Here is a 57125-nt window from a genome sequence, read left to right on the forward strand (position 1 = left end):
ACGAACTCGCTGACCGCTTCGTTGCCTTCCTGCGCCTGGCAGAACTTGTGCACGATCTTGGTGAAGCCCTTGAGCGCTTCGCCTTGAGTCATCAGCACTTTACGGCCCAGCAGATCCAGCGCCTGAACGCCGGTGGTGCCTTCGTACAGCATCGAAATACGGCTGTCGCGAACGTTCTGCTCCATGCCCCACTCGGCGATGAAGCCGTGGCCGCCGTAGATCTGCACGCCGTGGTTGGCGGACTCGAAGCCGACTTCAGTCATGAAAGCCTTGGCGATCGGGGTCATGAACGCCAGCAGGCCATCGGCTTGCTTCTTGGCTTCGGCGTCTTCGCTGTACTTGACGATATCGACCTGCTTGGCGGTGAAGTACACCATCGCACGAGTACCCTCGGCGAAGGCCTTCATGGTCAGCAGCATGCGACGCACATCAGGGTGAACGATGATTGGGTCAGCGGCTTTGTCCGGCGCTTTCGGGCCAGTCAGAGAGCGCATCTGCAGACGCTCGCGAGCGTATTTCAGACCACCCTGGAAGCCGATCTCGGCGTGAGCCAGGCCTTGCAGCGCGGTGCCCAGGCGTGCGGTGTTCATGAAGGTGAACATGCAGTTCAGGCCCTTGTTCGGCGGGCCGATCAGGAAGCCAGTGGCGCTGTCGAAGTTCATCACGCAAGTGGCGTTGCCGTGGATGCCCATCTTGTGTTCCAGCGAACCGCAGCTCACTGCGTTGCGCTCGCCCGCGCTGCCATCGGCTGCCGGCAGGAATTTCGGAACGATGAACAGCGAGATGCCTTTGGTGCCCGCAGGTGCATCGGGCAGGCGGGCCAGCACGATGTGGACGATGTTATCGGCCATGTCGTGTTCGCCAGCGGAAATGAAGATCTTGGTGCCGGAAACCTTGTACGAGCCATCAGCCTGAGGCTCGGCCTTGGTGCGCAGCATGCCCAGGTCAGTACCGCAGTGAGGTTCGGTCAGGCACATGGTGCCGGTCCATTCACCCGAGACCAGTTTGGTCAGGTAGGCCTCTTGCTGCTCAGGGGTGCCGTGCTCGGAGATGGTGTTCATCGCGCCATGGGACAGGCCCGGGTACATGCCCCACGACCAGTTGGCTTCGCCGACCATTTCGCTGACCGCCAGACCCAGCGACTCAGGCAGGCCCTGACCGCCATGGGCGACGTCATGGGCCAGGCTTGGCCAGCCGCCTTCGACGAACTGCTTGTAGGCTTCCTTGAAACCGGTCGGGGTTTTGACGCCGGACTCGCTCCAGGTGCAGCCTTCGGTGTCACCGACGCGGTTCAGCGGGGCCAGCACCTGCTCACAGAACTTGGCGCCTTCCTCGAGAATGGCGTCGACCATGTCAGGCGTGGCGTCCTGGCAAGCTGGCAGACTCTGATAGTGCGCTTCGTAGCCGAGCAGTTCGTCACGAACGAAGCGAATATCACGCAAGGGGGCCTTGTAGTCCGGCATAGCGATAAACCTCTGCTGATGAATCCTGGAATTGGATGACCGTCCGGTCACTGTGGGGGGCTCGCCCCGGCCCTCGAGATTTGGATTTTGTTCGAGGGTCAAACAGGTGTTTGAAACATACGTTTACGCCCAAACCTTGTCAAGGGTGCGTCGTGAACCTTTCATCCGGGGCGCACAAAACGTCATCCAGCTGCATGCCCGCCAGCTCGAAAAAAAGCATCGGGCAGCCAGGTTGAGTCTAGTTGAGTGAGGCGTCTGGAACGGGCGCGTGAAGGCCGCGATTCGGGCGCGTGATAGGGCGTTATTCAGGAAGGGTGTTGCAGGATATGACGTGCGCCGCAGCGCACGTGCAACAGAGGTGTCGCGAGGGAAATCGGGTGATCAGGCGTAGGTATCGATCAGGGTGCCGAGCATTTCGTCGCTGGCCTTCTCGACCTTGACGCCCGCCTGGACCTGAATCTTGCCTTGGGTCAGTTCCACGACGTTGGTCGCCATGTCCGAACGCTGCGGGCGATCCACCGAGCGCAGGCGCTCAAGCTGGAAATCCGAAGACTGGCTGCGACCTGACACTTCCGTGGCCGGGCTGGCCAACTGGGTGGCGGCCTGATCGACACGGTTCTGCCCGACCTGAATTGCACTCAGGCCCGGATACAGCGTGTTGTTCAGTGAAATCTGCATGTCCAAATCCTCTGTTCATAAAGCGAACAGCCAGCATTGAAACAGACGAGGCTTGAAAACGCCCGTCAAAAACAATAATGGCATCGGGCCTGCTAATAGAGCCGGCCCTGAATCGGCCGTGAAACGTTACTGCGTGGCGACCGGTGACATCTTGTGCCTGAAAACGGTGCAGCCCGACACAGTCCGAAACCTCACCTTAACCGGTCAGGCCCCGCTCTGCCTCACTGCAAGCCCCGAACTGTGCAGTGGCGCACATCCTGCATCCTGTGTTGAAGTGCTCATCCATGGATCTGTCGTCGAACGCCCCATGCGCCCAAAGGAACTGAAACACTGGACCAGCGGCATCGCTCATCTTCTCGACCTGTCGGGAGGCGCTGCGCGTCTGGGCGGCTTGAGCCACTGGCTGAAACAGATCGCTCCGGTCGATCACTTCGTGTTGTTCATCTACGAGGGCAACCATCGCCCCCTGGCGCTGTTCGACACGTTTGCGCCGGACAAGCGCAAGATCTACGTCGACGATTACCAGTGTGGCCCTTACCTGCTTGACCCCTTCTACCTCGCCTGCACCCGCAGGCAGCCACCGGGGCTGTGGCGTTTGCGCCAGTTCGCGCCGGACCATTTCTACCTCAGCGAGTATTACCTGGCGTATTACCAGCAGACCGGGCTGGCCGAGGAAGTGGCGTTTTTCGTCGATCTGGGCGGTGACGCCATGGCGGTGTTGTCGCTGATGCGCGCCACGGCCAGCTCGGCGTTCAGCCGGGACGAACTGCAATTGATGGAATGCGCGCAGCCGATTGTCGAGCAAGTCATCACCGAGGCCTGGGGGCAGCATCGGGCGCGCCAGCCTCGCTCGCCACAGGATCTGGACTACAAGGTTCACGCGGCTTTCGATCACTTTGGCGATCACATTCTTACCGGGCGGGAGCAGGAGATCGTGCGTTTGCTGTTGCGCGGCCACTCCAGTGCGTCGGTGGCCGAGCAACTGGTGATCAGTCCTGGCACGGTGAAGATCCATCGCAAGAACATCTACGCCAAGCTTGGCATTGGCAGCCAGGCGGAGCTGTTGGGGTTGTTCATTCGCGAACTGACCGGGCCGGATATCGCCGCCACTGCCTGAACCGATCCCGTAGGAGCGCGCTCGCCGGCGATTGCGGTGTGTCAGGCACCGTGGGTACGTCTGACGCTACGCCGTCGCGGGCAAGCGCGCTCCTACAGGTGAGTGGTACGCCGCCTCTATCCCCCAAGGGATATATACAGCCCGAAACCGCGATTGTTAGTTTGGCCTCCATCGCAGCGAACCCTGCACTGGAATGCGAGAGCCTCTGATGAACGACAGTCGCCATGAAAACGATATCGAGTTCTGCAACGTCGAGAAGCACTACGGCAATCTGAAGGCCGTGAACAACCTGAGTTTTCAGGTCAAGCGCGGCACCTTTCACTCTTTTCTCGGCGGCTCGGGCTGCGGCAAGACCACCACCCTGCGCATGATTGCAGGCTTCGATCAGCCGACCCTTGGCGAAGTGCGGCTGGCGGGCAAAAACGTGGCGGGTGTGCCGGCCTATCAGCGTCCGGTGAACATGGTGTTCCAGCACTACGCGCTGTTCCCGCACATGACCGTCTCGCAGAACATCGCCTACGGCCTGCGCTACCTCACCCCGCGCCCGGACAAGAAAGAACAGCAACGCCGCGCCGACGAAGCGCTGGAAATGGTGCGCCTGTCGGGCCTGGGCCATCGCAAGCCGAGCGAGCTGTCGGGCGGCCAGCAGCAACGTGTGGCATTGGCCCGCGCGCTGGTGAACAAGCCCACCGTGCTGCTGCTCGACGAACCTCTGGCAGCGCTGGATCGCAAGCTGCGCAAGGAGATGCAGTCCGAGCTGCTGCGCCTGCAACGGGAGGTCGGCATCACTTTCGTGCTGGTCACCCACGATCAGGAAGAAGCCCTGTCGATGAGCGACAGCATCAGCGTGATGCACAGCGGCTCGATCATCCAGACCGCCTCCCCCGAACAACTCTATGAAGCCCCCGCCACCCGCTACGTGGCCGACTTCATCGGCGAATCCAACCTGTTCAACGGCACGGTGCGCCAGGTGCAGGGCAATTCGGCCTTGCTGCGCACCGAACAGGGCATCGAATTGAGCAGCCCGCTGACGCCAAACGGCGCGGCCTTGAGCGCCAACACCGAAGGCTGCATCGCGGTGCGCCCGGAGCTGATCGACATCGCCGCCCGCGGCAGCCTGCAAGGTCGCGACGTGACGCTGGAAGGTTGCGTCGAGGACCGCATTTACCTGGGCAACATCACCGAATACCGGGTCCGCACCCAGCCGTTCGGCATCGTCTGCGTGCGAGTGCCGCGCCAGCACGGTTCAGGCGCACAAGGCGGTTTCGACACAACAGGTTTCGAGCACGGCGCGGCAGTCCAGGTGGGCTGGAACAACGCCAGCGGCCTGGCGATGGCCTTGTAACGGACAACGCGCTTCACACCATTTAACAAACGGGGAGAATGCCATGGACCAGAAAACCTTTATCAAGACGATGCGCAGCTGGCAGAACGGCTCGATCACCCGCCGCGACTTCCTCGGCCGCACCGGCCTTGGCATCGCGGCAGCAGTGGTCGCCACTAACATGCCGGGCCTTCTGGCCGGCAGCTCCAGCGCCAGCGCGTTCGGCGCCGAACAGAACATCGGCGACCGCCTGGGCCTGGCTACCTGGCCGAACTATCACAGCCAGGACAACCTCGATAACTTCGCCAAGACCACCGGCGCGCGGGTGTCCATGAGCGTGTTCGGCTCCAACGAGGAGATGCTCGCCAAGCTGCAGGCAGGTGGCAGCGGCTGGGACGTGCTGGTGCCGACCAACTACACCATCAGCACCTACGTGAAACTGGGCCTGATCGAACCGCTGGACCTGTCGCGCATTCCCAACTTCGACGCCGCAGCCTTCCAGGAAAAATTCATGGCCCAGGGCACGGTCGATGGCAAGGTCTACGCCGTGCCGAAAAACTGGGGCACCACCGGCATGGCCTATGACAGCGCCAAGCTCAAGGCCAAACCGGCGTCGTGGAAAGAGTTCTGGGCAGTCGCCAAGGACCAGGCCGATGGCCGCGCCATGGTTCACGACTACCAACTGACCGCCATCGGCAACGCGCTGAAATCCTTCGGCTACAGCTTCAACTCGCTAGACCCGAAAGAGCTGGCCGACGCCGAAAAGCTGCTGATCGAGGTCAAGCCGCACCTGTTCGCCATCAACTCCGACATCCAGCCGTCGATGCGCAGCGGCGACGCGATTCTGGCGATGTCCTGGACCGGCGATGCCTCGCAACTGCATCGCGACATTCCGTCGATGGTCTACGCGCTGGGCAGCGAAGGTGGCGAGCTGTGGAGCGACTTCTTCGCGATCCCGAAAAGCGCCGAGCACAAGGATGCGTCCTACGCCTTCATCAACTACCTGCTCGACCCGCAGCACAACAAGCTGGAAGTCCTGAGCCACGGCTACCCGAGCGGCGACAAGCGCGTCGACGCCCTGCTGCCCAAGGAGATGCTCAACGACCCGATCATGTACCCGGCCGCCGAGCACCTGAGCCCGCTGGAGTTCGGCGCGGCGGCAACGCTGACCAGCCCGGCCCGCGCCGAACTGATGGCGCGCTTCAAGTCCGCCTGATTGAACGCCACGACACACCGACATGAGCCATAAGGAACCGCACATGGATGCCGTCATCACCCCCGATGCACGCCGCGCCGCAGCCGGCGCGAGCGATGCGGACAGCGAGCGCGCGCAGACCCGGCGACGCAGCCTGGGCCGACGCATCACGCTGCTGATGTTGTTGCCGTCCACCCTGTGGTTCCTGCTGCTTCTGGTGATGCCGCTGGTGATCATCCTGGTCTTCAGCTTTGGTGAGCGCAGTGCCGTCGGCGGCTACGCCGGTGGCCTGACGCTGGCCAACTACCTGAACCTTGGCTCCCGCGCCGCAGCGTTTGGCAACACACTGGTGCTGGCGCCGCTGGGCACGCTGGTGTGCTTGGTGGCGGCCTATCCGCTGGCGTACTTTCTGGCGGTCAAGGCGGGCAAGAATCGTTCGTTGCTGCTGACGCTGGTGATCGTGCCGTTCTGGACCAGCTTCCTGATTCGCACCTACGCCTGGATTTTCATCCTCAGCGGCAAGGGCATTCCTGCATTGCTGGCCAGTGTCGGACTGGATGACGTGCGGCTGATCAACACCCCGTATGCGGTACTGATCGGCATCGTCTACGGCTACCTCCCGCTGATGGTATTTCCCATTTACGTAAGCCTGGAAAAGCTCGACAAACGCCTGCTGGAAGCCTCGGCGGACCTGGGCGCCAGTGCCTTCGAGAGCTTCCGGCGGATCACCCTGCCGCTCTCGGCGCCGGGCATCATTACCGGGGTGATGCTGGTGTTCATCCTGTTGATGGGCGAGTTCCTGATTCCCGCCGTGCTCGGCGGCGGCAAGGTGTTCTTCGTCGGCAACGCGCTAGTGGACCTGTTCCTGCAATCGCGCAACTGGCCGTTCGGCAGTGCCCTTGCAATGACGCTGGTGGCGATGATGCTGGTCATCATCGGCGTCTATCTCAAACTGGTGGCCCGCTACGGCGGCAAGCCTGGCGAAGGAGCGCTCTGACATGTGGCTGCGCACCTACTCGACGTCGCTGTACCTGTTTCTTTACCTGCCCATCGCGCTGATCATGCTGTTCAGTTTCAACGCCGGGCGCAGCGGGCTGGCCTTCGAATGCTGCTCGGTGCAGTGGTTCGGCCGGGCATTCAGCAACCCTTTCATCATGGAAGCCTTGGGCAACAGCGCGCTGATCGCCACCTGTTCGGCGGTGCTGGCAACCCTGTTCGGCACCCTGGCGGTATTCGGCCTGCAACGCGCGGGCAAGAAGGTTCGGCTGATGTTCGATGCCCTGACCTACTGCGCAATCATCATTCCCGGCATCGTCATCGGCATCTCGACGCTGATCGCCTTCATCAGCCTGTTCGACATCCTCAACCCGCTGCTGGCACAACTGGCGCCGAGCCTGCCGAAGCTGAACATGGGCTTTTTCACCGTGGTCGCCGCGCATTCGCTGTTCACCATGGCGCTGGTCATGGTGATCGTGCGCAGCCGCGTCGACTCCCTCGACAAGGCCTTGCAGGAAGCCTCCGCCGACCTCTACGCACCGCCGCTGGAAACCTTCTGGCGCGTGACGCTGCCGCAGATAACGCCCGCAATCATGGCCGGGTTCCTGCTGGCTTTCACCTTCAGCTTCGACGATTTCATCATCGCCTTCTTCGTGGCAGGCCCCGAGACGACGCTTCCGATCTACATCTTCTCGTCGATCCGCCGCGGCGTGACACCGGAAATCAATGCCGTTTCGACCGTGATCATCTGCGCTTCGCTGGCGCTGCTGTTCACCTCCCGTTACCTGCAGAATCGCCGCACAGGAGCCTCACATGCGTGATCAGTTGTACATCAACGGCGAGTGGGTCAGCCCCGACCTGGGCGGCTACCTGGACGTGATCGACCCGGCGACCGAGCAGCCGCTGCAACGGGTGGCGGCCGGCACCGAGGAGGACATCGACCATGCCGTGCGCGCGGCGCGCCGGGCCTTCGACAATGACTGGGGGCAGACCACCGGCGCCGAACGGGCGGTATGGCTGGAAGCGCTGGCCGATGAGTTGCAAGGCGCGCAGGACGACATCGCCACCCTGGAAGTGCGCGACAACGGCAAGCCGCTGCCCGAGGCGCAATGGGACATCGGCGACGCAATTGCCTGCTTTCGCTACTATGCAGGCCTTGCCCGGGAGCTGGATGGTCGTCAGGACAAGCCGCTGGCGTTGCCCGACGAGCGCTTTCGCTGCCGTATCCGCCTGGAGCCGATTGGCGTCGCAGGACAGATCATCCCCTGGAACTACCCGCTGCTGATGGCCGCCTGGAAGGTCGCCCCCGCGCTGGCGGCCGGTGCCAGCGTGGTGCTCAAGCCATCGGAGCTGACCCCCCTCACGGCCCTGGAACTGGCCGGCGCCGCAGACCGTATCGGCCTGCCCGCAGGCGTGCTCAATGTCGTTACCGGGCTCGGGGCAGATGCTGGCAGCCCACTGACACTGCACCCCGGCGTCGACAAGCTGGCCTTTACCGGCAGCGTGCCCACTGGCGCGAAAATCATGTCGGCGGCGGCCAGCGACATCAAGAACATCAGCCTGGAGTTGGGCGGTAAATCGGCCTTCATCGTGTTCGACGACGCCGACGTCGAGGCGGCGGTGGAGTGGATTCTGTTCGGGATTTTCTGGAATCAGGGCCAGGTGTGCAGCGCTACCTCGCGGCTGTTGGTGCAGGAGAGCATCGCGCCCCGGCTGATCGAACGGCTGGTCGAGGAGACGCGCAAGATCACCATTGGCCAGGGGCTGGAGCCTGGCGTGCTGCTCGGCCCGCTGGTCAGTCGCGGGCAATACGAAAAGGTCCTGGGTTTCATCGATCAGGGCAAGGCCAGCGGCGCGAAACTGCTGACCGGGGGCAAGCGGCCCGCGCACCTTGAGCGCGGGTATTTCATGGAGCCTGCGATTTTCGACGAACCTGGGCACAACAGCATCATCTGGCGCGAGGAGATCTTCGGCCCGGTGCTGTGCATCAAGCGTTTCAAGGACGAAGAACAGGCTGTGCAGATGGCCAACGCCAGCCGTTTCGGCCTGGCCGCCGCCGTAATGAGCGCCGACCCGCAACGGGCGACACGGGTGGCCAATCGGCTGAGGGCGGGTATCGTCTGGGTCAACTGCTCACAGCCGACCTTCGTCGAAGCGCCCTGGGGCGGCATGAAACACAGCGGGATCGGCCGGGAGCTGGGGCAGTGGGGACTGGATAACTATCTGGAGGTCAAGCAGGTGACGGAGTACGTCGGTGAGCAGCCTTGGGGGTGGTATATCAAGTAAATGCCGCACCACATCCCGTAGCAGCACGGCTTGCCGGCGGGAGCGGTGTGTCAGTCAACTCATGTGTGACAGACAAACCGCTCCCGCCGGCAAGCCGTGCTGCTACGGTCGGTATCAACGATCATCACGGTCGGCGTGATGTGCTTTTAGTCCAGCAACTCCAGATGCAAATGCTCGGCGATCATTTCCGGCGTGGCTTTCTTCATGTGCGGCACCCGGCCCAGGCAAGGCGCGGGCAAGCGCTCGGCAAGGGTGGCGAGGTTTTCTTCCAGACGCGAAGTCTTCGGGTCGATGATGTTGGCCACCCAGCCCGCCAGTTGCAGCCCGTCGTTGGCGATGGCTTCGGCCGACAGCAGCGCATGGCTGATGCAACCCAGGCGCACGCCCACCACCAGAATCACCGGCAAGCCCAGGGCAATCGCCAGGTCCGACAGGTTGGCCTGATCCGCCAGAGGCACGCGCCAGCCGCCCGCACCTTCAATCAGGGTGAAGTCGGCCTGCTTGTCGAGGATGTGGCGCATCGGCCCGAGCAGCGACTGCACCGTCAGCGCAACGCCCGCCTCTCGCGCCGCCAGGTGCGGGGCAATGGGCGGCTCGAAGGCCACCGGGTTGACCTCGTTGTAGGTCAATTCAATCGAACTCTCAGCGCGCAACGCCACCGCATCGGGGTTGCGCAGGCCCTTGGGCTTGACGTCACAGCCCGACGCCACGGGTTTTCCCGCCGCCGTGCTCAGCCCCGCCGAGCGCGCCGCGTACAACAGCCCCGTGGCAATGGTGGTCTTGCCCACATCGGTATCGGTTCCCGCGATGAAATACGCAGCACTCATCTTGGCGACCATCCATTCAGATATTTCAAAGCTGTTGCCTACTCACTATAGCGCCCACACGAACAGCGCTCGCAAAACGGGTCATTTTTTAAACAGCGGCCGGTTTTTCCAGCACGGCGTAAACCACTTGATAGGTCGCAGGCAGGCCTTTCTCCTGCCGAAACGCCTCATAAGCTTCAATCAACGCCTGAATCCGCGCCCGACCAGTCAAACCGCCTGGTCGCCCGGGATTGATATTGTGCGCACCCAGTGCCTTGAGTTCATGGGTCAGGCTGCGCACATCCGGGTAATACAAAACGTGGGGCAGCACTTGCAGGCTACGCACCTGCAGCCCGCTGTCGGCACAGAGGCGCTGGTAGTCGTCGAACTCGCGGAAACGGTTGACGTGAACCAGACCATCCACCGCCTGCCAGCTGTCGCGCAGCTCGTACAAGGTGCCGACGCACAGGCTCGCGAAACCGAATACGCCACCAGGTTTGAGGACGCGCCGGGCCTCGCTCAGTACGGCGGCTAAGTCCGAGCACCACTGCACCGCAAGGCTTGAGAACATCAGTTCCACGCTGCCATCGGCCAATGGCAGATGCTCCGCGTCACCGGCCACGTAATGCTGCGCGCCTCCCAGCGGGCGAGCGTGGTTGAGCATGCCTTCGGCGATGTCCAGCGCGATGCCTTGGCTGCTCGGGAAATTCTGCGCCAGCACCCGGCTGAAATACCCGGTGCCGCTGCCCAGATCGAGCCAGCGTTCAGGCACGACATCAGCCGGCAGGCGCGACATCAACTCGCTGCCCACCGCTCGCTGCAATTCAGCGACGCTGTCGTAACTGGCCGCTGCCTTGGAAAAGGACGCCGCCACCTGACGCTTGTCTGGCAGATGGCTCTGGGTTGTCGCCTGTTGCTGTTTCACAGCTTTGAGCACCGCACAGTGGGAAAGATCAGTCATCACCGGACTCATGTAGAAACGCCTGGACCGCCGCAGCCACGCCGTGAGGGTTTTCCAGGATGAAGGCGTGGCTGGCCTGCTCGATCACGCCGACTTCGACATCAGGCAGCAGATTGAGCAGATCGGCACTCGCTTCTGCCGGAACCAGTGCATCGAGACCGCCGAACAGGTGCAGTTGCGGGCCGCGATAGGCCTGCAGCGCGGCACGGGTGTCCAGTTGCTCCAGCAGTTTGAGGCCCTCGATCAGGCCCTGGCTCGTGCCATGGGGCGCACCGGCCTTGAGTTGGCGCGACAGTGCGCGCGGTTCTTCGGCGCCCTGAACGCACAGCAGGCTGAAGCGCTTGAGGGTGGCGTCGGGGTCGGATTTGCACCCGGCAATGAACGCGTCGAAATCGGTCTGGGGCATCGCGCTTAGCCAGTCTCCTCGTGCGACGAAGCACAGGTTACTGGCAAAGGTCACCAGCCCGCAGCTGCGCTCGCCGCGCCTTGCAGCCAGTTCGGCGGCCAGCATGCCACCCAGGGACCAGCCGCCCAGCCAGACGTTGTCCGGCAGGGTGGCATCCAGCTCGTCGAGCCAGTCGTCGAGATTGTCGGTGTCCATGTCCGGCAGCGGCTCGATCTCGACCCGCAGATGCTCGTCCAGCCCACGCAGCGCCGCCGCCAGCGGCTCAAGGGGCGATACGCCCAGGCCCCAGCCCGGCAGCAGGATCAATTGGTCACGCATGGTGTGCCTCCACCGATTCACTTTCCCCCAGCAGCGGATAGCACTGCTCCAGTGTTTGCAACAATAGCCGCACCTGGGCTTCGCTGTGGGCCGCGGACAAGGTCACGCGCAAACGCGCACTGCCTGCAGGCACGGTGGGCGGGCGGATCGCGGTGACCATCAAGCCGCGCTCGCGCAGCATCTGCGACAGGCGCAGGGCACGGTCGCTGCTGCCGATGAGGATCGGCTGGATCGGCGTGAAGCTGTCCATCAACTCGAGGCCAATCGCTTGTGCGCCCTCGCGGAATTGCTTGATCAGCGCCTGCAAATGCTCGCGCCGCCAGTGTTCGGTGCGCAGCAGTTCGAGGCTTTTCAACGTCGCGCAGGCCAAGGCTGGGGGCTGGCTGGTGGTGTAGATATAGGGACGGGCGAACTGAATCAGCGTCTCGATCAACTCCTCGCTGCCCGCCACGAATGCGCCTGCGGTACCGAAGGATTTGCCAAGCGTGCCGATCAGCACCGGCACCTCTTCCATGCTCAAACCGAAGTGCTCGACGATCCCTGCGCCGTTCGCGCCCAAAGGGCCGAAGCCATGGGCGTCGTCGACCATCAGCCAGGCGTTTTTCGCCTTGGCGACCTTGGCCAGCGCAGGCAGGTCAGCGATGTCGCCGTCCATGCTGAACACACCGTCGGTCACCACCAGCGTATCGCCCACGGCCTTTTCCAGCCGGGTGTTCAGGCTGTCGGGATCGTTGTGCAGATAACGGGAAAAACGCGCGCCGCTGAGCAGGCCCGCATCCAGCAGCGAGGCGTGGTTGAGGCGATCTTCCAGCACGGTATCGCCCTGCCCCACCAATGCCGTGACCGCGCCGAGGTTGGCCATGTAGCCATTGGAAAACAGCAAGGCGCGGGGGCGACCGGTGAAATCGGCCAGGGCTTCTTCGAGTGCGTGGTGCGGGGTGCTGTGGCCGATCACCAGATGCGAAGCCCCGCCACCCACGCCCCAGCGTTCGGCGCCGGCCTGCCAGGCCTTGATCACGTCGGGATGGTTGGCCAGGCCCATGTAGTCGTTGTTGCAGAAAGCCAGCAACCGCTTGCCATCGACCACCACTTCAGGGCCCTGCGGGCTCTCGAGCAGCGGGCGTTGACGGTAGAGATGTTCGGCACGACGGGCAGCGAGACGTGCGCTCAGATCGAATGACATGCAGGCCTCGGGAAATTCCAATGTACGTTGTAGGAGCGCGCTTGCCCGCGACCGCGATGTGTCTGTGACGGATGTGCGACTGACACGCCGCCGTCGCGGGCAAGCGCGCTCCTACAAGGGGGCTGTGTGATTTCAGACAGCCGCGTCGTAAAACATCTCGCTGCTCTGCTGTTCGATCAGCGCCTGCTCGATGGCCGCCTGGTGCACTTCATCGGAATGCTCTTCGCGCGCTTCGGGCTGGATGCCCAGACGCGAGAACAACAGCATGTCCTTGTCGGCCTGCGGGTTGGCGGTGGTCAGCAGCTTGTCGCCGTAGAAAATCGAGTTGGCACCGGCGAAGAACGCCAGGGCCTGCATCTGGTCATTCATGGCCTCGCGACCTGCCGACAGACGCACGTGGGACTGCGGCATCAGGATGCGCGCCACCGCCAGCATGCGAATGAAATCGAACGGATCGACGTCTTCGGCATTGGCCAGCGGAGTACCGGCAACCTTGACCAGCATGTTGATCGGCACCGACTCAGGGTGCTCAGGCAGGTTGGCCAACTGGATCAGCAGGTTGGCACGGTCGTCCAGCGACTCGCCCATGCCCAGGATGCCGCCGGAGCAGATCTTCATGCCCGCATCGCGCACGTAGGCCAGGGTCTGCAGACGCTCGCTGTAGGTGCGGGTGGTGATGATGCTGGTGTAGAAATCCGGCGAGGTGTCGAGGTTGTGGTTGTAGTAGTCCAGGCCGGCATCAGCCAGGGCCTTGGTCTGATCAAGGTCGAGCTTGCCCAGGGTCATGCAGGTTTCCAGGCCCATGGCCTTCACGCCCTTGACCATCTCCAGCACGTACGGCATGTCTTTGGCCGACGGATGCTTCCAGGCGGCGCCCATGCAGAAACGGGTCGAACCGATGGCCTTGGCCCGTGCGGCTTCTTCCAGCACCTGCTGGACCTGCATCAGTTTTTCTTTCTCAAGGCCGGTGTTGTAGTGACCGGACTGAGGGCAGTACTTGCAGTCTTCGGGGCAGGCGCCGGTCTTGATCGACAGCAGGGTCGAGACCTGAACGCGGTTGGCGTCGAAGTGAGCGCGATGCACGGTTTGCGCCTGAAACAGCAGGTCATTGAAGGGCTGTGTAAACAGCGCCCTGACTTCGGCTAAGGTCCAGTCGTGACGCAAAGTGGCATTGATGCTGGCGCTCATGGGCGGCTCCTTGATGTATTTGGCGACTACCCGGGCGGTTTGGCTCACTCGGCAAAACCATAAAGTCCACAGGCGCAACACGGATGTTCGGCATATTTAAGGAAGCGGCATGCGCTGTCAACCTCGCAACGGGCATCAGGTTTACATCTGGTTAAAAAACGTACAGATGTGTCTGCTGTGCGACGAACAGACCGATTCCATCAGCCCGATCTGCACCCCATGCGAGAGCGAGCTTCCCTGGCTCATCGACCCTTGCGAGTGCTGCGCACTGCCCATGCCGATGTCAGGGCTGACCTGCGCGCAATGCACCCGCCAGCCGCCGGCCTTCAATGAAGTCATCGTGCCGTGGCAGTACGACTTCCCCATCGACGCGCTGGTCACACGCTTCAAGCACCAGGGCAAGTGGCCGCTGGGGCGATTGCTCACCGAGTTGCTCGCGCAAAACCTGCTGCACCGCTTTGAAGAAGGCCTGCAACCGCCGGACGTGCTGATCCCGGTGCCGCTTTCCAGCAAGAGAATGCGCGAGCGCGGTTACAACCAGGCGGCAATGATTGCTCACTGGCTAGGCCAGGCGCTGAAACTTCCAGTGAATGAAAGGCTGATAAAACGCGTCAAGGAAACCCCGGCCCAGCAAGGCCTGGACGCCAAGGCCCGCAAGCGCAACCTGCAGGGCGCGTTCGCCTTGACCGGGCCCTCGACCGTGACAGACCTGCACATCGCCCTGATCGACGACGTTCTCACCACCGGCTCTACCGCCGATGCATTGGCCAGGTTGTTGATTCAGGCGGGTGCAAGGCGAGTAGACGTGTACTGCCTGGCGCGTACGCCCAAGCCTGGTGACTGAGGGCCCTGTAGGAGCGCGCTTGCCCGCGATTGCGCCACTTCAGCCGGCCTATCTGTGGCAGGCGGACTGCGGTCGCGGGCAAGCGCGCTCCTACAATACCTGCGGACCGTAGATTCATTTTTGCCTTAAACTCCTACGCCACCCCTTCCAGAAAAATCTGCCCGACATGTCCCTACCCCCTTCCCTCACCCAACACATGGTCCGCCGGCCGCATCGCATTGCGCTGTTGCAGCACATCGCCGAGCAGGGTTCGATCACCCGGGCGGCGAAGAGCGCGGGGTTGAGTTACAAGGCGGCGTGGGATGCCATCGATGAGCTGAACAACCTGGCGCAGAAGCCGTTGGTCGAGCGCAGTGTGGGCGGCCGTGGCGGCGGCGGTGCGAAGCTTTCCCAGGAAGGCGAGCGGGTGTTGCAGCTTTATCAGCGTCTACAGGCGCTTCAGGCCCAGTTGCTGGAAAGCCCTGAGGAATCCGGCGATCTGGCGCTGCTCAGTCGCTTGATGTTGCGCACCAGCGCGCGCAATCAGTTGCATGGCCAGGTGGTGGATATCACAGCCTTCGGGCGCAATGACATGATCGGTATGCAACTGTCCGGCGGGCTTGAGATTCAGGCGCAGATCACCCATGACAGCACACTGCGCCTCGGGCTTGAAGCAGGCACCGACGTGTTCGCGCTGATCAAGGCTGGCTGGCTGGAATTGCTCGCTCCGGGTCAGCCCGCAACAACTGGACACAATTGTCTGGACGGCAAAATCGATGAAATTCTCGATGCGGACGATGGCCCGAGCGAGGTCAGAATCGTCCTGCCCAGTGGCCAGAAGCTCTGTGCGCTGGCCGAGGCCGATCACCTCGGGGCCTTGAAACTCAAGGTGGGCGGCGATGTTCAGGTGCAGTTCGCGCCGTCCAACGTGCTCATTGGCACGCCGCTTTAGCATCTGCAAACGGCCAGAAAGCAGGCCAATGGCCGTCATGAGGCAGACACAATAACGTCATCCGGGCTGAATAAGGTTTGCGGCAAAAACCGCAGGAAGCCCGTGATGAAACTACTCGAAGAAAACCAGTCGACCGACCTCGAAACACTGGTGCAACAGAACAGCGTGGGCATGACCCGCCGAGGCTTCATCAGCGCGGGGGCCCTGTGCGGTGCCGCGATGTTCATGGGCGGCAACCTGCTCAGCCGCAGCGTAATGGCTGCCAGTGTGAGCGCCGGCAACAGCGCCTTGCTGGGTTTCGACAGCATTCCTGCCGCCACCGCCGACAGCATCAGCCTGCCACCGGGCTACAAGTCTTCTGTTCTGATCAGTTGGGGCCAGCCGCTGCACGCGGGCGGTCCGGCGTTCGACCCGAGCGGCATGGGCACGGCCAAGGCCCAGGAGCTGCAGTTCGGCGACAACAACGACGGCATGAGCCTGTTCACCTTCCCTGGCGATAACGCCAACACCGCCACCCGCGCGCTGATAGCGATCAACAACGAATACACCAACTACCGCTACCTGTTCGACCACGGCAAGGATCCGCAATCCGCCGACGACGTGCACAAGGCCTTGGCCAGCGAAGGCGTTTCGGTGATCGAAGTGAAGCGCGAAGGGGACCAGTGGAAGTTCGTGCAAGGCTCCAAATACAACCGCCGCATTCACGGCAACTCGCCGATTCACCTGAGCGGCCCCGCAGCTGGTCATGAGTGGCTCAAGACCGCTGCCGACAAAACCGGCAAGACCGTTCTCGGCACCTTCCAGAACTGCGCCAACGGCAAGACGCCCTGGGGCACTTATCTGACGTGCGAAGAGAACTTCACCGACTGCTTCGGCAGCAGCGATCCTGCACAGAAGTTCGACGCAGCCGCCAAGCGCTACGGAGTGGTCGCCACCAGCAAGGAAGTGAACTGGCACCCGCACAACGAACGCTTTGACGTGGCGAAGAACCCCAACGAGTTCAACCGCCACGGTTGGGTGGTGGAAATCGACCCGTTCGACCCCAAATCCACGCCGGTCAAGCGCACGGCACTGGGCCGCTTCAAACACGAGAACGCCGCGCTGACTGAAACCAAGGATGGCCGCGTCGTGGTTTACATGGGCGACGACGAACGTGGCGAGTTCATCTACAAGTTCATCAGCCGCGACAAGGTCAACCACAAGAACCCCAAGGCCAACCGCGACATCCTCGACCACGGCACCCTTTATGTGGCGCAGTTCGATAACGGCGACAGCAACCCCGATCACCCCAAGGGGCAAGGGAAGTGGATCGAGCTGACACACGGCAAGAACGGCATCGATGCCTCGAGCGGCTTTGCCAACCAGGCTGAAGTGCTGATTCATGCGCGCCTGGCCGCCAGCGTGGTCAAGGCCACACGCATGGATCGCCCGGAGTGGATCGTGGTCAGCCCCAAGGATGGCCAGGTCTACTGCACGCTGACCAACAACGCCAAGCGCGGTGAGGACGGTCAGCCGGTGGGCGGCCCCAACCCACGTGAAAAGAACCAGTACGGGCAGATTCTGCGCTGGCAGGAAAAGGGCTCGGATGCGGCGTCCATGGACTTCGCCTGGGATCTGTTCGTCGTGGCCGGCAACCCCACGGCGCACGCCGGAAAACCCCAGGCAGGTTCCAGCAATATCACGCCACAGAACATGTTTAACAGCCCGGACGGCCTGGGTTTCGACAAGGCCGGGCGGTTGTGGATTCTCACCGATGGCGATTACTCCAACGCCGGCGACTTCGCGGGCATGGGCAACAACCAGATGCTCTGCGCGGACCCGGCCAGCGGTGAGATCCGCCGTTTCATGGTGGGCCCTGTGGGTTGTGAGGTGACCGGCATCAGCTTCGCGCCGGATCAGAAGGCACTGTTCGTCGGCATCCAGCACCCCGGCGAGAAAGGCGGCTCGACCTTCCCCGAGCATCTGCCTGACGGCAAGCCGAGGTCTTCGGTGATGGTGATTACCCGGGAGGATGGCGGGATCATCGGCGCTTGACGTAAGCCGCCCCTGTAGGAGCGCGCTTGCCCGCGACAGCTATCAGCCTGTGCCGCATGGGTTGGCTGACACGACGCATTCGCGGGCAAGCGCGCTCCTACAACTGCAAGGCTGACCATCAGATGTGTGTCAGCCATTCCCCGCCTGAGTTACCATGACTGGCCCGACGCGGCAGCCTGCTGCGCGCAGGAGTAAGCATGGCCCACCCGTTTGCAACACTCACCCCTGACCTGGTGCTGGACGCTGTCGAAAGCATCGGTTTCATCAGCGACGCGCGCATTCTGGCGCTCAACAGCTACGAGAACCGCGTCTATCAGGTCGGCATCGACGACGGCCAGCCGCTGATCGCCAAGTTCTACCGCCCCGAGCGCTGGACCAACGAAGCCATCCTTGAAGAACACAGCTTCACCGCCGAGCTTGCCGAGGTGGAAATCCCTGTCGTCGCGCCCCTCGAACACAACGGCCAGACCCTCTTCGAGCACCAGGGCTTTCGCTTCACCCTGTTCCCCCGGCGCGGCGGGCGAGCGCCAGAGCCGGGCAATCTCGACCAGTTGTATCGCCTGGGCCAGTTGCTCGGCCGCATGCACGCCGTGGGCGCCACCCGCCCGTTCGAGCACCGCGAAGCGCTGGGCGTGCAGAACTTTGGGCACAATTCGCTCAACTATTTGCTGGAAAACGACGTCATTCCCCGCAGCCTGCTCCCGGCCTACGAATCGGTAGCCAAGGATCTGCTCAAACGTGTGGAAGATGCCTACGCCAACACCCCGCATCAGAACATCCGCATGCACGGCGACTGCCATCCCGGCAACATGATGACCCGCGACGAGATCTTTCATATCGTCGACCTGGACGACTGCCGCATGGGCCCGGCGGTGCAGGACATCTGGATGATGCTCGCTGGCGATCGTCAGGATTGCCTGAGTCAGTTGTCGGAATTGATGGATGGCTATAACGAATTCCACGATTTCAATCCGCGCGAGCTGGCGTTGATCGAGCCACTGCGGGCGCTGCGCCTGATGCATTACAGCGCCTGGCTGGCGCGCCGCTGGGACGACCCGGCGTTCCCGCACAGTTTTTCCTGGTTCGGCACCGAACGGTATTGGGGCGACCAGGTACTGGCGCTGCGCGAGCAACTGGCAGCGCTGAACGAGGAGCCCTTGAAGCTGTTTTGACCCCGCATTGATGCGGTCCGTAGCAGCACGGCTTGCCGAAGGACCACCCATGCAAGCTGCCAACCCGCGTCGCGGGTACATTCTGGGCCTGACTGCCTACATCATCTGGGGATTGTTCCCGATCTACTTCAAGCTGCTTTCTTCCGTACCGGCGCTGGAAATCATCGTCAACCGGGCCATCTGGTCGGCGATTTCCGGCTCGCTTCTGCTGCTGGTGTGGAAACACCCCGGCTGGTGGCGCGAGCTGCGGGACAACCCGCAACGGCTGGCGATCCTGGCCGGCAGCGGTTCATTGATCGCCGCCAACTGGCTGATCTATGTCTGGGCGGTGAACAATAATCACATGGTCGAGGCCAGCCTGGGTTACTTCATCAACCCGCTGATCAACGTGATGCTGGGTATGGTCCTGCTGCGCGAACGACTGCGGCCGCTGCAATGGGCGGCGGTGATACTGGCGTTGGTGGGCGTGGCGCAACAGGTCTGGCAGGTCGGCAGCCTGCCTTGGATTTCGCTGGCACTGGCCTTCAGCTTCGGCTTCTACGGACTGATCCGCAAAAAGGCGCCGGTGGCGGCGTTGCCGGGGCTGGTGGTGGAAACCTGGATTCTGGTGCCACTGGCCATTGGCTGGTTGCTGTTCAATCCCATGGCCCACAGCGCGCAGCCCGAGTTCTGGAGCACCACCGAAGCACTGTGGCTGGCGGCTGCCGGCCCGGTCACCCTGGTGCCACTGGTGTGTTTCAACGCGGCTGCACGGCACCTGCCTTATGCGACGCTGGGTTTCTTGCAGTACATCGCGCCGACGCTTGTGCTGTCACTGGCGGTGCTGATGTTCGGCGAACACATGCCGGCCGCAACCAAGGTGACTTTCGGTTTCATCTGGGCGGGCCTGATCATCTACAGCGTCGATGCCTGGCTGACCACCCGCCGCCGTGCATGAAACCCCGGGCCGGCGATCACTCGTCGGCCCGCAACTTCAACTCCACCATCAAGTCATCGGCCAGGGTTTCCAGGCGCTTCTGCAACACATCCAGCGATAACGTCAGCGGTAGTCCCAGCGTGGCATTGGCCCGGAACAGCGGCTCGCTGCTCATCGGCGCAGGCTCGACGTTGGTCACCAACTGCTCGACGTTCACCCCCTGCTCGGTCAACAGGCGCGTGACATCCCGCACGATCCCTGGCCGGTCATTGCCCACCAGTTCCATGCTGATCGGCTTCCAGCTGCACGACGTCTCGATGCCGATTTCCGCGAATTGCACGCGAATGCCGTGCTTCGACAACCCCTCCAGCGCATCACGCAGTTGTTCATGGGCCTCGGCGGGTACGCCCACGCGCAGAATCCCGGCGAACTGCCCGGCCATGTGAGTCATGCGGCTTTCCAGCCAATTGCCACCGTGATTTGCAATGGTTGCCGCGATCTGTTCGACCTGCCCCGGTTTGTCAGGGGCAAATACAGTGACGATGAGATGGTCCACGGTCGAATCCTCTTCTTGTGCATGTCCGCAGGCTGCAAGGCGTGCCTGCGCGGCTGTCGGGCAAGTATAGGCAAGCTCCCCGACGTCGCCTGACTGCTTCCTGCGGAAACATTTTGTGTACCATTTTCAGAATTCTCTGGAACAATTCATGAACTTTTTGAGAACATCCGTAACCGTGGTGTGACCATTTGTGAAAATCCAGTCGATTGGTGACATATTTAGTCTGATTCTCACACCGCAACTCATCATGTAGTATTCCGCCGCGTTCACTACATAAACGTTGTAACGATGCCTGACCCAGCATCGCCATTCATTGAAACCTGCTGTGCACGTCGCTTCGTGTTCAGGGATTGCAGCCCCGGCCCAGCCGCCAGCGATGGCATGTTCTGGCAAGGGCGAGTGGCGATGTCGATGGCTTTAACAAGATTGTGCCCGTGATCGAGGCGCAGATAGCTGAGCAGAGTGAGGCAAGCAATGACTGAACACGTTCAAGTCGGTGGCCTTAAGGTCGCCAAAGTCCTGCTGGATTTCGTGAACAACGAAGCCATTCCCGGAACCGGCATTCAAGCCGAGGCCTTCTGGGCCGGTGCCGACAAGCTCATCCACGAGCTGGCACCGAAGAACAAAGCCCTGCTCGCCAAACGTGATGACTTGCAGGCGCGTATCGACGCCTGGCACCAGTCCAATGCCGGCAAGGCCCACGACGCCTCGGCATACAAGGCTTTCCTGCAGGAAATCGGTTATCTGCTGCCAGAAGCAGCGGACTTCCACGTGACGACGCAAAACGTCGATGAAGAAATCGCCACCATGGCCGGCCCGCAACTGGTCGTGCCGGTGATGAACGCCCGTTTCGCCCTCAACGCGTCTAACGCCCGCTGGGGTTCGCTGTACGACGCGCTGTACGGCACCGATGCCATCAGCGAAGAAGGCGGCGCCGAAAAAGACAAAGGCTACAACAAGGTTCGCGGTGACAAGGTCATCGCCTTCGCCCGCGCCTTCCTCGACGACGCCGCGCCACTGGCTGCTGGCTCCCACGTCGATTCCACCAGCTACAAGATCGTCGATGGCGTGCTGATCGTCGGCTTGAAAGGCGGCAGCAACACCGGCCTGCGTGACGACGCACAGCTGATCGGTTTTCAGGGCGACGCTTCGGCGCCGACTGCCATCCTGCTCAAGCACAACGGCCTGCACTTCGAGATTCAGATCGACGCCACAAGCCCCGTCGGCCAGACCGACGCCGCGGGTGTGAAAGACGTGCTGATGGAAGCTGCGCTGACCACCATCATGGACTGCGAAGACTCCATCGCCGCCGTAGACGCCGACGACAAGGTGGTGGTCTACCGCAACTGGCTGGGCCTGATGAAGGGCGACCTGTCCGAGGAAGTCTCCAAGGGCGGCGCGAGCTTCACCCGCACCATGAACCCGGACCGCGTATACACCTCGCCAAAAGGCGAAGCGGTGACGCTGCACGGCCGTTCGCTGCTGTTCGTGCGCAACGTCGGTCACCTGATGACCATCGACGCGATCCTCGACAATCAGGGCAATGAAGTGCCGGAAGGCATTCTCGACGGCCTGCTGACCAGCCTGGCGGCGATCCACAACCTCAAGGGCAATACCTCGCGCGCCAACAGCCGCAAGGCTTCGCTGTACATCGTCAAGCCGAAGATGCACGGCCCGGAAGAAGCGGCGTTCACCAACGAGCTGTTCGGTCGCATCGAAGACGTGCTGAGCCTGCCGCGCAACACGCTGAAAGTCGGGATCATGGACGAGGAACGCCGCACCACGGTCAACCTCAAGGCCTGTATCAAGGCGGCCAGCGAGCGCGTGGTGTTCATCAACACCGGTTTCCTGGACCGCACCGGCGATGAAATCCACACCTCCATGGAAGCCGGTCCCGTGGTACGCAAGGCGCAGATGAAAGCCGAGAAGTGGATCGGCGCCTACGAAAACTCCAACGTCGATATCGGTCTCAAGTGCGGCCTGCAAGGTCGTGCGCAGATCGGCAAAGGCATGTGGGCCATGCCGGACCTGATGGCCGCGATGCTGGAACAGAAGATCGCCCACCCGCTGGCCGGGGCCAACACCGCCTGGGTGCCGTCGCCGACCGCAGCCGCACTGCACGCCCTGCATTACCACAAGGTCGACGTGTTTGCCCGCCAGGCCGAATTGGCCCAGCGTGCGCCGGCTTCGGTCGATGACATCCTGACCATCCCGCTGGCGCCGAACACCAACTGGACGCCTGAAGAGATCCAGAACGAACTGGACAACAATTCCCAGGGCATCCTCGGTTACGTGGTGCGCTGGATCGACCAGGGCGTGGGTTGCTCGAAAGTGCCGGACATCAACGATGTCGGCCTGATGGAAGACCGCGCCACGCTGCGTATTTCCAGCCAGCACATCGCCAACTGGCTGCGTCACGGCGTGGTCAACGAGCAGCAAGTGATGGAAAGCCTCAAGCGCATGGCGCCGGTGGTGGACCGCCAGAACGCCAGCGACTCGCTGTATCGCCCGCTGGCGCCGGACTTCGACAGCAACATCGCCTTCCAGGCGGCGGTCGAACTGGTGATCGAAGGCACCAAACAGCCAAACGGCTACACGGAGCCGGTGCTGCACCGCCGCCGTCGTGAGTTCAAGGCGAAGAACGGCCTGTAAATCGGCCGGGAAAACAAAAAAATGGCGGTGTGTCCCGGGACACACCGCCTTTTTTTGCATCCACCGTTTCTGTGGATTTGCACGTTCCCGTAGCAGCACGGCTTGCCGGCGGGAGCGGTGTGTCAGGAAACTCATCATCGGCTGACACACCGCCCCCGCCGGCAAGCCGTGCTGCTACGGGAGAAGAACAAGCCTATTCAACTCATCCCCAGTTCCCGCTTCACCAGGCACACCAACTGCTTGGTATTGATCGGCTTGAGCAGGAAATCCAGCACGCTCAGGTGCATCGCATCGATGGCATCGCGCACATGGGCGTCGCCTGAGACGATGATGATCGGCAGCGCTGCGCGATCGGAGTCGCGCACCCGGCGAATCAGGTCCAGCCCGTCGCACGGCGCCATGCGCAGATCGGTGATCAGCAAGGCAATTGACGGTCGGGTTTCCAGCAGATGCATCGCGCTGGTGCCGCCGGCTGCGGTGATGCAGCTGATGTCGTTGAGACTGAGGATTTCGGCCAGTATTTCCCGCGCATCCTTGTCATCGTCGACGATCAGCACCCGTTGTGGTGATTGCGACTGCGGCGCCAGCATGACCTCATTGAGGGCATCGCGCTCTTCATCACTCAAAATGTCGTGATCGAACATACCCGTCTCATCTTCCTGTCGACTCTCATTCCGACAGCGCAAACACAATGCGTGCGCTGCACACTACGTCGGCGTCATGCCAGGCCAGGACGGCCTTCGTCGAGGTTAAGCGAAGCACTCCAACGACTTTCCATCACCTAAGACTTACGTCCAATGGGCACTGCCCGATAAGCGGTCGACCATGGCGCTATAAAAACAAGTGGTACCGGTCATGAGCAAAGCCGACGCTTTTACCCAGGCAGGCAAGACAGCCGTGTTGCAGAACATTCACGGCACGATGCAATTTCTGCAAAAATTCCCGCCATTCAATCAGATGGAGAACGCCCATCTGGCCTATCTGGTTGAACAGTGCCAGCTACGTTTCTACGCTACGCATGAGAGCATCATCAGGCCTGGCGATGGGCCAGTAGAGCACTTTTATATCGTCAAACAGGGCCGCGTCGTGGGCGAACGCCCGCATACGGCCAAGGGCGGCACCGAAACCACCTTTGAAATCACCACCGGCGAGTGTTTCCCCCTTGCCGCACTGCTGGGCGAACGCGCCACCCGCACCGAGCATCTGGCGGCCGAAGACACCTTTTGCCTGCAACTGAACAAGCAGGCGTTCATCAAGCTGTTCGCCCTCTCCAGCACCTTTCGCGATTTCGCCCTGCGCGGCGTCAGCAGCCTGCTGGAACAGGTGAACCAACAGGTCAAGCAGAAGGCTGCGCTGACACTCGGCACGCAATATTCGTTGAATACGCGACTGGGCGAACTGGCCATGCGTCACCCCGTGACCTGCTCGCCCCAGACCCCGCTGCGCGAGGCCGTGCGGCAGATGGACGAGCAACAGGTCGGCAGCATCGTGATCGTCGATGAGGCGAAGGCGCCGCTGGGCATCTTCACCCTGCGCGACCTGCGCCAGGTGGTGGCGGACGTCAACGCCGACTTCGGCCAGCCCATCGAACGCAGCATGATCCAGGCGCCGTTTTACCTGAGCCCCGACGCCAGCGCGTTCGATGCAGCGATCGCCATGACTGAGCGGCACATCGCCCACGTCTGCCTGGTCGAGGATCAGCGCCTGTGCGGCGTGGTGTCCGAGCGCGACCTGTTTTCCCTGCAACGGGTGGATCTGGTGCACCTGGCCCGGACCATCCGCAACGCGCCGCGCATCGAATCCCTGAGCAACCTGCGCGGCGACATCGTGCAACTGGTGGACCGCATGCTTGCCCACGGCGCCTCATCGACGCAGATCACCCACATCATCACCCTGCTCAACGACCACATGGTTTGCCGGGTGATCGAGCTGACGCTGCAAGAGAAAGGCGACCCCGGCATCCCGTTCAGCTGGCTGTGCTTCGGCAGCGAAGGCCGCCGCGAACAGACGCTGCACACCGATCAGGACAACGGCATCCTGTTCGAAGCCAAGGATGCTGCCGAAGCCGCCGAGATTCGCGGCAAGCTGCTGCCCATCGCCGAGCGCATCAACCAGAGCCTGGCCCAATGCGGCTTTACCCTGTGCAAGGGCGGGATCATGGCCAGCAATCCTGAGCTGTGCCTGTCGCGCCTGGAGTGGGCGCGGCGCTTCAGCGCGTTCATTCGTGAGGCGACGCCGGAGAACCTGCTGTCGTCGAGCATCTATTTCGACCTGCGAGTGGTCTGGGGCGACGAGAGCGGTGGCGAACAATTGCGCCATAGCATTCTGGCGCAGGTCGCCGACAACCGGCTTTTCCAGCGCATGATGGCCGACAACGCCTTGCGCCAGCGTCCGCCGGTAGGGCGCTTCAAGGATTTCGTGGTGGCACGCAAGGGCAGCGAGAAAGACACCCTGGACCTCAAGACCCAGGGCCTGACGCCCTTTGTCGATGGCGCCCGCCTGCTGGCGCTGGCCAACGGCGTGACCGCCAACAACACCCTTGAACGGTTGCGCCAACTGGTGGCCAAAGAAGTCATCGACCGGCAGGACGGCGCAGCCTATGAGGAGGCCTATCACTTCATTCAGCAGACGCGCATGCAGCAGCACCAGCAGCAGAGCCGTCAGAACCTGCCCTATTCCAACCGCATCGACCCGGACGTGCTCAACCACCTGGACCGCCGGATCCTGCGTGAATCGTTCCGCCAGGCACAGCGTCTGCAAACCAGCCTGACCCTGCGTTATCAACTTTATGCGACCCGATCATGAACCTGTTTCAATGGCTCAAGCCCAACCGACCCGCCAAGGGCGCGGACCTCACCGCCGAGCAACTGCTGCGCCTGAGCCAGTTGCCACGCGCGAGCGCCTTGGGCGGGCATCCGTTGCGCCAGCAACGCTGGGTGATGCTGGACCTTGAAACAAGTGGCCTGAACATGAACCGCGACCAGGTGCTGTCCATCGGCGCCGTGGTCATCGAGGACGGCGCCATCGATCTGGGGCAGCAGTTCGAACGCACCCTCTCACGGCCCGACCACAAACTCGGCCCCAGCGTGCTGATCCACGGCCTGGGCCCCAGCGCGATTGCCGCAGGCAGCGAGCCGGTGGAGGCCTTGCTGGATTTCATGGAGTTCGTCGGGGACAGCCCGCTGCTGGCGTTTCATGCGCCGTTCGATCAGCACATGCTGGGGCGTGCCTTGAAGGAAAGCCTGGGTTATCGCCTGCAACACCCGTTTCTCGACGTGGCCGAGATCGCCCCGCTGCTCTGCCCGCAAGCCTGCCTGCGGCAGGCGGGGCTGGATGACTGGACCGCATTCTTCGGCCTGCACGCCGGCGAGCGCCACAACGCCAGCGCCGATGCCTTGGTGACCGCAGAACTGGCGCTGATCCTGTTCAGCCATGCCAGGCGCCAGGACATGGACAGCCCGCTGCAACTGGAGCAAGCCTTGGGCAAATGGCGCCGCCGGCAGCAGTCGCATTCGTTCTGAGCCACATCGATTAATCCGCTGTTCGTAGCAGCACGGCTTGCCGGCGGGGGCGGTGTGTCAGCCAATGATGGGTTGACTGACACACCGCCCCGCCGGCAAGCCGTGCTGCTACGGGGCCAATATTTCCTTGAGTAACCGTTCAGCTACTTCCTGTAACGACCAATTGCCAGCATTTGAACGCTCTGACACAATCGCGAATAATTCTCGTTAGTTACTTTGTTCTCTTCGGTGCGTACGTGTCGTCCATTCAAAGTCATCAGCAACAGCTTGTCGGAACGCTCTATCGCGACCATCGCAGCTGGTTGCTCGCATGGCTACGCCGCAACGTCGCCTGTCCTCATCGCGCCGAGGACTTGAGCCAGGACACCTTCGTACGCCTGCTGGGGCGGGATCAACTGGCCGAGCCGCGCGAACCCCGGGCGTTTCTGGTTCAGGTGGCCAAGGGTCTGTTGTTCGACTATTTCCGCCGCGCCGCACTGGAACAGGCCTACCTCAACGAATTGATGCTGATCCCGGAGGCGGAACAACCTTCGCTCGAAGAACAGCAACTCATTACCGAAGACCTGAAGGCCATCGACCGGATGCTCGGCAAACTGTCGAGCAAGGCACGGGCAGCCTTCCTTTATAACCGTCTCGACGGCCTGAGCCACGGCGAAATCGCCGAGAAGATCGGCGTGTCCGTGCCCCGCGTGCGCCAGTACCTGGCCCAGGGCATGCGCCAGTGCTACATCGCGCTGTACGGCGAGCCGACATGAGCATCAGCACGCGCCCGGTTTCATCGCAGGTACTGGATGCCGCCATCGCCTGGCAGTTGTGCCTGGATTGCGGCCAGGGCAGCGACACTGACCGCGAAGAGTTTGCCAAATGGTACGCCGCCAGCGAAGAGCACGCACGCGCCTGGTTGCAGTTGGGCATGGTCGACCAGCGTTTCGTGGGCACCACCGGCCCCGCCCGTTCGGCGTTGCTGCGTTCGCGCGATGGCGTGGGCCGGCAGATGCGCAAGCTCGGGCGCGGCGTCGCCGGTTTCGCCGTGGCTCTAGGCCTGACGCTGCTCGCGGGGGAACGCTACCTGCCCGTCAGCTACTGGCTGGCGGACCAACGCACCGCCACTGGCGAGCAACGCACCATTCGCCTGTCGGACAACACCCTGGTCCGCCTTAATACCCACAGCGCGCTGGATGTGCGATTCGATGACAAACAACGTCGGATCATCCTTCAGGAAGGCGAAATCTTCGTCGAAACCGGCAGCCACGACGACCCGCGCCCTTTCATCGTTGAAACCGATGAAGGACAGATGCGCGCATTGGGTACGAAATTTCTGGTCAAGAGAAGGGACGACGGGACGCTGTTGAGCGTGTTGCAATCGGCGGTGGCGGCCCACCCGCAGGCGGCCGGCAACGAAATGATCCTGCATGAAGGCCAGCAGATGCTGATCCAGCGTCACAGCCTGGGGCCGATGCTGGCTCTCGATCCCGGCGCCGACGCCTGGACCCGCGGGATGCTGGTGGTCGACAACGCGGCGCTCAAGGATGTGATCGCGGAGCTTGGCCGTTATCGCTCCGGCTATCTTGGGGTCGCTTCGGACGTTGCCGACTTGCGCATCACCGGCAGTTTCCCGCTCAACGATACTGACCTCGCCCTCAAGGCTTTGATGCCGACGCTGCCTGTAGCCATCGAGCAGCGCACCCACTGGTGGGTCACGGTGATTGCCAGCGACGTGAAGCAAACCCACAAGCTTTAAGCCCCCCCTGTAGCAGCACGGCTTGCCGGCGGGGGCGGTGTATCAGCCACACATGTTTTGCCTGACACACCGCCCCCGCCGGCAAGCCGTGCTGCTACGGGATGGTGGGTAGATTCTTAAATTGTAAATCTAAATTATTTTCGATTAGACCCTATCACTTTTCAAATCTCGTCCGGCACATAGGCATTGAGAACACTATCCACTCAGGAGCCCGCCCATGTCCCGCACGCTTCAAACCCTTCTGCGACCGAGCCTGCTGGCCGTCGCCGTCGCACTCGCCGCACCGCTGGCCAGCTCGCAGGTCCTGGCGGCCTCCCAGGCTTCCAGCGTTCGCGCCTACAACCTGCCGGCGGCGCCGCTGTCCACCACCCTGACCCAGATCGCAAGCCAGGCTGGCATCGCGCTGTCGCTGGACCCGGCACTGGCCGCTGGCCGTACGTCGGCGCCGGTTCAGGGGCAGTTCGACGCACCGGGGGCAATGGCCCAGGCACTGCGCGGCACAGGGCTGCAACTGAGCCAGACCACAGCAGGCACATACGGCCTGGTTCCGGCGCCCGAAGGTGTGATGGCACTGCCGGAGACCAGCATTCAGGGGCGCCAGGACAACATTGAAAGTGCGTGGGGGCCGGCCGAGGGTTATGCCGCAGGTCGTACCGCAGCGGGCACCAAGACCGACACCGCGCTGGCCGAAGCACCGCGCTCGATTTCCGTGGCCACCCGCGAGCAAATGCAGGATCGCGCAGTACAGAACCTGGACGACGCCGTTCGTTACATGCCCGGGGTCGTCGCCAGCAGCTACGGCAGCGACAGCCGCGCCGAATGGCTGAAGATCCGCGGCTTCGAGCCAACGCAATTCCTCGACGGCCTGCCGCTGCCCAAAGGCGCCTACGTGATGCCGAAGATGGAAACCTGGGACCTGGAGCGCGTCGCCGTACTGCGCGGCCCTGCTTCCTCGGTTTACGGCCAGACGCCACCGGGCGGCTTGGTGGACATGGTCAGCCGACGTCCGCAGGCTGAAGCCAGCCACGAAGTGCAGGTCCAGGTGGGCAGCTACAACCGCAAGCAGATCAGCTTCGACAGCACCGGCAAGATCGATGACGCCGACAATTTCGAATACCGCGTCAGTGGCGTGGTCCGTGACAGCGGCACCACTGTCGATCACATCGACGACAAGCGCTACAACATCGCTCCCAGCCTGACCTGGAACATCGATCCGGACACCAAGCTGACGTTCCTCAGCATGTTCACCCGTGACGATACGGGCGCAACGAGCCAGTTCCTGCCGTTGCAGGGCACTCGCCTGTCCACGCCGGCGGGCAAGGTCGGTGCTCACGAGAACCTGGGCGATCCGGACTGGGAATTCTACGACAGGACCTATTACTCGCTGGGCTACGCCTTCGAGCATCGAATCAACGATGTCTGGCAGTTCCGCCAGAACCTGCGTTACACCAAGAGCGACCTGTCGTTCCAGACCATTACTTCGGGCGGCAGTGCCTTCGCCGTTGCTGACGACGGGACCCTTTCCCGTGGCGCCAACGTGGTCAACGAGGACATCAGCCAGTTCGCGTTCGACAACAACTTCGAAGCCAACTTCGACACCGGCGTGATCAAGCACAAACTGTTGCTGGGTGCTGACTATCAGCGCGTCAACCACAACTACAAATGGCTGTTCGGCTCGGCGCCCGACGGCAACATCATCACCCACCCGTACGGTCTGGACTTCAGCAACGTCAACTATTTCGCGTTCCAGAACTACAACCAGAAGACCGACAACTTCGGTGCCTACATCCAGGACCAGATGGAGCTGGATCAATGGCGCCTGACACTGGGCGGCCGCCAGGACCTGCTCAAGACCAAGACGCGCTTCTACAACCTGGCCGACGACCGCGACGAGCGAACCGACAGCGCCTTCACCGGCAACGCCGCGCTGAGCTATGTGTTCGATTCCGGCTTCACGCCGTACATTTCCTATGCCGAGTCGTTCCAGGCCGAGCAAGGCGGCGCTGCAGACGTTCAGAGCGGCCAGAGCAACGCGTTCAAGCCCGGTACCGGCAAGCAGTATGAAGCAGGCATCAAATACCAGCCGCCAGGCACCAATCTGCTGTTCTCCGCTGCCGCATACGAGCTGACCCGCCGCGACATCGTGCTCAGTGACACCTTCGGCACTTCACGCCCGTTGGGCGAAGCCAAGGTTCGCGGCTTTGAGCTGGAAGCGGTGGGCAACGTCACCGAAGAGCTGAAAGTCACCGCGTCGTACACCTACGCCAACAGCAAGATGACCAAGGTCACCGACCCGCTGGACAAAAACCGTCCGCTGCCGCTGACGCCGGAAAACGCAGCCTCGGTCTGGGCTGACTACACCTTCCACACCGGCCTGCTCGATGGCTTCGGCCTGGGCTTCGGCGCGCGTTACATCGGCGAGACCGACAACGTCGCGATTGGCAGCCTGGGTTTCGTGCGTGACAAGGACGATGGACACAGCCCCGCCTACACCGTCTATGACGCAGCAGTTCATTACGACTTGGGCCGCATGAACAGCTCGCTCAAGGGCGTCACCGTTGCGGTCAACGCCAACAACGTGTTCGACAAGGAATACCTGTCCACCTGCGACGGCTTCTATTGCTACTTCGGGGATCGCCGCAACGTGCTCGCCAGCGTGAACTACAAATGGTAATCGTTTAAACTCCCAGTGCTGAAAACAAGGGCCGCTCGCAACAGCGGCCCTTTTTGCTTTCGCTCACCGGTACCTCGCACCATGAAAAGCCAAACCATTCGCCGCTGGTCGTTCATCCACACCTGGAGCAGCCTGATCTGCACGGTGTTCCTGTTGATTCTGTGCATCACCGGCTTGCCGCTGGTGTTCCATCACGAAATCGAGCACATGCTCGGGGACGCCCCGGAACTCAAGGAAATGCCCGCAAACACGCCGCGCATGGACCTTCAACAGCTGGTCAAGGCCGCCGAAGCCCATCGCCCTGGCGAGGTGGTGCAATACTTTGGCTGGGATGAAGACGAAGCCAACGGCGTCTACGCGTTCATGGGCAAGACCGCCGGCGGTGACCCCAACGACACCCACACCTTCATGCTTGACCAGCGCACCGGAGAGGCGGTTGAAACGCCCTCGGCCAACGGCGGCTTCATGATGGTCATGCTGCGTCTGCACGTGGACATGTACGCAGGCCTGCCCGGAAAGCTGCTTCTGGCCTTCATGGGGCTGCTTTTTGTATTAGCGATTGTTTCCGGTGTGGTGCTGTATTCGCCCTTCATGCGCCGGCTGGATTTCGCCACCGTGCGGCCGAACAAATCGAACCGCGTGCGCTGGCTCGACCTGCACAACCTGATCGGCGTCGTCACGCTGACCTGGGCCTTCGTGGTCGGCCTTACCGGCGTGCTCAACGCCTGCGCGGACCTGGTGATCGCCCAATGGCGCAATGACTCGCTGGCGGCGGTGGTCGCCACCTACAAGGACGCGCCGCCGCTGACCGAACGCGCACCCGCATCGCGCCTGCTGGACATCGCCCAAGCCACGGTGCCGGGCGCCGAGCCCTCGTTCATTGCCTTCCCCGGTTCGCGCTTTTCCAGCGAACACCATTACGCCGTGTTCATGAAAGGCGATACCCACCTGACATCCCATCTGCTGACACCGGTGCTGATCGACGCCACCGACCTGAAAGTCACCGCCATCGTCAGCAGCCCGTGGTACATGGATGCGCTGCTGCTCTCGCAACCCCTGCACTTCGGTGATTACGGCGGCATGCCGATGAAGATCCTGTGGGGCGTGCTGGATGTGCTGACCATTATCGTATTGGGCAGTGGCGTCTACCTGTGGGTGGTGCGGCGCAAGGCGGCCGCCACCGTGAAGATTGCACAGACGGCGGAGGCGGCATGACCCGACACAAGAAGCACTCCGGGTTCTGGAAAACCTTCGCCAAGCCGACCTGGATTGCGCTGTTGATGGCCGTGGGTCTGTTCGCCGCGTTGCTGGGCGATGACGGCTGGGACGTGCTGTCGTGGATCGGCATGGGCATCCCGGCGTGGCTGAGCATCAAGGGGTTGATGGTTCGGCGTCAGGCTTGAGGCAAGCGGCAGTGCAGATTGCATCGAGCGATGTTGCAGGGCATTGCGCCGCTGACTAGTCTAGGGGCCAGTCCGTCCAGAGGAATGTCCATGTCTGCCCCTAGCATGACGCTGTATTACAACACCGCTTCGCCATTCGCGCGCAAGGTGCTGGTTCTGCTACACGAAACAGGACAGACCGCACGGGTCGAACTCAAGCCGGTCACCGTCACCCCGGTTGCCCCCGACGCGGCGGTGTGCCACGAAAACCCCTGCGGCAAGATTCCGGCACTGTGCCTGGCCGACAACAACGTGATCCACGACAGCCGGGTCATTCTCGACTATCTGGACCACCAGCACGTTGGCAACCCGCTGATTCCCCATGACGGCTCCGCCCGCTGGAGACGCCTGACCCTGGCATCGCTGGCCGACGCGGTGCTCGATGCGGCCCTGCTGATGCGTTATGAGACCTTCCTGCGCCCGGAAGAAAAGCGCTGGGGCGAGTGGATGGACAGCCAGGGCGAGAAGATTGCCCGCTCCCTGGCCTATTTCGAAGCCGAAGCGGTGACCGAATTGAGCTCCAATTTCGACATCGCCTCGATCAGCGTCGCCTGCGCCCTGGGCTACCTGGACTTCCGCCAACCCAACCTGGGCTGGCGCAGCAGCTATCCACGGCTGGCGAGCTGGTATCGCGAAGTCAGCGAACGTCCGTCGATGCTGGAAACGCAACCGCCGGCCTGAACACCGAATCTTCGGCACACCCGGAACCCGTAGCAGCACGGCTTGCCGGCGGGGGCGGTGTGTCAGTCACAGATGAGTTGCCTGATACACCGCTCCCGCCGGCAAGCCGTGCTGCTACGGGACGCGGTAGGCCCAATCCTTTAACAGTCGGGCTTGTCGGCGGTGTAGCGGCGCGCAGGGTTAACCGCCGCGCCGAACTCGCGCAGGGCCTTGGCGCCAATCAGCAGCGGATAGTTGAAGTGGCTGCGGTCCACCAGGTTGACCTCGACGGTGCGCTTCTCGTTGCCCAGGCACAGTTCCAGATCCACCACTGGACGCTTGGTCGGGTCTACCGGCTCGTCCTCGTCTTCCCCATCGGCGCGCCCCTTGATCCGGCTGATGCGCGACACCTTGTGCTCGTAGACCTTGCTGTCGGCATCCTTGGTCGCCAGACGGAAGCGGACCCAGTCATCGCCATCACGCTTGAACAGCTCGATATCCTTGGCCGACAAGGACGCGGTGAGTGCGCCAGTGTCCATCTTGGCCTTGAAGGTTTCGCCAAACTCGGAAACCTGAATGTATTCGTAGCGGCCATACAGCGTCGGTTCGGCGGCCATCACAGGCAACGCCAGCAGAGACAGAAGCGCCAGAAGGGATTTCACGTGACAGGTTCCTCGTTATGGATGGACGTTGCACAGGCCCGATTTTAGACCGCAACTTTGCGCATCGTTCGGTCACTAATACAGATCATCAGGCTACATGTAACCGGGTGAAACATTTGTCAGCGACAGTCGGATTTGGTTGTAACGAAAGACCTGCTTATCATTGCCCGCCCTCCTCATGACCACGAGTGATATATGCGTCACCTGCTCACCGGAATTGCCGTCACGCTACTGTTGCTGCTCAACACCCTGGTGCTGTTCGGCCCGCTGATGGTCTTCGCGCTGCTCAAGCTGGTGTTCCAGAGCGAATTGCGTGACCGCTGCTCCCACGCGGTGATGTGGATCGCCGAGACCTGGAGCGAGATCAACAAGCTGATCTTCAAGCTGTGCCTGCCCACCCGCTGGGAAATCCGCGGCGCGGATGGCCTGCGTGGCGACACGTCTTATCTGGTAGTGAGCAATCATCAATCCTGGGTGGACATCCCGGCGCTGGTACAGACGCTCAACCGCCGCACGCCGTTCTTCAAGTTTTTCCTCAAGAAGGAACTGATCTGGGTGCCGTTTCTGGGGCTGGCCTGGTGGGCGCTGGATTACCCGTTCATGAAGCGCTACACCAAGGCGTTCCTGGCCAAGAACCCGGAACTCAAGGGCAAGGATCTGGAAATCACCAAAGAGGCCTGCGAGCTGTTCAAGCGCCAGCCGGTGACCGTGGTGAATTATCTGGAAGGCACCCGGTTCACCGAGGCCAAGAAAGTCGAGCAGGATTCGCCCTACAGCCACCTGCTGCGGCCCAAGGCCGGCGGCGTGGCCTTTGTACTGGCGGCGATGGGCGAACAACTCGATGCCGTGCTCGACGTCACCGTGGTGTATCCGCAGCAGAGAATTCCAGGATTCTGGGACCTGATTTCAGGCCAGGTGCCGCGCGTCATCATTGACATCAAGACCCGCGAACTCGACCCCGCGCTGTGGCAGGGCGATTACGAGAATGACCCGGTGTTTCGCGAGTATGTACAGGACTGGGTCAACCGGCTGTGGGCCGAAAAGAACGCCCGCATCCAGACCCTGCGCGCAGAGCCCTGACACCGCCCCTGTAGGAGCGCGCTTGCCCGCGACAGCGTCATGCAAGCCCATGATGAGTCGCCTGACACACCGCCGTCGCGGGCAAGCGCGCTCCTACAAGATCATTTCGCGCCCCACACTCCGCTCAGCGCCTGCAACGCCGAACCACTGGCGCCCTGCTGCCCCAGGTACTGCAGGATCACCGGCACAAACTGCCCGACCATGCCACTGTCCATGCCCAGTGCGCTGAACGCCTTGTTCACGTCACCCATGCTCTGCACGTTGCCCAGCGCGCTGTTGATCGCCGAGTTGCTGCCACCGGAACCGCCCAGCATGCCGCCCAGACCACCCAGGCTGCCCAGCGCCGAGGTGCCTGACAACTGATCCAGCCCCGGCACCGCCTGGCTCAACTGCGAATAGTCATTGCCGGCCAGCTTGTTTTTCGCCAACCCCAGCAACGCGCCCGTACCGCCGACTGCCTGTTGCGGCGTGACATTCAATTGCGTACCCAGCGTGTTGAGCAAGCCAGCAGCCTCAGGCGCCGCAGTAGCCTTCTGCTGCCCGCCCGTGGCGCCGGAAACAGCGTTCGCCGCATCGTTCAGGTTGAACGCGAAGACCGGCGTCGCCGCCAGCGCCATCAACGTCGCCAGCACAGCACCGCGCGTGTTTTTCATCGAGACAGTCATCACAATCACCTTGTATGTGCACAAACCGGCAGGGCCGGGTCAACGCCTGTTTGACCGTGCCTTGAAGATTAGTTCCTGTGGTGTTTCCCGGATAACGCCCATAAAAAACCGGGGCACTCAGGCCCCGGTTTCTTTGACACTGTGTTGATTTATGCCGCGCTGAAGGTCTTGTGCGGGTCGATCACGAATTTCTTCGGTACGCCTGCGTCGAACTCGCCGTAACCGCGTGGCGCGTCGTCGAGGCTGATGACTTCCACGCCCACGACGTCGGCAATGTTGATGCGGTCCCACATGATGGCTTGCATCAGTTGGCGGTTGTACTTCATCACAGGCGTTTGGCCGGTGTGGAAGCTGTGGGATTTCGCCCAGCCCAGGCCGAAACGAATGCTCAGGCTGCCCATTTTCGCGGCAGCGTCTACAGCGCCCGGATCTTCGGTGACGTACAGGCCAGGGATACCGATCTTGCCCGCCACGCGAACCACGCCCATCAACGAGTTGAGCACGGTAGCCGGTGCTTCGGCCTTCACGCCTGCATGGCCATGACCACGGGCTTCGAAGCCCACGGCGTCGACGGCGCAGTCCACTTCAGGCTCGCCCAGGAGCGCGGCGATCTGCTCGTGCAGCGGGGTGTCCTTGGACAGGTCGGCGATTTCGAAGCCCTGAGCCTTGGCGTGGGCCAGGCGCACAGGGTTGACGTCACCCACAATCACCACGGCCGCGCCCAGCAGGCGAGCGGAAGCAGCGGCCGCCAGGCCGACAGGACCGGCGCCGGCGACGTACACCGAGCTACCCGGGCCAACGCCCGCGGTCACGGCACCGTGGTAACCGGTGGGCAGGATGTCGGAGAGGCAGGTCAGGTCGCGGATCTTTTCCATCGCGCGGTCGCGATCCGGCAGCTTGAGCAGGTTGAAGTCAGCGTAAGGGACCAGCACGTATTCGGCCTGGCCACCGACCCAGTCACCCATGTCCACGTAGCCGTAGGCACCACCGGCACGAGCCGGGTTGACGGTCAGGCAGACGCCTGTGTGTTGCTCTTTGCACGAACGGCACAGGCCGCACGCGACGTTGAAGGGAACGGAAACCAGGTCACCGATTTTCAGGTTTTCGACGCCGGAACCCATTTCGATCACTTCACCGGTGATCTCGTGACCCAGCACCAGGCCGACCTGGGCAGTGGTGCGGCCGCGCACCATGTGTTGGTCCGAGCCGCAGATGTTGGTGGAGACCACGCGCAGGATGACGCCATGCTCGATCTTGCGACCGCGTGGGTCCTGCATTTTTGGATAGTCGATCTTTTGTACTTCGACCTTGCCTGCGCCGAGATACACCACACCACGATTACCAGACATGCTTTTCACCTCGCTGAATTGTTTTTATGGATACAGCTGTGTAGCGGAGAAATGCGTTGCTTGGTGTTGCTGCAACGCATTGGTTGCTCTGGATTTCGAATACGTTCGTCGCACCCTGTAGGAGCGCGCTTGCCCGCGACAGCGGTGTGTCAGCCGGCGCGGAGTCGATGACGCACCGCCGTCGCGGGCAAGCGCGCTCCTACAGGTCAAAGGACAACAGTCCTGTTGGCGTTAAGGAACACCCGCCGTTCAATGTGATACCCCACCGCCCGCGCCAGCGTCAGGCCTTCGATGTCGCGGCCTTTGGCGATCAGGTCTTCGGGGTAGTGACTGTGGTCCACCACCTCGACGCCCTGGGCGATGATCGGGCCTTCGTCCAGATCGTTGTTGATGTAATGCGCCGTCGCACCGACCAGCTTCACGCCCTTGTTGTAGGCCTGGTGGTACGGCTTGGCACCCTTGAAGCCCGGCAGCAGCGAGTGATGAATGTTGATCGCCTTGCCATCGAGCTTGCGGCACAGCTCCGGCGACAGCACCTGCATGTAACGGGCAAGTACCACAAGCTCGGCACCGGACTCCTCGATCACGTTCCACACCTTCGCTTCCTGCGCCGGCTTGTCGTTGGGGTCGAGGGGGAAATGGTAGTAGGGAATTTCGTGCCAGCGAGCCAGCGGTTCGAGATCGGGGTGGTTGGACACCACGGCGACCACGTCCATGGCCAGTTGGTTGATGCGCTGACGGTACAGAAGGTCGTTCAGGCAGTGATCGGCCTTGGAGACCATGATGACCACTTTCGGCCGATAGTTCGGCGCTGTCAGCTCGAAGTTCATGCCAAAGCTTTCGGCACGCTCGCTCAGGCCTGCGCGGAACGAGGACTCGTCGAAGCCATCGGGCTGACGGAATTCGACACGAATGAAAAAGCGGCTGGAGAGCCGGTCATCGAACGAGTGGTGCTCGGTGACGTAGCAGCCCTGCTCGAACAGAAACCGCGTCACCGCATCCACCGTGCCCAGCACGCTGGGGCAGTCGGCGGTCAGAATCCAGGTATCGGGGGCGCGGCTCATGGGGTGTTGCTCCTGTTGTCAGACGTTTGCACAAGCATTGTAGGAGCGCGCTTGCCCGCGACAGGGTCGGTCCATTCAACATCATGGGTGAATGACACAACGCCGTCGCGGGCAAGCGCGCTCCTACAGGGTTAGGCCGCGACGCCCAGGCCGTACTCGGCGCTGGCATCCTGCAGCCACAACCACCAGTAATCGGCGAAGCTGCGGCGGATCAGCAGTTCCCAGGTTTCTTCACCGGTACGGCGGATCACCAGTTGCGATTTGGCGAAGACGGTGCCGACGGCCTTGCCCACGGGGAAGTTGCTTGGGTGTACGTCGTAGCTGGTGGATTTCATCAGCACGTCGCGCACGTTCGGCCCGGTCAGTTCCAGAATCGACTGGCCGCCGGACACGTTGACCACCTGGATGTGCAGGCCGGCCAGCGCTTCACGCAGCTTCTGCTCGACGGCGAATTCTTCGCCGGTCGGAACGATCAGCAGCCACTCGTCCGGGCCCATCCACTGGATAGAACTGTCGCCGCTGGAGACCAGCGTCAACGCGGCAGGCAGTTCCATGCCCAGCGCCTTGTGAACACCGGCAGCAAACGCCGGATCATGGGCATCGCCACGAATGGTCAGGTGGCCCAGCAGTTTTTTCTCGCGCAGCACCACACCCGGGTTGGTGCGGCCCTTGCCGACCAGGCTTTTCAGATCGGCGTGAAACAGAGGCGACTCGACTTTGGCGTCGGTCGTTGGCCGCTGTTGGTAAACGTTGGCTGTGGTCATAGAGCACCTGTTTTGAATTCTGTTGTGTTGCCGGAGCGCCTCACTGTAGGAGCGCGCTTGCCCGCGATGCGTTGAATCAGCTACATCAATGGCGATTGACACACCGCAATCGCGGGCAAGCGCGCTCCTACAGGTTAGAACCGTGGAGCGAGCTTGCTCACTATTTACTCCACGTTCTGCCGGTCACCCTTCGGATCGAAGAACACCGAGGAAACGATTTCCGCCTCGATCACGCTGCCATCCGCCTGGGGCGAGAACACACGTTCGCCCATGCGCTTGAGACCACCCTTGACCACGCCCATGGCGAACGAGTAACCCAGCGAGTTCGCCGCGTAGCTCGAGGTCACGTGACCGACCATGGTCATCGGGATCGATTGCTTCGGATCGAATACCAGTTGCGCACCTTCCGGCAGCCACTTGTTCGGATCGACCGGCTTGAGGCCGACCAGTTGCTTGCGATCCTCACGCACGCAGTCTTCACGGCTCATGCCACGCTGGCCGATCCACGAGAACGGTTTGGTGCGACCGACACACCAGCCCATGTTCAGGTCGTCCGGGGTCATCGAGCCGTCGGTATCCTGGCCGACGATGATGAAGCCCTTCTCGGCCCGCAGTACGTGCATGGTTTCGGTGCCGTACGGGGTCAGGTTGTACTTCTTGCCCGCCTCGGCGATTTTTTCCAGGACACCCATGGCGTAGTCCGCCTGGATGTTCACTTCGTAGGAAAGCTCACCGGTGAAGGAAATCCGGAACACGCGAGCCGGTACGCCACCGACCAGACCTTCTTTCCAGGTCATGAACGGGAAGGCTTCACGATCCAGGTCGATGTCGGTCACTTCGCTGAGCAGCTTGCGGCTGTTCGGGCCCGACAGGGTCAGGGTCGCGTAGTGGTCGGTCACGGAGGTGAAGTACACCTTCAGGTCCGGCCATTCGGTCTGCTGATAGATTTCCAGCCATTGCAGCACGCGTGCAGCGCCGCCAGTGGTGGTGGTCATGATGAAGTGGTTGTCGGCGACGCAGGCGGTTACACCGTCGTCGAAGACCATGCCGTCTTCTTTACACATCAGGCCGTAGCGCGCCTTGCCCACATCCAGCTTGGTCCAGGCGTTGGTGTAGATTCGGTTCAGGAACTCGCGTGCATCCGGGCCCTGGATGTCGATCTTGCCCAGGGTCGAGGCGTCCAGCAGGCCGACGCTGTCGCGCACGGCTTTGCATTCGCGGCGCACGGCTGCGTGGATGTCTTCACCGGCTTTCGGGAAGTACCAAGGACGTTTCCACTGACCGACGTCTTCGAACTCGGCGCCGTTCTTGACGTGCCAGGCGTGCAGCGCGGTGAAGCGCACAGGCTCGAAGATGTGACCGCAGTGACGACCGGCTACCGCGCCGAAGGTCACCGGCGTGTAGTTCGGGCGGAACATGGTGGTGCCCATCTCAGGGATGGTGACGTTCAGCGAGCGGGCCGCGATGGCCAGACCGTTGACGTTGCCCAGCTTGCCCTGATCAGTGCCAAAGCCCAGCGCGGTGTAGCGTTTTACGTGTTCGACCGACTCGAAGCCTTCGCGGGTCGCCAGTTCGATGGCGGCAGCGGTGACGTCGTTCTGCAGGTCGACGAATTGTTTCGGCGCGCGGGAAGTGCCCTTCTCGTGCGGCACCTGGAACATCGCCAGGGTCGCTTCTTCCACGCGGCTCAGAGCCTTTGGAATCACACCTTCCACAGGCTGGAAGCCGGCTTCGGACGCTGCACGAACACCGCCTTCGAAACCGTCGGCCAGTGCATCGCCCAGTGGGTAAACACCGTTGATGCCGCCGACACATACGCGTTTCTGAGGCGCTTCACCCGGTACGAAACCGAGGATGTCTTCACGCCAGACCGGCTTGCCGCCCAAGTGGGACGCCAGGTGAACGATCGGGCTGTAACCGCCGGAACTGGCAACCAGGTCGCAGTCCAGCCACTCGCCATTGCTGGTGACCTTGTGTGCACGCACGTCGATGGCCGCCACACGGGCACCGGTGACGCGCTTGCTGCCACGGGCTTCGATGACCGCGCTGCCGGTCAGGATGCGAATGCCTTTGGCACGCGATTCTTCAACCAGCGCACCACGTGGGTTGTGGCGTGCATCGGCCACGGCCACCACTTGCAGGCCGGCATCGAGCCAGTCCAGCGCCACGCGGTAGGCGTAGTCGTTGTTGGTGGACAGCACCAGCTTCTTGCCCGGTGCCACGCCGTAACGGCGAACGTAAGTCGAAACGGCACCGGCCAGCATGTTGCCCGGTACGTCGTTGTTGCCGTAGACCAGCGGACGCTCGTGAGTACCGGTCGCCAGTACCACGCGCTTGGCGCGGACGCGGTGCATGCGCTGACGCACCTGGCCGATCGGTGCACGGTCGCCGAGGTGATCGGTCAGACGCTCGTGGATGGTCAGGAAGTTGTGGTCGTGGTAGCCGTTCACTGTGGCGCGTGGCAGCAGCACCACGTTCTTCAAGCCTTTGAGCTCGGCAACGACGGTGGCTACCCACTCAGCGGCGGGCTTGCCGTCCAGGCTTTCGCGGGAATCGAGCAGGCTGCCGCCGAACTCTTCCTGTTCGTCCGCCACGATCACGCGGGCGCCGCTGCGCGCAGCTGCCAGTGCCGCCGCCAGACCCGCAGGACCTGCGCCGACCACCAGCACGTCGGCGTGGTGGTTCATGTTGTCGTAGGTGTCCGGATCGTTCTCGGTCGGCGAGCGACCAAGACCTGCGGCCTTGCGAATGTACTTCTCGTAGGTCATCCAGAACGATTGCGGGTACATGAAGGTTTTGTAGTAGAAGCCCGGTGGCATCAGCTTGCCGCCGACCTTGCCGAGAATCCCCATCATGTCGGTGTTCACGCTCGGCCAGCCGTTGGTGCTGGTGGCGACCAGGCCCGAGTACAGCGCTTGTTGCGTGGCGCGCACGTTCGGGATCTGGGTGGCTTCGGTCGCGCCGATCTGCAGTACCGCGTTCGGCTCTTCGGAGCCTGCCGCGAAGATGCCGCGAGGACGCGAGTATTTGAAGCTGCGGCCGATGATGTCGACGCCGTTGGCCAGCAGGGCTGCGGCCAGGGTGTCGCCTTCAAAGCCCTGGTAAGTCTGGCCGTTGAAGCTGAAGTTCAGGACCTTGCTGCGGTCGATGCGGCCGCCATTGGGCAGACGATTGGACTGGCTCATGCTTTATCTCCCTTCCCGACGGCTGGAACCGGGTTCACGAACTGCGGTTTGGTGCCAATCAGATAGGTCTCGAGAATTTCGTAAGTCACGGTGTCACGCGTGGCGTTGAAGTACTGACGGCAACCGGCAGCGTGAATCCACAGCTCGTGGTGCAGACCGCGCGGGTTGTCGCGGAAGAACATGTAGTCGCCCCACTGCTCGTCGGTGCAGGCAGCAGGGTCCAGTGGACGCGGAATGTGAGCCTGACCCGAACCGTGGAATTCCTCTTCGGAGCGCAGTTCGCCACAGTGAGGACAGAAGATGTGCAACATAGGAAATTCTCCTGTTAGTGGGCGACCGCGGCAGCGCCGTGTTCGTCGATGAGTGCGCCGTTGTGGAAACGGTCGATTGAGAAAGGTTTGGCCAGCGGATGCATTTCGCCTTTCGCCAGACTCGCCGCGAAAACGTTGCCCGAGCCCGGTGTAGCCTTGAAGCCACCGGTGCCCCAACCGCAGTTGAAGAACATGTTCGGTACTGGCGTCTTGGAGATGATCGGGCAAGCGTCCGGCGTGGTGTCGACGATGCCGCCCCACTGGCGGTTCATGCGCACGCGGGACAGCACCGGGAACATCTCGACGATGGCCTGGATGGTGTGTTCGATCACCGGGTAGGAACCGCGCTGACCATAGCCGACCCAGCCATCGATACCGGCGCCGATCACCAGGTCGCCTTTGTCGGACTGGCTGATGTAGCCGTGAACGGCGTTGGACATGATGACGCTGTCGATGATTGGCTTGATCGGCTCGGACACCAGCGCTTGCAGCGGGTGCGACTCGACCGGCAGGCGGAAGCCCGCGAGCTTGGCCATGTGGCCGGAGTTACCGGCGGTCACCACACCGACGCGCTTGGCGCCGATGAAGCCCTTGTTGGTTTCAACGCCGACGCACACGCCGTTTTCCTTGCGGAAACCCGTGACTTCGGTCTGCTGGATCAGGTCCACGCCCAGGGCGTCAGCGGCGCGGGCAAAGCCCCAGGCCACGGCGTCGTGACGGGCAACGCCACCGCGACGTTGAACGGTCGCGCCGATGATCGGGTAACGGGTGTTCTTCGAGCAGTCCAGGTACGGAATTTCTTCAGCCACCTGTTTGCCGTTGAGCAGTTCGCCATCGACGCCGTTCAGGCGGTTGGCGCTGACACGACGCTCGGAGTCACGCATGTCCTGCAGGGTGTGGCACAAGTTGTACACACCGCGCTGGGAGAACATGACGTTGTAGTTCAGGTCCTGGGACAGGCCTTCCCACAGTTTCATCGCGTGTTCGTACAGGTGGGCCGATTCGTCCCACAGGTAGTTGGAGCGCACGATGGTGGTGTTACGGGCGGTGTTGCCGCCGCCCAGCCAGCCTTTCTCGACCACGGCCACGTTGGTGATGCCGTGCTCCTTGGCCAGGTAGTAAGCAGTCGCCAGACCGTGACCGCCACCGCCAACGATGACCACGTCGTAGACCTTCTTAGGGGTCGGCGTGCGCCACATGCGCTGCCAGTTTTCATGGTGGCTGAGGGAGTGTTTGAAGAGGCCGAAGCCCGAATAGTGTTGCATGGTGCTACTCCTGACTCAGCGGTAAACCGGGAAATCGGCGCACAGGGCGGCAACCTGGCTGGCAACATTGGCCTCGACATCGGCATCGCCGAGGTTGTCGAGAATGTCGCAGATCCAGCCAGCCAGCGTCGTGCATTGAGCGACTTTGAAACCGCGGGTGGTGACGGCCGGGGTGCCGATACGCAGGCCCGAGGTCACGAATGGCGATTGTGGGTCGTTCGGTACGGCGTTCTTGTTCACGGTGATGTGCGAACGGCCCAGAGCGGCGTCGGCATCCTTACCAGTCAGGCCCTGACGGATCAGGCTGACCAGGAACAGGTGGTTGTCGGTACCGCCGGACACCACGTCGTAACCGCGATCGATGAACACCTGGGCCATGGCCTGGGCGTTGTCGATCACTTGTTGTTGATAAGCCTTGAAACCTGGCTCCATCGCTTCCTTGAAGCACACGGCCTTGCCTGCGATGACGTGCATCAGCGGACCGCCCTGAGCGCCGGGGAATACAGCGGCGTTCAGTTTCTTTTCGATTTCTTCGTTGGACTTGGCCAGGATCAGGCCACCACGTGGACCGCGCAGGGTCTTGTGGGTGGTGGTGGTGACCACGTCGGCGTACGGCAGCGGGTTCGGGTACAGGCCAGCGGCAACCAGACCGGCTACGTGGGCCATGTCGACGAACAGCAGCGCCCCGACCTTGTCAGCGATGGCGCGGAAGCGTGGGAAATCCAGAGTCTTGGAGTAAGCCGAGAAGCCGGCAACGATCATCTTAGGCTTGTGCTCTACCGCCAGGCGCTCGACTTCGTCGTAGTCGATCAGGCCGGTGGTGGTGTCGATGCCGTACTGAACAGCGTTGTAGAGCTTGCCCGAGGACGACACTTTGGCGCCGTGGGTCAGGTGGCCACCGTGGGCCAGGCTCATGCCCAGGATGGTGTCGCCGGCTTGCAGCAGGGCCAGGTAAACGGCGCTGTTGGCCGAGGAACCGGAGTGCGGCTGCACGTTGGCGTAATCGGCGCCGAACAGCTGCTTGGCGCGGTCGATGGCCAGTTGCTCGACCTTGTCGACGTGCTCGCAGCCACCGTAGTAGCGCTTGCCCGGGTAGCCTTCGGCGTATTTGTTGGTCAGGCCGCTGCCCTGCGCCTGCATGACGCGCTTGCTGGTGTAGTTTTCCGAGGCGATCAGCTCGATGTGATCTTCCTGACGTTGATCTTCGGCATTCATCGCTGCCAACAGTGCATCGTCATAACCCTGGATCTGGTCTTGCTTGCTGAACATCGCGGTTCTCCCAGCGGCGGCGCGGCGCCTGATTGTCAGTAGGACTTGTGGACTGTCCTTTGAAAGCGATGGTAGGGCCGACGCAGACAGGCTAGATGCCTACGCACGCCACGCAAAGGCGCGTTTACGACATGGTTTTGCAGGGAGGGGGGAATGCAGGGTTTGACATGACACCTGTAGGAGCGCGCTTGCCCGCGAAAACGTTGTATCAGGCGGGTTCTACGCCTCTGACACACCGCCATCGCGGGCAAGCGCGCTCCTACGCAGGGATGTGTTGAAACAAAAATCCCCGGTCAATGCCGGGGATTTTAGAGTGACGAATGTCGCAATCAGACAGATTTTCCAGGCAGCAATCCGTCGGCCCTGAACATCCCGCGAATCCCGCGCACCGCCTGACGAATGCGATCCTGGTTCTCGATCAGGGCGAAACGCACGTGATCGTCGCCGTATTCACCAAAACCGACACCCGGCGACACACACACCTTGGCCTCGGCCAGCAGCTTCTTGGCGAACTCCAGTGAGCCCAGATGCGCGTACGCCTCAGGGATCTTGGCCCAGACATACATCGAGGCTTTGGGGTTTTCGACCATCCAGCCCAGTTCATGCAGGCCTTTTACTAGCACGTTGCGACGCTGGCGGTATTGCTCGGCGATGTCGAGCACGCATTGCTGGTCGCCTTCCAGCGCGGCAATGGCGGCCACTTGCAGCGGGGTGAAGGTGCCGTAGTCGTGGTAGCTCTTGATCCGCGCCAGTGCGTTGACCAGCTCGGGATTCCCGACCATGAAGCCGATCCGCCAGCCCGCCATGTTGTAGCTCTTGGACAGGGTGAAGAACTCCACCGCGATATCCTTGGCGCCCGGCACCTGCATGATCGACGGGGCTTTCCAGCCGTCGTAGACGATGTCGGCGTAGGCCAGGTCGTGAACCACCAGCACGTCGTACTGCTTGGCCAGCGCGACGACGCGCTCGAAGAAGTCCAGTTCGACGCACTGGGCGGTCGGGTTGGACGGAAAGCCCAGGATCATCATCTTCGGCTTGGGGATCGAGCCGCGAATGGCCTTTTCCAGTTCGGCGAAGAAGTCCACGCCCGGAATCAGCGGCACCGAACGCACCTGCGCCCCGGCAATCACCGCGCCGTAGATGTGGATTGGGTAACTGGGATTGGGCACCAGCACTGTGTCGCCCTGATCGAGGGTGGCGAGCATCAGGTGCGCCAGGCCCTCTTTCGAGCCGATGGTGACGATGGCTTCGGTTTCAGGGTCGATGTCGACCTCGTAACGTTTTTTGTACCAGCTTGAGATCGCCCGACGCAGACGCGGGATGCCACGCGAAGTCGAGTAGCCGTGAGTGTCTTCACGTTGGGCGACGGTGACCAGTTTTTCGACGATGTGCGGCGGCGTTGCCCCATCGGGGTTGCCCATGCTCAGGTCGATGATGTCCTCACCACGACGACGAGCGGCCATTTTAAGCTCGGCAGTGATGTTGAACACGTAAGGGGGGAGTCGATCGATGCGCGCAAAGCGGCGCGGCGAACCTTGGTCTGCCATGGAGGCCTCTAAAAGACGTAAGCGCCCGGAACCGTCCGAGCGACGTTGGCCACTGCGGTGGCCTGGTGCGGAAGATAAAGGCGGGGACGGCGGTTTGTCTACAGCGTTTTTTTCAACACCACAGCGCCCTGTAGGAGCGCGCTTGCCCGCGACTGTGATGGATCAGAGACAACCCTGGACCTGACACACCGCAATCGTCCGGATGCGGCCCAGACCAAGCGCGCTCCTACAGGATCAGCATGCGCAGGCAATACAGGGCAAGAAAATGCAGCGGATAAATCAGGTAGGCCCATTTACGCATCGGCCATACCCCGAACCCAGGCTTGCTGCGCAGCAGCGCCAGTCCCAACCAGGGCCCGAGCAGACAAGCGACCAGCGCGCCGATTGAGATAGGGTCGCCCCAGAGCATGCCGTCGATGATCCTGGACCACTCATTACTCAACAGGCAGACGATCCCCGGCACCACCGCCAGCCACAACGAACCGCGCAACACCAACACAAAAGCGGCCGGCAACAGGACCCCGAACGCGCCGAACATCCAATGCGGCGCAAACGCGACACCCAGTCCCAGCGCGACGATGCCCATGGCTCGCACCGACCACGTACGAGCGACCGCCCCCTGCGCCACCAGCAACCCCAGCACCAGGGTCGGCAGCACGTTGAGCGTGGTCACCTCACCTGCCATGTACAGGCGATAAGGCAGTTCGGCAATCAGCGAAAACACCGCAAGCCACGCCAGATATTTCCAGCTCACACCGGCCTGAGGGGCGCGATCCATGCCGCGCCGCACGTTCACCGCGATCGCCAGGCAAAACCACGCGAACGCCAGACGCCCCGGCACGTACAGCCAATCTGCAGACCAACCGACGTAACGCAAGTGGTCCAGCACCATGCTCAGCATCGCCAGCCACTTGAGCACGTCCAGTGCCCGGTCACGCAAAGGGCGGGTACTCGCCGTGGTCTCGCTCATGTCCTCACTCATCTGATGAATTTTCTGACGCAAGAATGCATGACCAAACCATGGAATGTTCGTTACAGTCGCAGCCTTCGACTACAGGGAACCGGCCATGTCAGACCAAAGCCAGCAGTTTGCCAGCGACAACTATTCGGGAATCTGCCCGGAAGCCTGGGCGGCCATGGAACAAGCGAACCACGGCCATCAACGCGCCTATGGCGATGATCAGTGGACAGCACGCGCCGCCGATCAATTCCGTCAGCTGTTCGAAACCGATTGTGAAGTGTTCTTCGCCTTCAACGGCACGGCGGCCAACTCCCTGGCCCTGTCGTCGTTGTGCCAGAGCTACCACAGCGTCATCTGCTCCGAAACCGCCCACGTCGAGACCGACGAATGCGGCGCGCCGGAGTTCTTCTCAAACGGCTCCAAGCTGCTGACCGCACGCAGCGAGAACGGCAAGCTGACGCCCGAATCGATCCGCGAAGTGGCGCTCAAGCGTGCCGACATCCATTACCCCAAACCGCGGGTCGTGACCCTTACCCAGGCGACCGAGGTGGGCAGCGTCTACCTGCCTGAAGAACTCAAGGCCATCAGCGACACCTGCAAGGAACTGGGCCTGAACCTGCACATGGACGGCGCCCGCTTCGCCAACGCCTGTGCGTACCTGGGTTGCACACCGGCGGAGTTGACCTGGAAGGCCGGCATCGATGTGCTGTGCTTTGGTGGCACCAAGAACGGCATGGCGGTGGGTGAGGCGATCCTGTTCTTCAACCACAAGCTGGCTGAAGACTTCGACTACCGCTGCAAACAGGCAGGGCAACTGGCGTCGAAGATGCGTTTCCTGTCGGCGCCGTGGGTCGGCCTGCTGGAAAACGACGCCTGGCTCAAACATGCCCGCCACGCCAACAGCTGCGCGCAGTTGCTGGCCGAACTGGTGAAGGATATTCCGGGGGTTGAGCTGATGTTCCCGGTGCAGGCCAACGGCGTGTTCCTGCAACTGTCGGAAGCGGCGATTGCGGCACTGACCGCCAAGGGCTGGCGGTTCTACACCTTCATCGGCAGCGGCGGCGCGCGGTTCATGTGCTCCTGGGACACCGAAGAAGCCCGCGTGCGCGAGCTGGCAGCGGACATCCGCCTGGTGATGGGGGCTTGAGGACAGAAGTACACCACTGTAGGAGCGCGCTTGCCCGCGACGGCGTCGGTGAATCCAACAAATTCATCGCCTGAAACACCGCTGTCGTCCGGATGCGGCCCAGACCAAGCGCGCTCCTACATGAGCAACACCTCACCCCTGCGCAATCACCTTCTCGATCACCTCGACCGTCGCATTGACCTTTTCCTCGTAAACGCTCAGCTCTGCGGCATGCTGCTGTTTGAGTTCGATCTGCTTCGAGCACAGGTTCAGCGCCGCCAGCACCAGCAGGCGGTCGCCGATCAGGGTCGGGTAGCTGCGCTTGGTCTCGGACAATGCCGCCTTGAGCATGACCACGGCATCCATCAAGGTCTGCTCCTGACCCTCGGGTGCCTTGATCGTGTAATCGTTGCCCAGAATGGAAATGACCTTGGTGGTGTCGCGGTCGATAATCATGCGCCGACCGCGCTGACGCTGGTGGCACGGTCAACCAGCGCCTGAATGCGGGCTGCGGTAGCGCCTTGCTTTTCTTCCTGCTCCAGCAGGCTCAACTGCAGGCTGTCGTTGTCATCCCTGGCCTTTCGCAACTCGTCAGTGAGTTGCGCGTTCGAGTTCTGCAATTCCTGGTTCTGCTGCACCAGGTCTGCAACGAGCTTTTCCAACTGGCTTAGGGATGCTTCCAACATTTTGATTTCTCAGGCAAATTTCAAGGGCGCGTACGATAAAGAAAAGAGACTTCGGCTACCAGTGAAATCAGGGCATTTACGCCACAACACCGACCTTGCAAGCACTTCGTTCACTTCAACGGCACAAACGCATAACGGACCTGATTGACTGCGTTTTGGCCGTCTTGTTCCTGCTGTTCGTCAGATCGGCCCCCTGCGACACAAGCGCACAGGTATGGACCAACGGGTTCAAGTCTGGGAAGACGCGACCGATAAGTCATGCATCTCTGACCATTCTCCCCCTCGCCTCGCATGGATTGCGGCCTTTCTGGAACCGTCATGTCCCTACGTAATATGAACATCGCGCCCCGCGCATTCCTCGGTTTTTCCATCATCGGCTTGTTGATGCTGGTGCTGGGTGTCTTCGCTCTGATGCAAATGAGCAAGATCAACGACGCCACCGAAACCATGGCCACCAACAGCATGCCCAGCATCAAGTCGCTGGACAAACTGACCGAAGGCAGCATTCGCCTGCGCGTGCTGTCGTACCGCCTGATGCTCAATCGCGAGCCTGAAACCCTGGCCAAGACCGTCGAACTGCTGGCCATGCGCAACAGGCAGATCGAAGAAGCTCGCGCCATCTACGTCAAGCTGATCGCAGCGCCCGAGGAGCAGGCCGCGTACGACCAGTACGTCAGGCTGCTCAACGAGTACCGCGGGCTCGAAGACCGCATGAAGTCCCTGAGTAACGCCAACAAGCTGGACGAACTGGCAACCCTGCTCGGCGCTGACCTGCAAACCAACTCCGACCAGATGAACACCGTCCTCGGCAAGCTGGTGGAGATCAACACCCAGCAGCTCAATGACACCAACAAGATGGCGTCGGACCAGTATTCGACCGCCTTCACCATGGTCGTGACCCTGCTCATCATTGCCACTGCACTGACCCTGCTGTTCGCCTGGCTGCTGACCAACAGCATTACCCGTCCGATTGCAGCGGCACTGAACGCTGCCGAAGAAATTGCCGAAGGCGACCTGACCCGCACCATCCAGGTCGATGGCACCGACGAAGCTGGCCGACTGCTGACCGCCATGCTGAAAATGCAGTCCAAGCTGCGCGACACGCTGCAACGCATTTCCGGATCCGCCACCCAGTTGGCCTCGGCCGCAGAAGAACTGAACGCGGTGACCGACGAAAGCGCCCGGGGCCTGTCGCAGCAGAACAACGAGATCGAGCAGGCAGCGACTGCGGTCAACGAAATGACCAGCGCCGTGGAAGAAGTGGCACGCAACGCCGTGAGCACGTCCGAAGCCTCGCAGAACGCCACCACCTCGGCCAGCGATGGTCGTGACCTGGTCCAGGAAACCGTCAGCGCCATCGAGCGCATGAGCGGCGACGTGCAAAGCACCGCCACCCTGATCGGCAACCTGGCCGATGAATCCCGCGACATCGGCAAGGTGCTGGACGTGATCCGCGGCCTGGCCGACCAGACCAACCTGCTGGCCCTCAACGCTGCCATCGAAGCGGCGCGCGCGGGTGAAGCCGGCCGTGGCTTTGCCGTGGTCGCCGACGAAGTTCGCGCCCTGGCGCACCGCACCCAGCAGTCGACCAGCGAGATCGAGCGCATGATCGGCAGCATTCAGGGTGGCACCGAGCAAGCCGTGAACTCCATGCGCAGCAGCACCGAACGCGCAGAATCCACCCTGAGCATCGCCAAAGGCGCGGGCCTTGCGCTGGATACCATTAACAACGCGGTGGTGGAAATCAACGAACGCAACCTGGTCATTGCCAGCGCTGCGGAAGAACAGGCCCAAGTGGCCCGCGAAGTGGACCGCAACCTGGTCAACATCCGTGACCTGTCGACCCAGTCGGCCACCGGTGCCAACCAGACCAGCGCAGCGAGCAACGAGCTGTCGCGCCTGGCGGTGGATTTGAACGGGATGGTGGCGCGCTTCCGTTTGTGAATGGGTTCCAAATCCAGAAAGGGAATGCTGCTCATCGCGGCATTCCTGACCTCTGGAACCAAGGAAGCCACCGTTACAATTTGCTGAAACCTCAAAGTTGACCTCCTTACGGAGGCCCATATAATCCAGCGCAACACACCCGCCAAGCCTAGGTTGACCTGGTCAGCACGCTCAAATCGCGCGGGTTTTTTTTGCCTGGAGAAAATGGCATGAGGCCATTCGATAAACCCGCCCTCAGCGTAGATCAGCAACTGGAACTGCTGAAGAAGCGCGGCCTGCACATCGCGAATGAAAAAAAGGCGATGTCTTTGCTGGAGGTGGTCACGCTGTTCCGGCTCAGTCCATACATGCGTCCATTTCAGGAAACACGCCCTGACCACGCGTTCAAGCCTGGTTCAAGCTTGAAAGATATCGTGGAGGTCTATCGCTTCGACTCTTCATTACGCAGCCTCGTCATGGAGGCAATAGAAAAAGTCGAAGTGGCCGTGCGCGCAGCCATCAACAACCATTTAAGTCCCAGGCTCGGTTCAGGCTGGATAGCCGACCCGAAGTCGTTTCAGTCATCCTATGCTCATGGCGAGCTCTTGCGCCCACTGCGGCTTAAGCTCGCCGACGAGGCAAGAAAGCTGGAGCGCGAACGCGTCCGAAACCGGCGCAACGAACTCTCTGAGCAGGCGACTCAACAACACATGGAGAACCGCGCTCGCGATAACTACTTCCGCTTTTATGGCGCAACCTATAGTGCGCCGCAGCTGCCGCCTGCGTGGGCAATGCTTGAGGAAATGAGCCTTGGGACGGTCTCGACCCTTTTCAGGGCCCTCGCCAGAAGCCGCGACAAGAAAGCCATCGCATCGCGGTTCAAACTGCCTTTTGAAGTACTGCAGTCTTGGTTGCACACGCTAACGTTCATCCGCAACTGCTGCGCCCATCACTCACGCCTGTGGAACAGAGAGCTGCCCGTTCGCCCGTCACTGCCCAAAAGCTGGGCGCTATTGGCGGCTTGCCACAACCAGCCTCAGCCATCACAGCGGCTGTACGTGGTATTCACCATGCTTGCTTACCTGACGGATCTGATCAGCCCGGATACTCAGTGGAAGGCCCGAGCACTGAAGATGCTGAGAGATCAGGACGCCTCAAAACTGAGGCCGATGGGATTCCCGGTTGGTTGGTCAGCCCAGGAACAGTGGAATTAGGTCCGTGGCATGGAACAGTCCGACTTACCGGCGGCAGCGCCTTCGAAATCGCCACCGCCGGCAAGCCATGCTGCTACACGCTTATCAATACTCGATCCGCACATCCCCTTTCGGCACGCTGCAGCACGACAGGATGTAACCCTCTTCCACGTCGTCGTCGGTGATCCCGCCGTTGTGCTCCATCTCCACCTCCCCGCTCAGCTTCATCACCTTGCAGGTCCCGCAGATCCCCATGCCGCAGGCTTTCGGAATCATCAGGCCAAGCTTGGCTGCAGCGGCGTGAACGGTTTCGCCCGGCGCCACGCGGATGCTCTTGCCGGTGTCGGTGAATTCCACCTGATGCAACTCGGCAACGTCGATTTCCGGTGCGTCGGCGGCCTGCTCGGCATGCTCCACGGCGTCTGCACGAGCCTCCGGAGGCGTCGCGCCGAAAGATTCCTCGTGGTACTGCGCCATGTTGAAACCGTTGGCTTCCAGCAGGCGCTTGACCGCGTTCATGTACGGCGTCGGGCCGCAGCAGAACACCTCACGCTCCATGAAGTCCGGCGCCATAAGCTCAAGCATCTTCTGGTTCAGGTAACCGCGATAACCCGCCCACGGCTCACCCAGACCATGCTTCTCGCACACGATGTGCAGCGAGAAGTTGTTGATGCGCGACGCCATCTGCTCCAGCTCGCGGTGATAGATGATGTCCTTGGGCGAACGTGAGCTGTGGACGAACACCATGTCGACGTTGGCGTTGGTGTCGTAGTACCAGCGCGCCATGGACATCACCGGCGTGATACCGACACCGCCGCTGAGGTACAGAATCTTCGGGTTCGGGAAGTCGATGGCGTTGAACAAACCCACCGGCCCGTGCACGGCCAGCTCCTGGCCTTCGTGAAGGGTGTCGTGCAGCCAGTTGGACACCTTGCCGCCCGGCACACGCTTGATGGTGATCGAGAAGCTGTATGGCACCGATGGCGAGCTGGAAATGGTGTAGGAGCGCATGGTCGGCACGCCGTCGATTTCCAGCTCCAGGGTGACGAACTGACCCGGCTTGAAAAAGAACAGGATCGGCTGATCGGCCATGAAGCAAAAGGTGCGCACGTCCCAGGTTTCCTGGATCACTTTTACGACCCGCACAAGGTGGCGGCCATTGGCCCAAGTCTGCGTGTTGACCGGGCTGAGGAAACTCTGGGACATACTCACTCTCCACGGCCGACTGTCGGCCTCTTATGGTGGCGATTCTGCGTAACGCGAGAACGGCCTATTTACCTATCAGCGACATTCACATACTTATGGCGACCAGGCCCGGTCTATAGGGGTTGCGTAGTCGTCAACGGAATCGGCCATGTCGCCCATGGATAAGGTTCACGTCGCGCCCCACTCCACACTCGCGGCTAAATCGATACACATTTTTTACTCATAAAGCCTGAGCGACAGAAAATACCGTCGCCTCGCGTGCCAGACACACAACACAACCGTAATTGGCCACATTCGTAGATTGCTGAAAGCGCAATCTGAGGACTTGAAAGATGGACGTCACCGCAACTCTGAGCCTGGGCGATCCGCTGGAACCCGCACGCAAGGCAACCGCCGAAATGCTGCAGACTCGTGAGCGTACTTATTCGCTGCCGCAGCCTTTCTACAGCGATGAGCGGCTGTTTGAAATCGACATGCAGGAAATCTTTCAAAAGGAATGGCTGATCGCGGGCATGACCTGCGAGATTCCGGCCAAGGGCAACTTCATGACCCTGCAGATCGGCAAGAACCCGATCCTGGTCGTACGCTCGCCAGATGGCACGGTCAACGCGTTCCACAACGTCTGCCGCCATCGCGGCTCGCGTCTGTGTACCAAGGAAAAAGGCAAGGTCGCCAAACTGGTGTGCCCATACCACCAGTGGACCTACGAGCTCGACGGCCGCCTGCTGTACGCGGGTACCGAAATGGGCGCTGACTTCGACATGAAGGAATTCAGCCTCAAGCCTGTGCACTGCAAGGTGTCCGGCGGCTACATCTTCATCAGCCTGGCGACCAATCCGCCGGCCATCGACGAGTTCCTGCAGACCCTGAACCACTACATGGAACCGTACGACATGGAAAACACCAAGGTGGCGGTGCAAACCACCTTGATGGAAAAGGCCAACTGGAAGCTGGTGCTGGAAAACAACCGCGAGTGCTACCACTGCAACGGTTCTCACCCTGAACTGCTGAACACCCTGCTGGAGTGGGACGACACCAACGATCCCCGCGCCGACCAGAAATTCAAGGATCACGTCGCCGAATCGGCCGCGGCGTGGGAAGCCGAAAAGATTCCCTACCTGCACAAGAGCTTCGGCCTGCGTAACCGCATCGTGCGCATGCCACTGCTCAAAGGCACCGTGTCCATGACCATGGACGGCAAGCAAGGCAGCAAGAAGCTCATGGGCCGCATCCAGAACCCGGACCTGGGCTCGATGCGCATCCTGCACCTGCCGCACTCCTGGAACCACTGCATGGGCGACCACGTGATCGTGTTCACCGTGTGGCCGATCAGCGCCCAGGAAACCATGGTCACCACCAAGTGGCTGGTGCACAAGGACGCTGTCGAAGGCGTGGACTACGACGTCGCCCGCCTGCGCGAAGTCTGGGACGCCACCAACGACCAGGACCGTCGCCTGGCCGAAGAAAACCAGCGCGGCATCAACTCCGTCGCCTACCAGCCAGGCCCGTACTCGAAAACCTACGAGTTCGGCGTGGTCAACTTCATCGACTGGTACAGCGCCAAGCTCCTGGAGAACATGGGGGCCGAGCCTGCGCCTTATCTGAAGGGGGTGGCGGTTAACCACGAGTAAGGTCCAACTGCAGCGCTTGTTCTAACGTCATCGCGGGCAAGCGCGCTCCTACAGACATCGAACTGTAGGAGCGCGCTTGCCCGCGATGCGTTCATGAGCTGAAATCCGAATATTGGTCAGAAAACGCTCAACCCTGCTCCACACCACCCCCGCCGCCCCCGCCGCCCCTCTGCAGCATCCACAAACAACTTATCCACAGCACAACCCACAGCAATTGTGGGGAAGTCGAATTTCGCCTGTGTAAAAAGTCAGAAAAAACCGTGACTTATTTATCCTGGCGTGGGCTGGAAATGGCTGATCAATATTTGAACAAAGCTCTGTAAGCCACGATTATAGCGGGATGCAGAAGAGCGCAAACACCTTATCCACAGAACCGCCAACAGAGAATGTGCGCAACTCGTCAAGATACGCGAGCATCTGTGGAAAAGCTTATGTCGCGCCGAAATTCAGGCTCATACGATGCACATTCGTCAGAGAAACGTTGCACTGATCAAAATTTGAACAAACCTTTGAAAGCCCCGGTTTACCTTGCTCTCAGAGGAAAGCGAACATCTTATCCACATAGCCGCGCACAGAGAATGTGGGCAAAAAATCTGAGTCTGGACCAGGTACTGTGGAGAAAAAGCCTTTAGAAACCGCTAGATAGGGTGGTTGTTTTTTGATCGATCGCGTGTAAGCCACGCCATACGCGGCTCGCACCAATGGCCGAACAGTTTATCCACAGGTGGATCAACAGCGATTGTGGGTATGTGGATTGATTAAGGGCAGAAGATTCGGAAGCGTCTGACATCGCTGCAAATCCAAGGACCGTAAACTCCCGCTAGCACAACTCTCCTGACTGGAAGGATTCAATCATGAAAAACAGAGCCCACTTCTCACGAGACGTCGTCTTGAGAGCCAATGCCCAACTGATCGAGCACGGAGGCCGCCCTGCGAAGCTTCCACGAGAGCTGTTGGGTGTCGTCACCTTCCGCCCCAGAACCATCGATGAGATCAACACCGCCTTTGCCACTGCGTACGCAAGGCTGCGCGAGACTGAGTTTGCATGACCAAAGCGAACTACAACCATATCTATAACGCGTTGGTCGCGGACGATAACGACATCGTTGGCAAGCTCGCCTATTCGCAATACAAGCGTCAGAAAATCGAATACATACTGGCATTCAAGGAAAAGCACGGAGAACTCCCGAAAGACGCCGACCTTGCCGCGTTCCACGATATGAGCAACAACGTGTCAGTTCTTGAGAGCTACCGGAGCCAGGCAGCGCAGCTGGCGGTGGATTTTCTGAAAGCATCCCTCGCTGATGAAACAAGGGAGATGGAAGACATGTACGCCGCAAAAGCCAGCCACGAGATACGATCCGCGCGACCTGGCTTCTGGACTGGCGTATCACAGAGCGTCATTGGCTCGGCATGCTTCATCATGCTGCTTGGCTGCCTTGTCTTCTTCACCTGGAGCTTGAAACAAGGGCCTCGTCAGGTCATCGAGCAAGTATTCGACGTGATGATTGTCGATGCTGCCACCACTCGGTCGGCGATGGAGACAGATGACCCAAAGTCTTGAACGGGAGATACACCCAGTTCCCACATCGCCTCACGGCGTGCCGACGATAGCGATGTCGAGAACGCCCCCGCCGGCAAGCCATGCTGCTACGGGGGATGGGGGTTGTCATTGATGTGGGTACGGACGCCGATCCGTAGCAGCACGGCTTGCCGGCGGGAGCGGCGTTGAGGGCGCGGCGAGGGGTTAGCGAACCACCCCTTCCTCCACCAGGAGCTTCAAAATCGCCGCAGCGCCTTCCTGGGGGCTAACCCCTTTGAGCACTTGCCCGCCGCCGCCACTGGCCTTGGCCGTTGCAGCCTTCATCCGGTCAGCGCCGCTTTTGGCCTTGATGACCTTCAGGCGTTTTGGCCGAGGTTTGGCGGCTGTCAGTTCGGCGCCTGTGAATAACTCATCGATGGTGACTTCGATCTGTTCCACATCCAGCGTGCCGCGCTGTGCAGGGCCGTAGGCGCTCTGGCGGGGTTTGGGGGCGGCGTTGTCCACAGTGGCGAGGAAAGGCAGGCGAACCTTGAGGCGACGCCGTTGGCCGCGTGGCAGGGCCTGAAGGACCTGGGCGGATCCACCGCTGATGGATTCGACTTCAGCCATGCCCACCACCAGCGGCCAGCCG

The 57125-nt window shown here is 61.6% G+C and carries 51 protein-coding genes (2 of these 51 only partly in view); 27 read left to right on the forward strand and 24 right to left on the reverse strand.

Translation table 11 applies throughout. The features are described 5' to 3' along the window. A protein-coding gene (locus ACIPO9_RS18145; RefSeq protein WP_274131508.1) for a phenylacyl-CoA dehydrogenase crosses the window boundary here: on the reverse strand, positions 1-1463 show its 5' portion. 343 nt of this gene lie to the left of the window's left edge; 1463 of the gene's 1806 nt are visible here — the first part of the coding sequence; its start codon is at positions 1461-1463; its stop codon lies beyond the left edge, outside the window. A gap of 381 nt (positions 1464-1844) precedes the next feature. Further along, entirely contained in the window at positions 1845-2141 is a 297-nt protein-coding gene (locus tag ACIPO9_RS18150) for a pyrroloquinoline quinone biosynthesis protein PqqE (RefSeq protein WP_274131510.1), read from the reverse strand. A gap of 307 nt (positions 2142-2448) precedes the next feature. On the opposite strand from ACIPO9_RS18150, the gene ACIPO9_RS18155 reads away from it, so the two are divergent. The 6 genes from ACIPO9_RS18155 to ACIPO9_RS18180 all read left to right on the forward strand — a co-directional run bounded on the left by ACIPO9_RS18155 (position 2449) and on the right by ACIPO9_RS18180 (position 9059). Next, positions 2449-3258: a LuxR family transcriptional regulator gene (locus ACIPO9_RS18155; protein WP_274131512.1), complete on the forward strand. Its 810-nt coding sequence runs from the start codon at positions 2449-2451 to the stop codon at positions 3256-3258. A gap of 208 nt (positions 3259-3466) precedes the next feature. Next, positions 3467-4603: an ABC transporter ATP-binding protein gene (locus tag ACIPO9_RS18160; RefSeq protein WP_274131514.1), complete on the forward strand. Its 1137-nt coding sequence runs from the start codon at positions 3467-3469 to the stop codon at positions 4601-4603. A 43-nt stretch (positions 4604-4646) separates the two neighbouring features. Then, positions 4647-5798: a PotD/PotF family extracellular solute-binding protein gene (locus tag ACIPO9_RS18165; protein ID WP_274131516.1), complete on the forward strand. Its 1152-nt coding sequence runs from the start codon at positions 4647-4649 to the stop codon at positions 5796-5798. Positions 5799-5820: 22 nt separating this feature from the next. Further along, complete coding sequence (locus ACIPO9_RS18170; protein WP_400782584.1) at positions 5821-6774, forward strand: ABC transporter permease; 954 nt, start codon at positions 5821-5823, stop codon at positions 6772-6774. Position 6775: 1 nt separating this feature from the next. Next, positions 6776-7594 (forward strand): ABC transporter permease, encoded by an 819-nt coding sequence (locus ACIPO9_RS18175; RefSeq protein WP_274131520.1) that lies wholly within the window; start codon positions 6776-6778, stop codon positions 7592-7594. Beyond that, on the forward strand, positions 7587-9059 hold the full coding sequence (locus ACIPO9_RS18180) for an aldehyde dehydrogenase family protein (protein WP_400782585.1): 1473 nt from the start codon (positions 7587-7589) through the stop codon (positions 9057-9059). Before ACIPO9_RS18175 ends, ACIPO9_RS18180 begins: the two co-directional genes overlap by 8 nt. 146 nt (positions 9060-9205) lie before the next feature. Here the strand turns inward: ACIPO9_RS18180 and bioD are convergent, their stop codons facing one another. The 5 genes from bioD to bioB all read right to left on the reverse strand — a co-directional run bounded on the left by bioD (position 9206) and on the right by bioB (position 13921). Further along, positions 9206-9886, reverse strand: a complete 681-nt coding sequence (bioD, locus tag ACIPO9_RS18185) for a dethiobiotin synthase (protein WP_400782587.1) — start codon at positions 9884-9886, stop codon at positions 9206-9208. An 88-nt stretch (positions 9887-9974) separates the two neighbouring features. After that, positions 9975-10826, reverse strand: coding sequence for a malonyl-ACP O-methyltransferase BioC (gene bioC, locus ACIPO9_RS18190; protein WP_400782589.1), 852 nt, complete (start codon positions 10824-10826; stop codon positions 9975-9977). Next, positions 10819-11550 (reverse strand): alpha/beta fold hydrolase, encoded by a 732-nt coding sequence (locus ACIPO9_RS18195; RefSeq protein WP_400782591.1) that lies wholly within the window; start codon positions 11548-11550, stop codon positions 10819-10821. The genes bioC and ACIPO9_RS18195 overlap by 8 nt, the downstream gene beginning before the upstream one ends. Continuing rightward, positions 11543-12733 carry an 8-amino-7-oxononanoate synthase gene (gene bioF / locus ACIPO9_RS18200; protein ID WP_400782593.1) on the reverse strand — a complete coding sequence of 397 codons (1191 nt, stop codon included), beginning with the start codon at positions 12731-12733 and terminating at the stop codon, positions 11543-11545. Before bioF ends, ACIPO9_RS18195 begins: the two co-directional genes overlap by 8 nt. Positions 12734-12865: 132 nt before the next feature. Further along, positions 12866-13921 carry a biotin synthase BioB gene (gene bioB / locus ACIPO9_RS18205; RefSeq protein WP_400782595.1) on the reverse strand — a complete coding sequence of 352 codons (1056 nt, stop codon included), beginning with the start codon at positions 13919-13921 and terminating at the stop codon, positions 12866-12868. A gap of 109 nt (positions 13922-14030) precedes the next feature. Between bioB and ACIPO9_RS18210 the strand changes: the two genes are divergently transcribed. The 5 genes from ACIPO9_RS18210 (at position 14031) to rarD (ending at position 19839) form a co-directional block, all read left to right on the forward strand. Further along, on the forward strand, positions 14031-14765 hold the full coding sequence (locus ACIPO9_RS18210; protein ID WP_400782596.1) for a ComF family protein: 735 nt from the start codon (positions 14031-14033) through the stop codon (positions 14763-14765). 166 nt (positions 14766-14931) lie between these two features. Then, the gene (locus tag ACIPO9_RS18215; protein WP_400782598.1) at positions 14932-15696 is read left to right on the forward strand and encodes a TOBE domain-containing protein; all 765 of its coding nucleotides are present in this window, start codon (positions 14932-14934) and stop codon (positions 15694-15696) included. A gap of 105 nt (positions 15697-15801) precedes the next feature. Next, positions 15802-17730 (forward strand): PhoX family protein, encoded by a 1929-nt coding sequence (locus ACIPO9_RS18220; protein ID WP_400782600.1) that lies wholly within the window; start codon positions 15802-15804, stop codon positions 17728-17730. Between the two features lie 197 nt (positions 17731-17927). Beyond that, on the forward strand, positions 17928-18902 hold the full coding sequence (locus ACIPO9_RS18225) for a serine/threonine protein kinase (protein ID WP_274131541.1): 975 nt from the start codon (positions 17928-17930) through the stop codon (positions 18900-18902). A gap of 49 nt (positions 18903-18951) precedes the next feature. Then, complete coding sequence (rarD, locus tag ACIPO9_RS18230; RefSeq protein ID WP_274131542.1) at positions 18952-19839, forward strand: EamA family transporter RarD; 888 nt, start codon at positions 18952-18954, stop codon at positions 19837-19839. 16 nt (positions 19840-19855) lie between these two features. Here rarD and ACIPO9_RS18235 read toward each other — a convergent pair whose 3' ends face one another. After that, the gene (locus ACIPO9_RS18235) at positions 19856-20374 is read right to left on the reverse strand and encodes a glycine cleavage system protein R (protein WP_400608642.1); all 519 of its coding nucleotides are present in this window, start codon (positions 20372-20374) and stop codon (positions 19856-19858) included. A 474-nt stretch (positions 20375-20848) separates the two neighbouring features. On the opposite strand from ACIPO9_RS18235, the gene ACIPO9_RS18240 reads away from it, so the two are divergent. After that, the gene (locus ACIPO9_RS18240) at positions 20849-23026 is read left to right on the forward strand and encodes a malate synthase G (RefSeq protein ID WP_400782601.1); all 2178 of its coding nucleotides are present in this window, start codon (positions 20849-20851) and stop codon (positions 23024-23026) included. A gap of 197 nt (positions 23027-23223) precedes the next feature. Here ACIPO9_RS18240 and ACIPO9_RS18245 read toward each other — a convergent pair whose 3' ends face one another. Next, on the reverse strand, positions 23224-23670 hold the full coding sequence (locus ACIPO9_RS18245; RefSeq protein WP_400782604.1) for a response regulator: 447 nt from the start codon (positions 23668-23670) through the stop codon (positions 23224-23226). 211 nt (positions 23671-23881) lie between these two features. On the opposite strand from ACIPO9_RS18245, the gene ACIPO9_RS18250 reads away from it, so the two are divergent. The 8 genes from ACIPO9_RS18250 to ACIPO9_RS18285 all read left to right on the forward strand — a co-directional run bounded on the left by ACIPO9_RS18250 (position 23882) and on the right by ACIPO9_RS18285 (position 33085). Continuing rightward, positions 23882-25831, forward strand: coding sequence for a putative nucleotidyltransferase substrate binding domain-containing protein (locus ACIPO9_RS18250; RefSeq protein ID WP_400782605.1), 1950 nt, complete (start codon positions 23882-23884; stop codon positions 25829-25831). Then, a complete protein-coding gene (locus ACIPO9_RS18255; RefSeq protein ID WP_400782607.1) occupies positions 25828-26547 on the forward strand; it encodes a PolC-type DNA polymerase III in 720 nt (239 codons plus the stop codon). The genes ACIPO9_RS18250 and ACIPO9_RS18255 overlap by 4 nt, the downstream gene beginning before the upstream one ends. A gap of 236 nt (positions 26548-26783) precedes the next feature. After that, positions 26784-27302 carry an RNA polymerase sigma factor gene (locus ACIPO9_RS18260; RefSeq protein WP_400782609.1) on the forward strand — a complete coding sequence of 173 codons (519 nt, stop codon included), beginning with the start codon at positions 26784-26786 and terminating at the stop codon, positions 27300-27302. After that, positions 27299-28288, forward strand: a complete 990-nt coding sequence (locus ACIPO9_RS18265) for a FecR family protein (RefSeq protein WP_274131551.1) — start codon at positions 27299-27301, stop codon at positions 28286-28288. Before ACIPO9_RS18260 ends, ACIPO9_RS18265 begins: the two co-directional genes overlap by 4 nt. 217 nt (positions 28289-28505) lie before the next feature. Then, positions 28506-30962 carry a TonB-dependent siderophore receptor gene (locus ACIPO9_RS18270; protein WP_400782611.1) on the forward strand — a complete coding sequence of 819 codons (2457 nt, stop codon included), beginning with the start codon at positions 28506-28508 and terminating at the stop codon, positions 30960-30962. 81 nt (positions 30963-31043) lie between these two features. Beyond that, positions 31044-32177 carry a PepSY-associated TM helix domain-containing protein gene (locus tag ACIPO9_RS18275; RefSeq protein WP_400782613.1) on the forward strand — a complete coding sequence of 378 codons (1134 nt, stop codon included), beginning with the start codon at positions 31044-31046 and terminating at the stop codon, positions 32175-32177. Further along, complete coding sequence (locus ACIPO9_RS18280; protein WP_274131554.1) at positions 32174-32365, forward strand: hypothetical protein; 192 nt, start codon at positions 32174-32176, stop codon at positions 32363-32365. The genes ACIPO9_RS18275 and ACIPO9_RS18280 overlap by 4 nt, the downstream gene beginning before the upstream one ends. 90 nt (positions 32366-32455) lie before the next feature. Further along, on the forward strand, positions 32456-33085 hold the full coding sequence (locus ACIPO9_RS18285) for a glutathione S-transferase family protein (protein WP_400608649.1): 630 nt from the start codon (positions 32456-32458) through the stop codon (positions 33083-33085). A gap of 140 nt (positions 33086-33225) precedes the next feature. On the opposite strand, the gene ACIPO9_RS18290 is transcribed toward ACIPO9_RS18285, so the two are convergent. Then, on the reverse strand, positions 33226-33726 hold the full coding sequence (locus ACIPO9_RS18290) for an ATP-dependent zinc protease (protein ID WP_274131556.1): 501 nt from the start codon (positions 33724-33726) through the stop codon (positions 33226-33228). Positions 33727-33921: 195 nt separating this feature from the next. Between ACIPO9_RS18290 and ACIPO9_RS18295 the strand changes: the two genes are divergently transcribed. After that, positions 33922-34806: an acyltransferase gene (locus tag ACIPO9_RS18295; protein ID WP_400782615.1), complete on the forward strand. Its 885-nt coding sequence runs from the start codon at positions 33922-33924 to the stop codon at positions 34804-34806. A gap of 101 nt (positions 34807-34907) precedes the next feature. Here the strand turns inward: ACIPO9_RS18295 and ACIPO9_RS18300 are convergent, their stop codons facing one another. From ACIPO9_RS18300 to ACIPO9_RS18345, 10 genes are all read right to left on the reverse strand, one after another. Further along, entirely contained in the window at positions 34908-35459 is a 552-nt protein-coding gene (locus tag ACIPO9_RS18300) for a DUF2780 domain-containing protein (protein WP_400782618.1), read from the reverse strand. Between the two features lie 161 nt (positions 35460-35620). Next, complete coding sequence (fdhA, locus tag ACIPO9_RS18305; RefSeq protein ID WP_274131560.1) at positions 35621-36820, reverse strand: formaldehyde dehydrogenase, glutathione-independent; 1200 nt, start codon at positions 36818-36820, stop codon at positions 35621-35623. Positions 36821-37026: 206 nt separating this feature from the next. Next, positions 37027-37884: a formyltetrahydrofolate deformylase gene (gene purU / locus ACIPO9_RS18310; RefSeq protein WP_400782621.1), complete on the reverse strand. Its 858-nt coding sequence runs from the start codon at positions 37882-37884 to the stop codon at positions 37027-37029. A 131-nt stretch (positions 37885-38015) separates the two neighbouring features. Beyond that, the gene (locus tag ACIPO9_RS18315; RefSeq protein WP_400782624.1) at positions 38016-38648 is read right to left on the reverse strand and encodes a sarcosine oxidase subunit gamma; all 633 of its coding nucleotides are present in this window, start codon (positions 38646-38648) and stop codon (positions 38016-38018) included. 164 nt (positions 38649-38812) lie between these two features. Beyond that, positions 38813-41833 carry a sarcosine oxidase subunit alpha gene (locus tag ACIPO9_RS18320; RefSeq protein WP_400782626.1) on the reverse strand — a complete coding sequence of 1007 codons (3021 nt, stop codon included), beginning with the start codon at positions 41831-41833 and terminating at the stop codon, positions 38813-38815. Beyond that, positions 41830-42144 (reverse strand): sarcosine oxidase subunit delta, encoded by a 315-nt coding sequence (locus ACIPO9_RS18325; protein ID WP_166595674.1) that lies wholly within the window; start codon positions 42142-42144, stop codon positions 41830-41832. The genes ACIPO9_RS18320 and ACIPO9_RS18325 overlap by 4 nt, the downstream gene beginning before the upstream one ends. Positions 42145-42158: 14 nt before the next feature. Continuing rightward, the gene (locus tag ACIPO9_RS18330; protein WP_400608655.1) at positions 42159-43409 is read right to left on the reverse strand and encodes a sarcosine oxidase subunit beta family protein; all 1251 of its coding nucleotides are present in this window, start codon (positions 43407-43409) and stop codon (positions 42159-42161) included. Positions 43410-43424: 15 nt separating this feature from the next. Beyond that, positions 43425-44678, reverse strand: a complete 1254-nt coding sequence (gene glyA, locus ACIPO9_RS18335) for a serine hydroxymethyltransferase (protein ID WP_274131564.1) — start codon at positions 44676-44678, stop codon at positions 43425-43427. A 329-nt stretch (positions 44679-45007) separates the two neighbouring features. After that, positions 45008-46225, reverse strand: coding sequence for an alanine transaminase (gene alaC, locus ACIPO9_RS18340; RefSeq protein WP_274131565.1), 1218 nt, complete (start codon positions 46223-46225; stop codon positions 45008-45010). A 226-nt stretch (positions 46226-46451) separates the two neighbouring features. Beyond that, entirely contained in the window at positions 46452-47195 is a 744-nt protein-coding gene (locus tag ACIPO9_RS18345; RefSeq protein WP_400782628.1) for a TraX family protein, read from the reverse strand. Between the two features lie 97 nt (positions 47196-47292). Here ACIPO9_RS18345 and ACIPO9_RS18350 point away from each other — a divergent pair, with 97 nt between their 5' ends. Beyond that, complete coding sequence (locus tag ACIPO9_RS18350) at positions 47293-48333, forward strand: low specificity L-threonine aldolase (protein ID WP_400782630.1); 1041 nt, start codon at positions 47293-47295, stop codon at positions 48331-48333. 132 nt (positions 48334-48465) lie between these two features. Here ACIPO9_RS18350 and ACIPO9_RS18355 read toward each other — a convergent pair whose 3' ends face one another. Both ACIPO9_RS18355 and ACIPO9_RS18360 read right to left on the reverse strand, forming a co-directional pair. Beyond that, positions 48466-48768 (reverse strand): cell division protein ZapA, encoded by a 303-nt coding sequence (locus tag ACIPO9_RS18355; protein ID WP_274131568.1) that lies wholly within the window; start codon positions 48766-48768, stop codon positions 48466-48468. Continuing rightward, positions 48765-48998, reverse strand: a complete 234-nt coding sequence (locus tag ACIPO9_RS18360; protein WP_274131569.1) for a hypothetical protein — start codon at positions 48996-48998, stop codon at positions 48765-48767. Before ACIPO9_RS18360 ends, ACIPO9_RS18355 begins: the two co-directional genes overlap by 4 nt. A gap of 318 nt (positions 48999-49316) precedes the next feature. Between ACIPO9_RS18360 and ACIPO9_RS18365 the strand changes: the two genes are divergently transcribed. Further along, on the forward strand, positions 49317-50942 hold the full coding sequence (locus tag ACIPO9_RS18365) for a methyl-accepting chemotaxis protein (protein ID WP_274131570.1): 1626 nt from the start codon (positions 49317-49319) through the stop codon (positions 50940-50942). 209 nt (positions 50943-51151) lie between these two features. Further along, on the forward strand, positions 51152-52135 hold the full coding sequence (locus tag ACIPO9_RS18370) for an Abi family protein (RefSeq protein ID WP_274131571.1): 984 nt from the start codon (positions 51152-51154) through the stop codon (positions 52133-52135). Between the two features lie 84 nt (positions 52136-52219). On the opposite strand, the gene gbcB is transcribed toward ACIPO9_RS18370, so the two are convergent. Then, on the reverse strand, positions 52220-53320 hold the full coding sequence (gbcB, locus tag ACIPO9_RS18375) for a glycine-betaine demethylase subunit GbcB (RefSeq protein ID WP_274131572.1): 1101 nt from the start codon (positions 53318-53320) through the stop codon (positions 52220-52222). 332 nt (positions 53321-53652) lie between these two features. On the opposite strand from gbcB, the gene gbcA reads away from it, so the two are divergent. The 3 genes from gbcA to ACIPO9_RS18390 all read left to right on the forward strand — a co-directional run bounded on the left by gbcA (position 53653) and on the right by ACIPO9_RS18390 (position 56515). Next, on the forward strand, positions 53653-54951 hold the full coding sequence (gene gbcA / locus ACIPO9_RS18380; RefSeq protein WP_274131573.1) for a glycine-betaine demethylase subunit GbcA: 1299 nt from the start codon (positions 53653-53655) through the stop codon (positions 54949-54951). An 854-nt stretch (positions 54952-55805) separates the two neighbouring features. Beyond that, complete coding sequence (locus ACIPO9_RS18385) at positions 55806-56000, forward strand: hypothetical protein (RefSeq protein WP_400782632.1); 195 nt, start codon at positions 55806-55808, stop codon at positions 55998-56000. After that, positions 55997-56515 carry a hypothetical protein gene (locus ACIPO9_RS18390; RefSeq protein ID WP_274131575.1) on the forward strand — a complete coding sequence of 173 codons (519 nt, stop codon included), beginning with the start codon at positions 55997-55999 and terminating at the stop codon, positions 56513-56515. The genes ACIPO9_RS18385 and ACIPO9_RS18390 overlap by 4 nt, the downstream gene beginning before the upstream one ends. A gap of 183 nt (positions 56516-56698) precedes the next feature. Here the strand turns inward: ACIPO9_RS18390 and ACIPO9_RS18395 are convergent, their stop codons facing one another. Beyond that, positions 56699-57125: the 3' portion of an electron transfer flavoprotein subunit beta gene (locus ACIPO9_RS18395; protein ID WP_400782634.1), read on the reverse strand. It continues 377 nt past the right edge of the window; the window shows 427 of its 804 coding nt (coding positions 378-804); the start codon falls outside the window, past its right edge; the stop codon is at positions 56699-56701.

Origin of the sequence: Pseudomonas sp. NPDC090203 (assembly GCF_044746765.1) — a bacterium.
GTDB classification, from domain to species: domain Bacteria; phylum Pseudomonadota; class Gammaproteobacteria; order Pseudomonadales; family Pseudomonadaceae; genus Aquipseudomonas; species Aquipseudomonas putida_AD.

Coding starts and splice junctions, on each gene's coding strand:
- ACIPO9_RS18315 (WP_400782624.1), bottom strand. CDS start 38,648: ATGACCACAGCCAACGTTTACCAACAGCGGCCAACGACCGACGCCAAA.
- ACIPO9_RS18220 (WP_400782600.1), top strand. CDS start 15,802: ATGAAACTACTCGAAGAAAACCAGTCGACCGACCTCGAAACACTGGTG.
- ACIPO9_RS18285 (WP_400608649.1), top strand. CDS start 32,456: ATGTCTGCCCCTAGCATGACGCTGTATTACAACACCGCTTCGCCATTC.
- ACIPO9_RS18215 (WP_400782598.1), top strand. CDS start 14,932: ATGTCCCTACCCCCTTCCCTCACCCAACACATGGTCCGCCGGCCGCAT.
- ACIPO9_RS18150 (WP_274131510.1), bottom strand. CDS start 2,141: ATGCAGATTTCACTGAACAACACGCTGTATCCGGGCCTGAGTGCAATT.
- ACIPO9_RS18270 (WP_400782611.1), top strand. CDS start 28,506: ATGTCCCGCACGCTTCAAACCCTTCTGCGACCGAGCCTGCTGGCCGTC.
- ACIPO9_RS18170 (WP_400782584.1), top strand. CDS start 5,821: ATGAGCCATAAGGAACCGCACATGGATGCCGTCATCACCCCCGATGCA.
- ACIPO9_RS18160 (WP_274131514.1), top strand. CDS start 3,467: ATGAACGACAGTCGCCATGAAAACGATATCGAGTTCTGCAACGTCGAG.
- gbcA (WP_274131573.1), top strand. CDS start 53,653: ATGGACGTCACCGCAACTCTGAGCCTGGGCGATCCGCTGGAACCCGCA.
- ACIPO9_RS18355 (WP_274131568.1), bottom strand. CDS start 48,768: ATGATTATCGACCGCGACACCACCAAGGTCATTTCCATTCTGGGCAAC.
- ACIPO9_RS18390 (WP_274131575.1), top strand. CDS start 55,997: ATGACCAAAGCGAACTACAACCATATCTATAACGCGTTGGTCGCGGAC.
- ACIPO9_RS18225 (WP_274131541.1), top strand. CDS start 17,928: ATGGCCCACCCGTTTGCAACACTCACCCCTGACCTGGTGCTGGACGCT.
- glyA (WP_274131564.1), bottom strand. CDS start 44,678: ATGTTCAGCAAGCAAGACCAGATCCAGGGTTATGACGATGCACTGTTG.
- ACIPO9_RS18165 (WP_274131516.1), top strand. CDS start 4,647: ATGGACCAGAAAACCTTTATCAAGACGATGCGCAGCTGGCAGAACGGC.
- ACIPO9_RS18325 (WP_166595674.1), bottom strand. CDS start 42,144: ATGTTGCACATCTTCTGTCCTCACTGTGGCGAACTGCGCTCCGAAGAG.
- ACIPO9_RS18350 (WP_400782630.1), top strand. CDS start 47,293: ATGTCAGACCAAAGCCAGCAGTTTGCCAGCGACAACTATTCGGGAATC.
- bioB (WP_400782595.1), bottom strand. CDS start 13,921: ATGAGCGCCAGCATCAATGCCACTTTGCGTCACGACTGGACCTTAGCC.
- ACIPO9_RS18175 (WP_274131520.1), top strand. CDS start 6,776: ATGTGGCTGCGCACCTACTCGACGTCGCTGTACCTGTTTCTTTACCTG.
- ACIPO9_RS18155 (WP_274131512.1), top strand. CDS start 2,449: ATGCGCCCAAAGGAACTGAAACACTGGACCAGCGGCATCGCTCATCTT.
- ACIPO9_RS18295 (WP_400782615.1), top strand. CDS start 33,922: ATGCGTCACCTGCTCACCGGAATTGCCGTCACGCTACTGTTGCTGCTC.
- ACIPO9_RS18320 (WP_400782626.1), bottom strand. CDS start 41,833: ATGAGCCAGTCCAATCGTCTGCCCAATGGCGGCCGCATCGACCGCAGC.
- ACIPO9_RS18195 (WP_400782591.1), bottom strand. CDS start 11,550: ATGCGTGACCAATTGATCCTGCTGCCGGGCTGGGGCCTGGGCGTATCG.
- ACIPO9_RS18345 (WP_400782628.1), bottom strand. CDS start 47,195: ATGAGCGAGACCACGGCGAGTACCCGCCCTTTGCGTGACCGGGCACTG.
- ACIPO9_RS18245 (WP_400782604.1), bottom strand. CDS start 23,670: ATGTTCGATCACGACATTTTGAGTGATGAAGAGCGCGATGCCCTCAAT.
- purU (WP_400782621.1), bottom strand. CDS start 37,884: ATGAGCCGCGCCCCCGATACCTGGATTCTGACCGCCGACTGCCCCAGC.
- fdhA (WP_274131560.1), bottom strand. CDS start 36,820: ATGTCTGGTAATCGTGGTGTGGTGTATCTCGGCGCAGGCAAGGTCGAA.
- ACIPO9_RS18360 (WP_274131569.1), bottom strand. CDS start 48,998: ATGTTGGAAGCATCCCTAAGCCAGTTGGAAAAGCTCGTTGCAGACCTG.
- rarD (WP_274131542.1), top strand. CDS start 18,952: ATGCAAGCTGCCAACCCGCGTCGCGGGTACATTCTGGGCCTGACTGCC.
- bioD (WP_400782587.1), bottom strand. CDS start 9,886: ATGAGTGCTGCGTATTTCATCGCGGGAACCGATACCGATGTGGGCAAG.
- ACIPO9_RS18240 (WP_400782601.1), top strand. CDS start 20,849: ATGACTGAACACGTTCAAGTCGGTGGCCTTAAGGTCGCCAAAGTCCTG.
- ACIPO9_RS18265 (WP_274131551.1), top strand. CDS start 27,299: ATGAGCATCAGCACGCGCCCGGTTTCATCGCAGGTACTGGATGCCGCC.
- ACIPO9_RS18370 (WP_274131571.1), top strand. CDS start 51,152: ATGAGGCCATTCGATAAACCCGCCCTCAGCGTAGATCAGCAACTGGAA.
- gbcB (WP_274131572.1), bottom strand. CDS start 53,320: ATGTCCCAGAGTTTCCTCAGCCCGGTCAACACGCAGACTTGGGCCAAT.
- ACIPO9_RS18385 (WP_400782632.1), top strand. CDS start 55,806: ATGAAAAACAGAGCCCACTTCTCACGAGACGTCGTCTTGAGAGCCAAT.
- ACIPO9_RS18250 (WP_400782605.1), top strand. CDS start 23,882: ATGAGCAAAGCCGACGCTTTTACCCAGGCAGGCAAGACAGCCGTGTTG.
- ACIPO9_RS18180 (WP_400782585.1), top strand. CDS start 7,587: ATGCGTGATCAGTTGTACATCAACGGCGAGTGGGTCAGCCCCGACCTG.
- alaC (WP_274131565.1), bottom strand. CDS start 46,225: ATGGCAGACCAAGGTTCGCCGCGCCGCTTTGCGCGCATCGATCGACTC.
- ACIPO9_RS18275 (WP_400782613.1), top strand. CDS start 31,044: ATGAAAAGCCAAACCATTCGCCGCTGGTCGTTCATCCACACCTGGAGC.
- ACIPO9_RS18210 (WP_400782596.1), top strand. CDS start 14,031: ATGCGCTGTCAACCTCGCAACGGGCATCAGGTTTACATCTGGTTAAAA.
- ACIPO9_RS18330 (WP_400608655.1), bottom strand. CDS start 43,409: ATGCAACACTATTCGGGCTTCGGCCTCTTCAAACACTCCCTCAGCCAC.
- ACIPO9_RS18365 (WP_274131570.1), top strand. CDS start 49,317: ATGTCCCTACGTAATATGAACATCGCGCCCCGCGCATTCCTCGGTTTT.
- ACIPO9_RS18255 (WP_400782607.1), top strand. CDS start 25,828: ATGAACCTGTTTCAATGGCTCAAGCCCAACCGACCCGCCAAGGGCGCG.
- bioF (WP_400782593.1), bottom strand. CDS start 12,733: ATGTCATTCGATCTGAGCGCACGTCTCGCTGCCCGTCGTGCCGAACAT.
- ACIPO9_RS18300 (WP_400782618.1), bottom strand. CDS start 35,459: ATGAAAAACACGCGCGGTGCTGTGCTGGCGACGTTGATGGCGCTGGCG.
- ACIPO9_RS18280 (WP_274131554.1), top strand. CDS start 32,174: ATGACCCGACACAAGAAGCACTCCGGGTTCTGGAAAACCTTCGCCAAG.
- bioC (WP_400782589.1), bottom strand. CDS start 10,826: ATGACTGATCTTTCCCACTGTGCGGTGCTCAAAGCTGTGAAACAGCAA.